The organism is Bordetella muralis, from assembly GCF_965139205.1.
GTDB lineage: Bacteria > Pseudomonadota > Gammaproteobacteria > Burkholderiales > Burkholderiaceae_B > Bordetella_A > Bordetella_A muralis.
The window spans coordinates 148250-205920 of sequence record NZ_CBCSIU010000009.1 but is presented as its reverse complement, the minus strand read 5'-3'; the positions used below and the strand labels follow the sequence as shown (position 1 = coordinate 205920).

Here is a 57671-nt window from a genome sequence, read left to right as displayed (position 1 = left end):
AAAATGGATCACCCGGGATCATGAAAAAACTACTGAGCGTCACGTTGATCGGTTTGGCCTGGGCCGCCGCCACCTCTGCCACCGCCGCCGAATGTCCACACGGTGAGCTCGACAAGAAATTCTGCGACGCCAACGGCGACATGGTGGCCGATGCTCCCACCAACCCCAAAGAATGGGTGGATCCCTCGACGCTGATTTTCGCCTATACCCCCGTCGAAGACCCGGAGGTCTATCGCAGCGTCTGGGATGAGTTCCTGCGCCACATGGAAAAGACCACAGGCAAAAAGGTCCAATTCTTCCCCGTGCAGTCCAATGCCGCCCAACTCGAAGCCATGCGCGCCGGCCGCCTGCACGTCGCGGGCTTTAACACGGGCAGCAATCCGCTGGCCGTGAATTGCGCGGGTTTTGTGCCGTTCACCATGATGGCGGACAAGCAAGGCGCCTATGGCTACGAGATGGAAATCATCGTACCCGCGGATAGCAGCGTGCAGAAAATCGAGGACCTGAAAGGCAAGACGATCGCCTTCACCTCGCAGACATCGAATTCGGGATACAAAGCCCCTTCCGCCCTGCTGGCCAGTACTTACCACATGCAGGCGGACAAGGATTACAAGCCCGCCTTCTCGGGCAAACATGACAACTCGGTCATCGGCGTTGCCAACAAAGATTACGACGCAGCAGCGGTGGCAAACTCGGTGATGAACCGCATGATCGTGCGCAACGCCGTGGACAAGACCAAGATCCGCAGCATCTACAAATCGCAGTCGTTCCCCACCACAGGCTACGGCTATGTCTATAACCTCAAGCCCGAACTGGCCGAGAAAGTCCGCGAATCGTTCACGACGTTCAACTGGGAAGGCACTGCTCTCCTGAAGGAATTCGGCAAGGCCGAACCCGCTCAAGAGGCCTTTATTCCCATTACGTACAAAGAGCACTGGGCAGTCGTGCGCGAGATCGACAAAGCCATGAACGTCTCGTACACGTGCCAGTGAGCGAGCGTTGTGCAATGAGAGTCAGCGTTATGCGGGGCTTTAGATGATGCGCGGCCATGCCGACACCGATGCGCCTATGCTCGAGCTGCAAGGACTAGTCAAACGCTATCCCACTGGCGATCTGGCGCTGGATCACGTAGACCTCACCGTCCCCCGCGGACAGGTCGTGGCACTGATCGGCCCATCCGGGGCAGGCAAAAGCACGCTGATCCGCTGCATCAACCGTCTGGTAGAGCCGTCGGGCGGCGACGTGCGCCTGGACGGCCGCAGCCTGCCCACACAATCCGCACGCGAACTGCGGCGTACGCGTCGCCAACTGGGCATGATTTTCCAAGAGTACGCGTTGGTCGAACGGCTGACCGTCATGGAAAACGTATTGTCAGGCCGGTTGGGTTACACCGGATTCTGGCGCAGTTGGGCGCGCCGCTATCCGCAGGCTGATCTGGAGCAGGCGTTTTATCTACTGGACCGTGTAGGGCTCACCGGCTTTGAAAACAAGCGTGCCGACGCATTGTCAGGCGGTCAACGGCAACGTGTCGGGATCGCACGCGCGCTGATGCAGGATCCGCTGCTGTTGCTGGTGGATGAGCCCACCGCCAGCCTCGACCCCAAGACCTCGCGTCAAATCATGCGGCTATTGTGCGAGATATGCCGTGAACGAGGCCTGTCCGCCATCATCAATATCCACGACGTGGCACTGGCCACCCAATTCGCGGATCGCATCGTCGGATTGCGCAAGGGACGCCTCGTCTATGACGGACAGCCTGCCGGCCTCGTGCCTCAGGTATTGACCGATATCTACGGCATGGAAGACTGGCACGATGCGGGCCATGAGCATGATGCCGACCCTGCAAGCGATGCCCGTGAGGCACTGGCAGGCATGCCATCGCTGAGCATCACGGCAACGCCAGCTGACACGGCCTCACCCGCATCAAGCAACGATACTCTGCATACCGCGCGGGCTACGGCATGAGCACCGCAACCGCATGGCGCAAGCCGCCATTCATTCGCTCTGGTCGTGTTCGCATCCTGCTGTGGATAGTCGCGGGGGTGTATCTCATCACCGCGCTGAATTCTGTCTCTGTCGATTGGAGCCGCGTCGCCGAAGGGCTGACACGCGGCTGGCGCTTTATCGCTGCCTTTGCACACCCTGACTTTGTCAGTCGATGGCGCGAGATCAGCGAAGGCCTGATCGAAAGTCTCGCCATGACCATGACGTCAACGGCGCTGGGCGTCTTGCTCAGTATCCCGATCGGCCTGGGCGCAGCGCGCAATATCAGTCCCACGCCGGTTTACGCCGTATGCCGCGGATTCATCGCGATTTCACGCGCCTTTCCTGAATTGATCATCGCCATTTTGCTGGTGAAAATGTTCGGATTTGGTCCGTTGGCGGGCATGCTGACATTGACTATCGCCTCGATGGGTTTTTTAGGCAAACTGCTCGCCGAAGAAATCGAAACCGCCGACCGCTCGCAACTCGAGGCCATCCGCGCCACCGGTGCCGCATGGCCGCAATGGATCGTCTACGCCGTGCAACCACAAGTCATGCCGCGTCTGATCGGCCTGTCCATCTATCGTCTGGACATCAATTTCCGCGAAGCCGCCATCATCGGCATCGTCGGCGCGGGCGGCATCGGCGCGACGCTGAACACCTCGTTCGACCGTTATGAATTCGAAACCGCCGCCGCTATCCTGCTGCTCATCATCGCCATCGTGATGCTGTGCGAATATGCATCGGGTCATGTGCGCAGGAGATTCCTGTGAGCACGCATGGCATTGCGTGGCACCGCCACACGCCCGCACAGCAACGCTGGTCGTGGCTGGCCTGGATGATCGGCGCGTTGGTTTTCGTCGTCAGTTGGAAACAGGTATCGGACAACACGATCTGGGACTTTGCCTGGGACGCGCCGGTAGCGGGCTGGGATATGGTTTCGCGCATGTGGCCGCCACGCTGGAGCTATCTGCCGCAACTGCTGCAGCCCTTGTGGGATACGCTGAATATTGCCACGCTGGGCACAGCAATCGGCACCTTGATCGCAGTACCGATCGCATTCGCCGCCGCGCGCAATACGACACCCAGCCGCGCCCTGCTGCGCCCGCTGGCCTTGACTATCATCGTCGCCTCGCGGTCAATCAACTCACTGATCTGGGCAATGCTGCTGGTCACCGTCGTCGGCCCGGGTGTATTGGCCGGCATCATTGCCATCGCCCTGCGCTCCGTGGGCTTCATCGGCAAACTCCTGTATGAAGCCATCGAAGAAATCGACGTCCGCCAGGTCGAGGCCATCACGGCCACGGGTGCAACCTCACCGCAAGTTCTCGTCTACGGTGTCGTCCCTCAGGTCCTGCCCTCACTGGTGAGCACCACCGTCTATCGCTGGGACATCAACATCCGCGAATCCACCGTGCTCGGCATCGTCGGCGCCGGCGGCATCGGTTTGCCCCTGGCTGCGTCCGTAGACACGCTGGCCTGGCCGCAGGTCACCGTCATTTTCGCAGCCATACTCGGCACGGTATTCCTGGCCGAATGGGTATCGCGAAAGGTGCGAGAAGCGTTAATCTGAAGGGATGACCGAATCCCTCTTCAACCCCATTCACCGTGACCGCAACCAGAACTCCCTGCTCTGGCTGTTCGACACACTCGAGCGCGACGCGGGCTATATGCGGCGGCAGATGTTCGGCTGTCAGGCGGCCTACCTGGATGGCAGGTTGTATCTCGTCGTTGCCGACAAAGGAGACCCCTGGGACGGCCTGCTGGTCTGCACGTCGCAGGAACAGCATGCAGGGCTCATGCAGGATATGCCAGCATTGCGCCCGCATACTGTCCTGGGCAAATGGCTATATGTGCCGCAAGACGATCCCGAGTTTGAATCGACCGCAGAAAAGCTGGCAGCGCTGGCCCTGGCGCGCGATCCGCGTTTCGGCGTGGAACCGAAACCGCGCAAGCGTAAACAACGCCTGTTCACTTGAGCGGCCGCGCACCTCTGCGGCCGCGCCTGGTCGGCGGAGCGCTGCGATCAATCCCACACCGGCGCCAGACCCTCAGGGCTGACTTCGCGGCCATTACGCTCCAATGCGGCGATCTGCGCCATGTCGTCGGCGTCCAGCTTCAGATCACGTGCGAGCAGATTGCTGGCCAGGTTTTCACGCTTGGTCGAGGACGGGATCACGGCATAACCCAGTTGCAAGGCCCAGGCCAACGCGACTTGCGCCACGGTCGCCCGATGCTTGTCCGCGATCTTTGCCAGCACCGGATCCTTTAGCACCTTGCCGTAGGCCAGCGTCATGTATGACGTCACAGTGATGCCCTGCTCCTTCAGAAAAGCCGTCAGCTTGTGGTTCTGCAGATAGGGGCTCAACTCAATCTGGTTGGTCGCGATCTCGCCCTTGCCGACCACATCAATGGCCTGCTTGGTCAACTCGATATTGAAGTTCGAGATACCGATCTGGCGGGTCAGTCCCTGCGATTTGGCCTCGGCAAGGGCCTCCATGTATTCAGACAGCGCGATGCCATTGCCCGGCGCGGGCCAGTGGATCAAGGTCAGATCCACATGATCAGTACGCAGTTTTTCCAGGCTTTCGCGCAGACTGGGCACGAGCTTGGATCTGGCGTAGTTGTCGGTCCAGATCTTCGTGGTCACGAACAAATCGGCGCGCTTGATACCGCTGTCGGCAATAGCTTGGCCGACTTCGGCTTCATTGCCATAGATCTGCGCGGTGTCGATCGCGCGATAGCCTACATCGAGTGCATTGCGGACCGAATCAATCACGGTCTGGCCGGTCAGGCGAAAGGTGCCGACACCAAAAGAAGGAATACTCATGAGAAATCTCCGATTCAAATTAGACGCAATAAGGCGACCGTTCGCGCTTGCTCACGCGCACTCAGCCATACGGCGGCGGCTTGCGCCACTCAGCCAGACCAGCCCCAGGCCGCCTGCCGCCAACGCGGCACCCGCCAACGGCACTGCGGCATAACCCAGCCCTTGGCTGATGACAACACCGCCCAACGCCGCGCCGACCGCGTTCCCCAAGTTAAAGGCGCCGATGTTCACCGACGAGGCCAGGCCCGGCGCCTGGGCAGCTGCCTGCATCACGCGCATCTGCACCGGCGGCACGATGCCGAAGGCGGCCGCGCCCCACACTACCAAACCGATCGCCGTACCCACATGCGTCGTCATCAACCACGGCAGTATGGCCATGACAATCGCCAGCGTCGCGAGGATCAGCTTCGTCGCGCCGTCGAGCGACCAGTCAGCCAGCCGGCCGCCCAGCGTATTGCCAACTGTAAAGCCTACGCCAATCAACACCAGAGCAAAAGCCACGAATCCAGGGCTGGCATGGGTGATATCGGCCAACACCGGGGCAACATAGGTGTACAGCGTGAACATGGCGCCCGCGCCCAACACGGTCGTGCTCATGGCCAGCAACACCTCGGGGCGCGTCAGCACCTTCAGTTCGCGGCGCACTTCGGGGCGCTTGCCCGGCTCGCCTTTAGGCAATGCCACCCACAACGCGGCAATGGTGATCAGGCCCAACACGGCCGTGCCGGCGAAAGACATGCGCCAGCCGACTTGCTGCCCGATCCAGGTCGCTGCCGGCACGCCGCCGATATTGGCCAACGTCAGGCCCATGAACATGGCTGCAATGGCGCTGGCCTGTTTCTCTCTAGGCACGACGCTCGCCGCCACCACAGCGCCGAGTCCAAAGAAAGCGCCGTGGTTCAGGCTCGTGATCAGACGCGACAACAACAACGTCGTATAGTCCGGCGCAAACGCCGACAGCAGATTGCCGATGGTGAAAATGAGCATCAGCGACATCAACGCCGCACGCTTGCCAAAACGGCTGAACAGCAGGGTCATGATCGGCGCGCCGATCATCACGCCCACGGCATAGGCCGACACCAACATGCCGGCCGTAGGAATACTGACCTGCACGCCGTCGGCGATGACCGGCAACAGGCCCATGGGGGAGAACTCGGTGGTGCCAATGGCGAATGCGCCAGTAGCCAATGCGAGCAATGCAGCAGAAGACTTCATCTTTGCTCCGAAAATAATGTGCAACGAGCCGGTTCGCGACTGAGGAGATCCTCTTCCTATTTGGAAGGAAACCCTCACCGCGGCCGTTCCTTGAATCAATAGGGTGAAATTGGGTGAAGACGTAGTGCCCGCGAGGAGGTCTCACGGTGTTGTGCCTTCGCTCTCTCGATGTGCAGCAGTATGCCGGTTTAATATTTGCAGATTAAGCCTGGTATCGGTCAAATATATTTGATTTAATATCAACAATGAAAACCACACTCGACGAATTGCAGGCTTTTGTGGCGGTGGTGGACACAGGCACGATCACCGCGGCATCCGAGGCGCTCGGGCTGACGATCTCGGCCACCAGCCGCACGCTGGGCCGCCTGGAAGAAAAGCTGCAAACCACCCTGCTGCGGCGGACTACCCGGCGGCTGGAGCTGACGGAGGAAGGCACGGCATTCCTGCAACATGCCCGTGCCATTCTGGCGTCGGTGGACGAGGCCGAAGAACAAATGGCCGCCCGGCGCATGCGCCCAGCCGGCCGGCTGCGGGTCGACGCGGCCACCCCTTTTATGCTGCATGTGCTCGTGCCGCTGATCGCAGGCTTTCGTGAGCGCTACCCCGAGGTGGAGCTGGAGCTGACCTCAAACGAAGGCTTTATTGATTTGATCGAAAAACGCACAGACGTGGCGTTTCGTATTGGCACCCTCAAAGACTCCACCCTGCATGCGCGCTTGGTCGGCACCAGCCATCTGAGGCTGCTCGCCAGCCCTGCTTATCTCAAACGTTACGGGACGCCCACCGAGCCGGGGCAACTCGCACGCCACGCACTGCTGGGCTTCACCCAACCCGAAATCCTGAATGACTGGCCGTTACGCGACGCCGACGGCGACACCATACACATCAAACCCACGATCGCGTCTTCCAGCGGGGAAACGCTGCGACGCATGGCCTTGGAGGGGCTGGGCATCGTCTGCCTGTCGAATTTCATGTCGGGCGAGGACCGCCGCAAAGGCGATCTGGTGCAAGTACTATCCAAGCATACGCTCGAGGTGCGCCAACCGATCAACGCGGTCTACTATCGCAACACCACGGTGGCCGCACGGATCACGTGCTTCGTAGACTATGTGATCGAGGCACTGGGCAAACGCGCTTACGTCTGAGCGCGCGCGGGCGCCGCGGCGTATTCGATAGCCGCAGCGTCACGTGCCTGTCTGGCACGTAGGGCAGACAGGCACGGCAGAAAACGCCCCGGGACTGCCCCCTCGATTGACAATCCACCGAAGGGGCATTTGTTATCGCCGGGCCGTCCCAAGGTAAAAAGCCTCCTCGGGGCAGCGACCCAAAGGCGCAGCGTGGGAGTAGTTTTTACCCTGGGGCTTGCTGGCAAATGCTTTACGCGACCGCGACCGGAATCTTGCCGATGCGGGCCTGCCATTCCTTCGGACCGGTGGTGTGCACCGACGTGCCCTCGGAATCGACCGCCACCGTGACCGGCATGTCTTTCACGTCGAACTCGTAGATGGCTTCCATGCCCAGGTCTTCAAAGGCCAGCACGCGCGCCTCGCGAATTGCCTTCGACACCAGATAGGCGGCGCCGCCGACAGCCATCAAATAGGCAGATTTGTGCTTACGAATGGCTTCGATCGCGACGGGGCCACGCTCGGACTTGCCAATCATCGAAATCAAGCCGGTCTGGGCCAGCATCATCTCGGTGAACTTGTCCATGCGGGTCGCCGTAGTGGGGCCTGCCGGGCCAACCACCTCGTCGCGCACCGGATCGACCGGGCCCACGTAGTAGATGACGCGGTTGGTGAAATCCACCGGCAGCGGCTCGCCCTTGGCCAGCATGTCCTGAATCCGCTTGTGCGCGGCATCGCGGCCGGTCAGCATCTTGCCCGACAGCAACAGGGTCTGGCCGGGTTTCCAGCTCGCGACCTCGGCCGGCGTCAAGGTGTCCAGGTTCACTTGCTTGGACTTGTTGTAATCCGGCGCCCAGTGGACCTCGGGCCATTCCGACAAGGACGGCGGATCCAGGCGAGCCGGGCCAGAGCCGTCCAGCTCAAAGTGAGCGTGACGCGTGGCCGCACAGTTCGGAATCATCGCAACGGGCTTGGAGGCCGCGTGCGTCGGGAACGTATTGATCTTGACGTCCAACACCGTGGTCAGGCCGCCCAGGCCTTGTGCACCGATGCCCAGCGCGTTGACCTTTTCGTAGAGTTCGATACGCAGCTCTTCGAGCTTGTTCTGCGGGCCGCGCGCCAGCAGTTCGTACATGTCGATGTCTTCCATCAGCGACTGCTTGGCCATCAACATGGCTTTCTCGGCCGTGCCGCCGACGCCGATGCCCAACATGCCGGGCGGGCACCAGCCTGCGCCCATCGTCGGCACCGTCTTGAGCACCCAATCCACTAGCGAGTCGCTGGGGTTCAACATGACGAATTTGGATTTGTTCTCGGAGCCACCGCCCTTCGAGGCGATTTGCACGTCGACCTTGTCACCCGGGACAAGCTCGACGTGCAGAATACAGGGCGTGTTGTCGCGGGTGTTTTTACGCGCAAAGATCGGATCGTCCAAGACCGAGGCACGCAACGGATTGTCGGGATTGGTGTAACCCTGACGCACGCCTTCGTCGCACAGTTCCTGCAGCGTACGTTGCGTCTCGAAACGCACGTTCATGCCTACTTTCAGGAACACATTGACGATACCCGTGTCCTGGCACAGCGGGCGCTTGCCCTCGGCGCACATGCGCGAGTTGGTCAGGATCTGAGCCATGGCGTCACGTGCAGCCGGGCTTTCCTCGCGCTCGTAGGCGCGGGCCAGATGGCGGATATAGTCAACGGGATGGTAATAGCTGATGAACTGAATCCCATCAGCAATAGACTGTATGAAGTCTTCTTCTTTGATCAGAGTAGACATGGCGATTTAAGCGAAAGCAACGAAAATGGAACAAGCGGCCCGACTGGCGGGCCGCACGATAATCAACAGCTTATTTTAGGCCTCGACACGCCGGCCTATTTGCCTTGCCACACGGGCTTGCGTTTTTCGGCGAAGGCAGTGGCACCCTCTTTGGCGTCGGCCGAGGTGAAAATATGGGCGATCAGCGGGCGCTGGCGGTCAAACATGCCTTCTTGATCCCAATCCGTGCCCTGGGCCACGATGCTCTTGGCGGTCTGCACGGCCAACGGGCCGTTTTCGACGATGACACGGGCCAGCTCCAGTGCGCCCTCGAGCGCCTTGCCCGGTTCGGTCAGGCGATTGACCAGGCCATAACCATGCGCGCGCTCGGCGCTCAGCATCTCGCCGGTCAAAATGAATTCCATGGCGATGTGATACGGCAGACGGCGCGGCAAACGCAGCAAGCCGCCTGCGCCAGCCACCAGGCCACGCTTGACCTCGGGCAGGCCGAACTTGGCGTTATTCGCGGCGACGATCAGGTCCGATGCCAATGCCATTTCACACCCACCGGCCAGGGCATAGCCTTCGACGGCAGCGATCAAGGGTTTGCGCGGCGGGCGCTCGTTCAGGCCGGCAAAACCGCGGCCTTCGACATAGGGCCGCTGGCCGCTCTGCGCAAAAGCCTTCAGGTCCATGCCCGAGGAAAATGTCCCGCCCGCGCCGGTCAGGATACCAATGCGCACATCATCACGGCTATCCAGCTCGTCTAGCGCCGCGGCCATGGCCTGTGCGGTCTCCAGATTGATGGCGTTCTTGGCCTCGGGACGGTTGACGGTAATGATCTGGATACCGTCGATGACCTCGACCTTGATCAATTCAGACATGCAATGCTCCCAGGGCGGACGTTCGGCCCGCGGTTATCTATAAGACTTACGGAGATACCGAATCATACGACCATCGGCGCGAGCTTGCCTTCGCCCCAGACTGTCCATCCCGGACAGTCACGGATGACGTTGCTAAGGCCGGCAACCGAAATGGCCTCGGATTTGGAGCCAAGTACGGCCCCGCTTCCCATTCCCTGGCAACCGTCAGCCAAAAAGGCGGCGCTTTGCCCGGATATATGCGGCGTCGCCGGCTGTCCACCCAGCGAACGCCCAGGCCAGTTAAAATGGCCGACTTTCCCGCCTGCGGGGCCGGACTGCTCCCGCAGCCAGGCCGCCCGGCGACCCGAATTCCAAGAATCTTATGCTCACCTTTCAGCAAATCATTCTCACGCTCCAGGACTACTGGGACAAGCAGGGCTGCGCGCTGCTGCAACCGTACGACATGGAGGTCGGCGCGGGCACCTCGCATACGGCCACATTCCTGCGTGCCATCGGTCCGGAGCCCTGGCGCGCCGCCTATGTGCAACCCTCGCGCCGTCCCAAGGACGGCCGTTACGGCGAAAACCCCAACCGCCTGCAACACTATTACCAATATCAGGTCGTCCTGAAACCCGCGCCGCCCGAGATCCTGGATCTGTACATCGGCTCGCTGAAAGCGCTGGGCATCGACCCCACGCAGCACGATATCCGTTTCGTCGAAGACGACTGGGAAAACCCCACGCTCGGCGCCTGGGGCCTGGGCTGGGAAGTCTGGCTCAACGGTATGGAAGTCACCCAATTTACCTATTTCCAGCAGGTCGGCGGTCTGGACTGCACGCCCACCACCGGTGAAATCACCTACGGCCTGGAACGTCTGGCCATGTATCTGCAGGGCGTTGAGAGCGTCTACGACCTGGTCTGGACCGAGGGTGCGAACGGTAACCGCGTGCTGTATCGCGACGTGTTCCATCAGAATGAAGTCGAACAGTCCACCTACAACTTCGAGCACTCGTCGGCGGACATGCTGTTTGCGCATTTCAACGACTACGAAGCCGAGGCCAAGCGCCTGATGGACGTGCCGCTGGCCCTGCCGGCCTACGAGGCCGCGCTCAAGGCCGCGCATACCTTCAACATGCTGGATGCGCGTGGCGCCATCAGCGTCACCGAGCGCGCCGCCTATATCGGCCGCATCCGCAACCTGTCGCGCGCCGTCGCGCAGGCCTATTACGATTCCCGTGAACGACTGGGCTTTCCCATGCTGGCTGGCCGCCGCACCGAGGAGGCCGCGTAAATGACCACCCATATCCGTCCCCTGCTGGTCGAACTGCTGACCGAAGAACTCCCGCCCAAGGCCCTGCAAAAACTCGGCCAGGCTTTTGCCGAAGGCATACGCGCCACGCTGGACAAGCATGGCCTGCTCGCCGCCGGCAACCAGACCACCGCGTTCTCCACACCGCGCCGTTTGGCCGTGCGCCTGTCGCAGGTACTCGAACAAGCGCCTGATCAGGACTACGCCGAAAAGCTGATGCCTGTAAAAATCGGCCTGGATGCCGACGGCAAGCCCACCCCCGCGCTGGCGAAAAAACTGGCCGCAAAAGGCCTGGAAAACATCGATCCGGCCACGCTGGCCCGCGAATCCGACGGTAAACAAGACTATCTGGTTGCACGCGGCACCGCCCCGGGCGCCAAGCTCGCCGACGGCTTGCAAGAGGGGCTGCAAGCCGCGATCGACAGCCTGCCTATCCCGAAAGTCATGCGCTACCAGTTGGCCGATGGCGTCACGACCGTAAAATTCGTGCGGCCTGCGCACAGCCTGATCGCCCTGCATGGCGCGGACATCGTGCCGATCTCCGCATTGGGCCTGACTGCCGGCCGCAGCACCCTGGGCCACCGCTTCATGGCCAATGGGCCGATAGAGATCGCTGAGGCCGATGCATACGAGAACACTCTGGCCGAACAGGGCCGCGTGATCGCCTCGTTCGAAAGCCGCCGCGCCGACATTGCTCAGCAATTGCAGGACCATGCAAAACGCCTGGCCGCCGTGCTGGAAACGCCATCGGATTCGAGTTCGGCTCAAGGCAATCAAGGGATCCTGGGCAACGACCCCGAAGTCGCCGCGCTGCTGGATGAAGTCACCGCCCTGGTCGAGCATCCCACCGTGTACGAGGGCCAGTTTGACGAGCAATTCCTGCAAGTCCCCCAGGAATGCCTGATCCTGACCATGCGGCTCAATCAGAAATACTTCCCGCTGTTCGACCCGGCCACCGGCAAACTGACGCATCGTTTCCTGATCGTCAGCAACATGCACACGGACAACCCTGTCAACATCGTCGAAGGTAACCAACGCGTGGTGCGCCCCCGCCTGGCCGACGCACAGTTCTTCTTTGACACCGATCGCAAAACGCCGTTGGCTTCGCGTGTCGAGCAATTGGGCAGCATCGTTTATCACAATAAACTGGGTACACAGCTCGAGCGCGTCGAGCGCGTGCGCGCGATTGCCCGAGGCGTCGCCAAGCAGCTCGGCAGCGATGTCTCGGCCGCAGACCGCGCCGCCTTGCTGGCCAAAGCCGACCTGGGCACCAATATGGTGGGCGAGTTCCCCGAGCTGCAGGGCGTCATGGGGGCTTACTATGCCGCTGGCGATGGCGAGCCTGCATCGGTCGTCCAGGCGCTGCGCGACCAATATCGCATTCGCCTGGATGCTCCTGTTAACGCCGATAGCATCACCGCCGCGATCCTGTTTATCGCCGAGCGCGCCGAGACGCTGATCGGTATCTGGGGCATCGGCCTGGCGCCGACCGGCGAGCGCGATCCGTTCGGCCTGCGCCGTGCCGCACTCGGCGTGATCAGCGCCTTTGAACAGTTGGCCGCGGGCAATTGGCTGGCCGCCAGCGCCGATGGCCCGCTGTCGCTGAACAGCCTGCTGACCCTGGCCGCGGACACCTTCCCGGCAGGCAAGATCCCGGCCGACACCCTGGCGGAAGTCCGTACGTTCATCTACGAACGCTATCGCAACCAGCTGGCAGGCGAATTTGACCGCAACGCGGTCGATGCCGTCATCGCCCTGGCGCCGCCCCTGCACCAGGTCGCCGCCCGCGTCCGTGCCGTCACCGCATTTGGCCAACTGCCCGAGGCAGCGAGTCTGGCTGCCGCCAACAAGCGTATCGGCAACCTGCTCAAAAAGGCCGAAGGCGAGATAGGCGCAGTGGATACGGCCCGTCTGACCGAGCCTGCGGAGCAAGCCCTGGCAGCATCCGTGGCAACACTGCGTCCGCAGGCCGAGGCCCAATTGCAAGCCGGCGATTTCGCAGGCAGCCTGAGCACGCTCGCCCAAGCCCGCCAACCCGTCGACGCGTTCTTTGCCGATGTCATGGTCATGGCAGAAGACCCTGCCGTACGCGCCAACCGCTTGGCCTTGCTGTCGCAACTGCACGGCCTGATGAACCAAGTCGCTGACATTTCCAGGCTGGCACAGTGAAGCTGATCATTCTCGACCGCGATGGCGTCATCAATCAGGACAGTGACGCCTTTATCAAAAACCCCGATGAATGGATCGCCTTGCCGGGCAGCCTGGCGGCGATCGCCCGCCTGTCTCAGGCCGGCTATACCGTCACGGTGGCCACCAATCAATCAGGTCTGGCGCGCGGCTTGTTCGATACCCCCACGCTCAATGCCATCCATGCCAAGCTGTACCGCGAGGTCGCCCAGGCAGGCGGGCTGGTCGATTCCATTTTCCTCTGCCCGCACGGGCCGCAAGACGGTTGCTCATGCCGCAAGCCTCTGCCCGGCATGTACCACGACATTGCGCGCCGCTACGACGCCGATCTGACCGGCGTTCCCGCAGTGGGCGACTCGCTGCGCGATTTGCAGGCAGCCTCGGCTGCGGGATGCACCCCGTGGCTGGTGCTGACCGGCAACGGCCCCAAGACACAACAAGGCAAATTGCCCCCCGGCACACGCATCGCCGCCGATCTCGCGGCGGTGGCCGACGCCTTGTTGCAGGAAGCTTGAGCCATGGCCTGGTTGCGTTCGATGTTGTACATGGTGTTCTTGATCGTCACGGTCATCCCTTACGCTTTTGCGTGTCTGCTGTGGGCACCGTTGCCGCTGCACTGGCGCTACAAGCTCACCGTGGGCTGGCCGCGTCTGGCAATCTGGGGCGCGAAATTTTTCTGCGGCATCCGCTGGCAGGTCAAAGGTGCGGAGAATCTGCCCGACGGCCCCGCCGTGCTCTTGTCCAAGCACCAGTCGGCCTGGGAAACGCTGTTTTTCCCGGCTCACATGCCGCGTGAGGTCTGTTTCGTCTACAAAAAAGAACTGCACATGGTGCCGTTCTTTGGCTGGGGCCTGGCATTGTTGCGCATGATCCCTATTGACCGCTCCAAGGGCCGGGATGCCTTTGAACAAGTCATCAAACAGGGCCAGCAGCGCATGGACGAAGGCCGCTGGCCGCTACTCTTTCCCGAGGGCACGCGCGTGCCGCCCGGCAAAACGGCGCGCTTCAAAATGGGCGGCGCCCTCCTGGCCTCGCGCACTGGTGCGTCCGTCATTCCCGTCGCCCACAACGCGGGTGAATGCTGGCGCCGCAATGCTTTCGTCAAGCGTCCTGGCCTCATCACCCTATCCATCGGACCCACGATAGAATCACAGGGTCTCACCCCCGAAGAGCTCAACGCCAAAGTACAAGCGTGGATCGAAGGGGAAATGCGTCAACTCAACCCCGAAAGGTATGCCCAAGAACGGTCAGCTTGAACTTTTGTTCTCTCAGCCTGTAGCGTCTGCCGCGGCCACGCCCGGCAGCGAACCGTTGCAGGCGGGCAGTGCTGATGCCGCCTCATCGGGCGCTCTCGGCCTGTCTGAAGGCCTCATGCCATCGACAGACGTTCTGACGCCGCCTGTTGCCCCGAAAATCAATCCTCCCGCGAGGCCGGGCGTCACCATCATCGCCACGCCCTGTCCGGATCCCCTGCCCCCGGGCGCCCGCTGGCGCGAAGTCGCGACGGAACAGCAAACCATAGGCTTTGTCCTGCTACGCTCACGCCGGCGCAGCATCGGCTTTGTCATCGCTGATGATGGCCTGCGTGTCACAGCGCCTAACTGGGTCACGCTCACGCAAATCGACGATGCCGTCCGGGAAAAAGCGCGCTGGATCCTCGCTAAATTGCGTGATTGGCAGGCTCGCAAAGAACAACTCGCGATGTCCGAGACGCGCTGGCAGGCAGGCGGCGAGCTGCCTTATTTGGGTAAACGCATCGTACTCGGGCTGAACGCGGAAAACCGCCAGGCCCAGTTCTCCAGCGACGTTGACGCGCCGAACGACGGCGACACATTGTGGCTGGCATTGCCTGCCCACGCCGATTCCTCACGTATCCGCGATGCCGCGCAGGCGTGGCTGCAACAACGCGCCGGCACCTTGTTTGGCGCCCGCTTGGCGCACTTTCTGCAGATCAGCGGCCTGAAGATCCGCCGCTGGCGTTTGTCCGCTGCAGCAACGCGATGGGGCTCATGCACCAGCGATGGCAACATCATGCTGAACTGGCGCCTGATCCATTTTGCGCCAGCCATCATTGATTACGTCATTGCACATGAACTAGCCCATCTGCGCGAAATGAACCACAGTCAGGATTTCTGGGCGGAAGTCGGCCAGATCCTGCCCGGCTTCGAAGAAGCCAAAAACGTGTTGCGGCGGCACGATCCCAAAACGCTGCCTCAGTTTTAGGTCCTGCCCTCATGGAACTGCGCCAGCTACGCTATTTCGTCAAAGTGGCCGAATATGGCAGCATGGGCCGTGCCGCAGCAGACCTGGGCGTGGTGACCTCCGCCCTCAGCCAACAGATCAGCCGCCTCGAAAGCGAGCTCTCTACCCGTTTGCTCACACGCACCTCGAGCGGCGTCGTGCCGACCGATGCGGGCGTGGCCTTTCTGCGCCAGGCTCAACTGGCCCTGCGCCACGCCGATGGCGCCGCGCGGGCCGCCAAGGCCGCCCGTTTGATCGGCGAAGTCAGCCTGGGGCTGCCCGCGACGACAGCATCGATATTGGCCGTGCCGTTTTTGCAGGCCATGCGAGAGCGTTATCCCGATGTACGCGTCCATCTGGTCGAAAGCCTGTCCGGCTACCTGAGCGCCATGTTGAACGCACGCCAGCTGGATCTGGCCGTGGTTTTCCGTACTGAAACCGCGCGACGCTGGAGCACGCTGCCGCTCATCGATGAACGGCTGTTCCTGATCGCCCCGCCCGACATGCCCGGCCTGCCCCCCGAGGGGCCGGTGCGTCTGCGCGACATCGCCAATCTGCCCCTGCTCATGCCTAGCGCCAGCCATGGCTTGCGGGCGCAAGTCGACGCCTCCTTTGCGCGCCTGCGCATGGAGTTCAACCTCGCTGCCGAAATCGATGGCCTGGACGTGCTGATGGATCTGGTGCGCAACGGCTTTGGCGCCACCATTCAACCCGGCGCCGCCATCGTTCGACTGCGCGGCGAGCCCCTGGCCGTGCGTCAAATCACCGACCGCCATCTGCGGCGCACCAATCTGCTGGCTAGCGTCTCCGACGACGAGCTCTCGCCTGCGGCATTGGCTGCCCGGGTTTTGCTGGCCCAAACCGTCGAAAACCTCGTCCGGGCAGGCACGTGGCCCGGGGCGACTCTTCACAAATCGTGAACGACCGTTGACGATCGCAGGCTAGCGCGCACCTCTCGCGCGCCCCTATAGTGCAGGCCTGACTACACAAGCCTACACATCCATGATTGACGTATTGGTTATTGGCGGCGGCAACGCCGCCCTGTGCGCTGCCCTGATGGCGCGCGAAGCCGGCGCCAGCGTGCTGCTGCTGGAGGCCGCGCCTAAAGCCTGGCGTGGCGGCAACTCACAGCACACACGCAATCTGCGCTGCATGCATGACGCCCCGCAGGACGTCCTGGTAGAAGCCTACCCCGAAGAAGAGTTCTGGCAAGACTTGCTGAAAGTCACGGGCGGCATCACCAATGAACACTTGGCGCGGCTCGTCATCCGTGCATCGTCCACCTGTCGGGACTGGATGCGCAAACATGGCGTGAATTTTCAGCCGCCATTGTCCGGTGCGCTGCATGTTGCCCGCACCAACGCCTTTTTCATGGGCGGCGGCAAGGCGCTCGTCAACGCCTACTATCGCAGCGCCGAGGCACTCGGCGTGCAGATCCGCTACGACGCGCCAGTCGATTCGCTGGAACTGGATAACGGCCGTTTTGTCGCGGCCCGCATCGGGGACGAGCGCATCACCGCGCGCAGCTGTGTCCTGGCCGCCGGGGGCTTTGAATCCAACCGTGAATGGCTGCGCGAAGCCTGGGGGCAGAACGAACGAGGCGAATGGCCTGCCGATAATTTCCTGATTCGGGGCACGCGTTTCAACATGGGCGTGCTGCTGAAATTCATGATCGACGCTGGCGCCGATACCATCGGCGACCCTTCGCAATCACACTGCGTCGCCATCGATGCACGTGCACCGCTATACGACGGCGGCATCTGTACCCGCATCGACTGCGTGTCGCTGGGCGTAGTCGTCAACCGCGAGGCACAGCGCTTCTACGACGAAGGCGAGGACTTCTGGCCCAAGCGCTATGCCATCTGGGGCCGTCTCACCGCCATGCAGCCCGGACAGATCGCCTATTCCATCATTGACGCCAAAGCCATCGGCCGATTCATGCCGCCGGTGTTTCCGGGCGTCCAGGCCGACACCCTGCCTGAGCTGGCACGCAAACTCGGCCTGGACGAAGCCCAGTTCATGCGCACCCTGTCCGACTACAACGCCGCCTGCCGCGTCGGCACATTCGATCACACCAAACTCGACGACTGCCATACTGAGGGCGTGCAACCGGCCAAGACCCACTGGGCTCGTCCGCTGGATACGGCCCCCTACTACGGCTATGCCCTGCGGCCTGGCATCACGTTTACCTATCTGGGATTGAAAGTCGACGATACGGCAGCCGTTCGTTTCAACGACCAACCGAGCGACAACCTGTTTGTCGCTGGCGAAATGATGGCCGGCAATGTGCTGGGCAAAGGCTATACCGCTGGCGTCGGCATGTCGATCGGCACCGCCTTTGGCCGCATCGCCGGCACGCGCGCAGCCGCATCGGCGCTGGCACAACGGAACACAGGAGCACAACGTGAAGCAGCTTGAAGCGCTCGTTCATCAAGCGCGCGAAACACTGCCGCCTGCGACAGCCACCACGTCGCAGATGGCACGCAACGGCATCAACGCATCCGCAACCATGACAGAAAAGCCCGTGCAATGGCACGCCAAAGGCACGGCGATCACGCCGACGGCCTTGAGCGAAGACGAAACCGAAGTCGCCCGCGTCATGCAGATCTGCAATGCCTGCCGCTACTGCGAAGGCTTCTGTGCTGTCTTTCCCGCCATGACGCGGCGGCTGGAGTTCGGCAAAGCCGACATCAACTACCTGGCCAATCTTTGCCACAACTGCGGCGCCTGTCTGCACGCCTGCCAATACGCGCCGCCTCATGAGTTTGCCGTCAACGTGCCGCAGGCCATGGCCAAAGTCCGTGTGCAAACCTATAGCGATTACGCCTGGCCCAGTGCATTAGGCAAGCTATACAAAAAAAATGGACTGACCCTGTCCGTCGCGGCTGCGGGTGCATTGGCGTTATTTCTGGTGCTCACCGTCGCCATCACGGGCGGCCTCCTGCACGAGCCGCTCGCCGGTAATTTCTATGCCATCTTTCCGCACAACACCTTGGCCTTGATATTCGGCCTGGTGTTCGTATTCGCCATCATCGCGCTCGGCATAGGCGTCACGCGTTTCTGGCGCGACGTCTCACCCGGTACCGCCAGCGGTGCAGCAGTGGCTGAGGCCACTCACGATGCTCTGCGACTGAAGTACCTCGATGGCGGCCACGGCAAAGGCTGCAATAACGCCGACGACGCGTTTACCCTGCTGCGCCGGCGCTTTCACCATCTGACGTTCTACGGTTTCATGCTGTGTTTCGCCGCAACCAGCGTCGCCACGCTCTACCACTATGCGTTTGGCTGGGAGGCTCCCTACCCGTATTTCAGCCTGCCCGTTCTGCTGGGCACTGTGGGCGGCATCGGATTACTGATCGGGCCTGCGGGCTTGCTCTGGCTGAATCTGAAACGCCATCCTCAGCAAGGCGATGCGGCGCAAAAACCCATGGATCGCGGCTTTATCGCCCTGCTATTCCTGACCAGCCTGACTGGCCTGCTGCTGCTCGCGCTACGCGAAACCAGTGCAATGGGACTCTTTCTCGCCATCCATCTGGGCGTAGTGATGGCACTGTTCCTGACCCTGCCATACGGGAAATTTGCGCATGGCATCTATCGCTGCGCATCCCTGTTGAAATGGTCCATCGAAAAACGGCAGCCCGACAATTTGAAGTTGGGATCTGACTGACAACACGTTCGAAATGGTGCGGGGATTCGAGATTGCCCGTAAAGGGCAAAAACGAATCCCCGCGCCAATTCGACATCAGAAACGGAGACACACATGAAAAAATTCCTGACCCAGGCTGCCTGTGCCCTCGCGATGACGACAGTCACCGGCATCCTGCCCGCCACCGCGCAGACCTTTCCCGCGCGTCCGATCACACTGATCGTGCCACACTCGGCCGGCGGCACCTCCGACATCCTGGCGCGTACGGTCGCTGCCGAAGCCGCGAAGATCCTCGGCCAAAGCATCATCGTCGAGAACAAAGGCGGCGCCAACGGATCGATTGCCGCGAAAACAGTCGCCACTGCGGATCCCGACGGCTACACCTTGCTGCTCGCCACCGCGAGCACGCATGGCATCAATCCCGCGTTGTACAAAAAACTGAACTACGACGCGATCAAGGATTTTGCCCCCGTGACCCTGTTGGCCACCGTGCCCAACGTGCTGGTCGTCAATAAAGAAATCCGCGCCACCAACGTACAGGAATTGATCGCCGAGATCAAAGCCGATAGCAACGCGTTCAATATGGGATCCGCCGGCGCGGGCACGCCAGGGCATCTGGCCGGAGAAATGTTCAAACAACGTGCCGGCCTCGAATTTGTCCACGTTCCCTACAAAGGTGGCAGCCCGGCATTGGCCGATTTGATCGGCGGCCAAGTGCAATTCATGTTCACGACCATTCCAGGCGCCATGCCCTCCATCAAGGCTAATACCCTGCGCGCACTGGCCGTCACTTCGCCCCGCCGCTCACCGGCCCTGCCTGATCTACCCACGATGGCCGAATCCGGCTTGCCAGGATTCCAGGCGATTTCGTGGCATGGCGTCGTCGCACCGGCCAGCACGCCCGCTGCCACCATCGACACGCTGAATCAAGCACTGACCAAAGCCCTGGCCACACCCGAAGTACGGCAACGCCTGATGGAAGAAGGCGCCGAAGCGGCAGGCCTGGGTTCCAAGGAATTCGGAACCTTCATCCAGCAAGAAATCGATACCTGGGCCAAGGCAGTCAAAGCATCCGGCGCGACGGCCAACTAGCACTCACGCTGATGGGGTGCCTCGCGGCACCCCTGGCGAGCCTGCGGCGCGAAACTTCCTCAAACCAACAAGCGCCCTAGACGACTGGAGAGGCCTCGCCCAGATACTCATCCAATCGGCTGACCAGATTGGCACGCGCGCGATGCGTATGCAAATCCGTCAATTCGACTGCCGACACGCTGTCGCCAGCGGCGATGGCCTGCGCGATGGCTTCGTGCTCGTCCCAGATGGCCTCACGTTGCTGCATCGACGACTGCAATACGGCGCCCATCACACGCCGTAAATGGACCCAATAGATCTGGGCGCTCTGTTCCAGCAACGGATTCCCCGCCGCACGGTATATCGCCTGATGGAATTCCATGTCCACGTCGATCATGGCTTTCACATCCTTGCCTCGTGCGCTCTTGCGGCCGCGGACAATGATGTCCGGATCCACCTGGAATTTCCGTTCGGCAGCCAACCGCGCCGCCAATGCGTCCAGCGAGCCGCGGATCTCGTACAAATGACCGACTAAGGTTCCATCCAACGGGGTCACCAGCACACCCCGCCCCGGTGCGTCCTGCACGAATCCATCCTTCTTCAGAATGCGCAACGCCTGAATCACCGGCGACCTCGACACCTGCATTTGCTCCGCAATTTCCTCCTGGGTCAGACGAGTGCCTGGCGCCAAGGTGCCATCGCTGATGGCATCAAGCAGCATTTGGTAGACCTCATCTACGAAATCGGGACGAGACTGGATCTTGGGAAGGGTGACCGCCATAACTAGCCTTTTGTACTCGGTATTCAAAGTATTTTGAGCCAGCGCGCCACTTGCTGCAATCGTCAGACGCGCCGGGGAAACGAATCAGGGGCTTGACTTTTGCCCCGTCGAAGCAAAAAATAGCACAAACTCTGTATACAGAGTTCAGAGTTCCGAATTCAAACAGGCAATAAACCCGGAGACAGCGTATGACCAAAGCCTTTGAAAAACTCGAGTCCCCTCGTTCGACAGGCAGCAGCGCCACAACGAAGCGGCTGATTCCCTACGGCGGCTATTACGCCAATCGCACACCCGACCATGATCCGGAACTCACCGAAACCGGACCGGGGACGCCGTTGGGGGAATACATGCGCCGATTCTGGCAACCCGTTTGCATGTCGATGGAACTGACCGACACGCCCAGGTTTCTGAAAATCCTGTGTGAAGAGCTCGTGGCCTTTCGAGATGGCAGCGGCCGGGTCGGGGTCTTGCACGCGCACTGCGTACACCGGGGCGCATCGCTGGAATACGGCGCCATTCAAGAGCGCGGTATCAAATGCTGTTATCACGGCATGGTGTTCGACGTCGACGGCTCATGCCTGCATGTCCCGTTCCCCAAAGGCGAGGAAAAAGAAGCAGAGAAATACGCCTGTTCCATTCAACAAGGCGCCTACAAAGCCATAGAACGCAACGGACTCGTCTTCGCTTATATGGGCCCACCCGACGAGGAGCCTCCGTTCCCCGAGTGGGAACAAGACTTTACGGTGCTGCCTGGCGACGAACTGGTGCCGTATAGCAACTTTCAACACTGCAATTGGCTGCAAGTACAGGACAACGCCGCCGACAACTTTCACCCCACCGCCCTGCATGCGGCGAAGAACGTTGTCGATGGTCATTTCCAGGGCACGACCTTTGACGAGGTCGGGGCAGCCTCGATGGAAGTCGCGCCTGACATGCAATTCATCCCTATCCACCAAGGCCGCGGTCTGGCGTGCGCCGGCGCCAGACGCGTCGACAAGGACAAGATGTTCCTGCGCATTCAACACCAGGTGTTGCCCAATCTGAGCCTGCACGCCTACACCTCTGAAGACGGCTCCAAAAAGAAACTCTTCAGCCGGTTCCACATCATTCGGTGGACGGTTCCGGTCGATGACGAAAATAGCAAGATGATCGGTTGGCGCGTCATGGGGCCGGGCATTGACACACGCGGCGTGGGTGACAAAAGCCTGGTCGGCTACGAGACAATCGATTTTCTCGAGGGCCAAGTCGCCATGCGCAGGCCGGAGCGTTTCGGCAAATACAAACTCGAAGACATACCGCCTATTCCATCGAACCACCGGGAACGGCACAACTATAAGGAAGCACAGTACGCCCCAGGGGATTACGAGGCCATCATCAGTCAGCGCCCGATCGCTGTTCATGCGCTGGAGAATCCCACCAAATTCGACGCCGGACTCTATGCGTTTCGGAAAATGCTGCGAGATGCCGTGCGCGGCACCAATGCGGCCGCAGCCGCACAGGGATTTGCGCAGTGGTTGCGCGATGTCAACGGCGCACCCAACAGCTACTGCAGCGGGAACGTTTTTGAACTCCCGCTGGCCGATTCGATAGAACAGGAAGTCGCCAATCGCCGGCAGCTTGCTCGCAAAGCCGTCGCCATCCTGACCGAAGCCGATCATCTGCACGGCACTGAACGCGCCGAGTTCGTCAAAGCCCGGTTCGATGAGCTCGAACGCAGCTTGAAATCCTGAACAGTGCTGCCACCGATTGCCGGGACAGGCGGCGAACGCTGCCTATTCCGACCGTCGGTTGCATCTGAAAAACGAGGCTCATGATGAACTCTTCCAAGACCGAACAGGAAGCGTTGACCCACTTGGAACTGGTGTTGCGACAAGTACGCAGAGAAGCGATAGGGATAAATTCCTACGAACTCGTCGACCCTGACCAGAAAGACCTTCCTCCCTTCACTGCCGGCGCTCATATCGACGTACACATTGCGCCAGGCGTCATACGGCAATATTCGCTCTGCAATGATCCTTCAGAGCGGCACCGTTATGTCATCGCCGTGCTGCGAGACGAATCTGGCCGCGGAGGCTCACGCGGGATGCATGACGATCTGCGCGTCCCGGACAAATTGAAAGTCAGCATCCCGCGAAATAACTTCCCGCTTTCCGAGCAGTCTCGCAAGACCCTATTGATTGCGGGGGGCATAGGTATCACCCCGCTCAAATCGATGATCCATGCACTGGAAGCGCAAGAGAAAGACTACGAGCTCCATTACTGTTCGAAAAGCGCGGAATACGCAGCCTTTCGACACGAGTTGGAACAGGCCGCCAAGACAGGACATATCCACTGTCATTTCGATGGCGGCAACCCTCAAAACGGCCTGGATATAGCCGCACTGCTGCGCGAGCCTCAAACAGAGACTCACGTCTACTATTGTGGTCCGGGTGGATTCATGGAGGCTTGCAAACAGGCCAGTACTCATTGGCCAGCAGACACGATTCACTGCGAACACTTCAAAGCCCCGGCCAAGCCCGTTCCGATCGACACCGAACACGCCGCCGACGAATACACCGTCGAGCTCGCAAAATCGGGGCAACGTGTCATGGTATCCAGGGATCAGAACCTGGCGGAAGTGCTGCAACAAGCAGGCGCTGCACTGGAAACATCCTGCCAGGCAGGGCTCTGCGGCACCTGCAAGTGCAGATATCTATCCGGAGACGTGGATCATCAGGACTTCATTCTGGACGATGACGAACGCCGCGATTTTTTGACGCCATGTGTTTCGCATGCCAACGGCGGCACCTTGGTCTTGGACCTATAAGCCATCGGACAGGCGTACTTATCGAGGGCGTATCACGAGGCAGGCGCCGTGGAGCCCAGCGTACTGAGCAACCAGGAAATAAACGCGTCAACTTTCTCTCGCTTTCGCTCATTACTGCGGCACGAAACAAAGTGCGTTTCCTTTTTGAACTGGTGAAAGACGCCCGCACCGAATTCCACCAATTCGCCACGGCTCAGCTCGCGCGCGGCCAATAAGCTGCTCTCGAGTATCACCCCCATACCATCGACCGCGGCGGCGATCGCCAATGCCGCCCGGTCAAACGAAGGCCGAGGCCTATCGGGTAATCGCAAGTGATTCGCGGCAAACCAGTCAGCCCACGTCACACGGCTGAGCTGCGAATCAATCAATGTCAACGCCCGGATCCGCGCTGCGGGCTCTACGTCCGACACCGCCAACTGCGGCGCACATAACGGCAGGATCCGTTCGACACCCAATGCAATTGTCTCCATGCCCGGACGCTCCAATGCGCCGCCATATGAAATCGCCACGTCGACATCGTGCACGCGCGTCAAATCAAGCGGCTCGGCGCCAGTCGATAAACGAATCGTGATATTCGGATGTGCCGCGGAAAACCCGGGCAACCGCGGCCCCAGCCACTTCACCGCGAAACTCGGCGCGGCATAGACAGCCAGAACCTGTGCATCCGGCGCCAACTGCACCTCCGCGCATGCGGCCTCCACCACGTCGAATACTCGACTCAGACTCCCGAGCAACCGCAAGGCTTCCGGGGTCGGCTCGACCTGACGATTGCGCCGAACGAACATGGCTCGGCCGAAGTAGTCCTCCAGTTCCTTGATCTGATGACTGATGGTCGACGGCGTCAGATGCAGTTCCTGCGCGGCCAACGCAAAACTCTGCAATCTGGCGGCGGCCTCGAACGTACGCAGCAGGACAAAATTCGGAATGCGTCGCATCGATCTGACTCTATAGATGGATGAGATTCATGTTTCCATGAACAACCATCGTTTGTCAAAGCCTGACTGCAAGCGGGATCATGCACTCACCTGATCACCATCCTCAAGGAGACACACATGGCTGCGGTAATGCAACCCCCAAAGAAAAGCATCGATCTCAACGGTCGAATTTCCATTTACCAACCCGAGCAAAAGGGGCTGATTTTTCCGGAGATCCCGTCGTTTACCAGCGCCGCCGCACAACGCCAACATTTGAAAGAGCGTCTGGTCGGCGCGTGTCGCGCCTTTGCCTTGCAAGGCTATGACTATGGCTTCGCAGGCCACTTGACCGTACGCGACCCGGAAAATCCCGGGCTGTATTGGACCAACCCCATGGCCGTGCACTTTTCTCAGGTCAAAGTCTCCAACCTGATCCTCGCCGACCACGAAGGCACCGTCGTAGAGGGCCGTCACGCCATCAACCGCGCAGGCTTTGTATTGCACGCCGCCGTGCACGAAGCCCATCCCGACATCGTCGCCATGTGCCATGCCCATACGGTATACGGTACAGCCTTTGCCGCGCTCGGCAAACCGTTGGCGCCTATCAGCCAGGACGCAGCCGCATTCTTCGAGGACCATGTGGTGATCGGCGACGAAGCAGGACAAGTCGCCGTCGAAGTCAAGGCAGGCCATAAAGTCGCCAACGCATTCAAAGGCGTCAAAGCCGCCATCCACCAGAACCACGGGCTGCTCACCGCCAGCCGCCACAGTATCGAATCCGCCGCATTCTGGTTCATTGCGCTGGAGCGCTGCTGCCAGCAGCAGTTGATGATCGATGCCACAGGCATCACGCCGCGCCTCGTTTCCGAAGAGCGCGCTCGCTATAGCCGTGAACATGTGGGCAGCGACTATATCGGTTGGCTGCATTTTCAGACGATCTGGGACCAGCTGATCGCGACGCAGTCCGACATGTTTGATTGACGCCTGATGAGAGTACCGTTGCGCCTGCAGTCAGCGTAGAGCATTGCCAGGAGAAACAACGAACCTCAACGACATTCGTCATGAATTCGCTTCGCAACGTACGAAGCGAATCGCCCAACTCATATCAACGGAGACAACACATGACCACCGCAACCCATGCGGAATATCTGCCCGTATCAGAAGACGCCACCTACACCAAAGTCATCTGGCGCCTGCTGCCGTTTCTCTTCATCTGCTACGTCTGTGCTTATCTGGATCGCGTGAACGTCAGTTTCGCCAAACTGCAGATGCTGGACGATCTCAACATGAGTGAAGCCGTCTATGGCCTGGGTGCCGGCATTTTCTTTGTCGGCTATCTGATGTTCGAAGTCCCCAGCAATCTCATCTTGTTGCGCGTCGGGGCCCGTCGCTGGATCGCCCGGATCATGGTGACCTGGGGACTCATCTCAGCCGCCATGATGTTCGTCACTACACCGACGATGTTCTATGTCATGCGATTCCTGCTTGGCGTTGCCGAGGCGGGTTTCATTCCCGCTATTTTGCTGTATCTGACGTATTGGTTCCCGTCATCACGCCGCAGCAAAGTCACGGCGCTCTTTTTGACCGGCATCCCCATGTCAGGCGTGATCGGCGGCCCCCTCTCCGGCTGGATCATGGAATCCTTTGGCGGACATCATGGATTGGCCGGCTGGCAATGGCTCTTCTTGCTGGAAGGATTGCCGACGATCGCATTGGGCGTCGTGGCGTTTTTCTTTCTGGACGACCGTGTTTCCGATGCGAAATGGCTATCTGCCGAAGAAAAACAGATCATTCAGCGCAATCTGGAAAACGACGCGTCTCCCGGGCGCATGCACAGTCTGCGAGATGGCCTGCTCAGTCCGCGTGTGCTGTTGCTGGGCTTGATCTATTTCTGTTTCACCATGGGCTTGTACGGCGTCAGCTTCTGGCTGCCTTCGTTGATCAAGGCCTCAGGCGTGTCCAACACCCTGGATATCGGCCTGTTGACTGCGGTACCTTATGCCGCCGCCACCATCGCGATGATTCTGGTTGGTCAGAGCTCGGACGCACACGGCGAACGGCGCTGGCACCTGGCGCTGCCGGGCCTGATCGGCGCCATCGCGCTATGCGTGAGCATCACCCAAGCACACTCCGTTGTCTGGGCCATGCTGGCATTGACCGTTGGGACCATGGGCGTCATGACCACCATTTCTCAATTCTGGGCCGTGCCTCCGGCGATCCTGGGCGGCGCGGCGGCCGCTGCGGGCATCGCGCTGGCCAACTCCATCGGCAGTATCTCAGGCGTTGTCAGCCCCTACCTGATCGGATGGTTTCAAACGACCACGGGTAGTACAGGAGGCGGCATCCTCGGCATCGCGGCCAGCATGATACTGGGCAGCATCCTGATCTTTCTCGTTCCGGCATCGTCGGTCAATCACGCCCGGCAGGCGTGAAGCGCACGGCGACTATCCCGAGTGGCCAAGACAGAGGCATTCAACCGCACCTGTCTTGGATCACGCAGGCCCAATCACCCCACCACGAGAAAAAGAGATCATGTTCACGAGAATGCTGCGGTATCTCACCGCTCACGCCAGTCTGCCAAAACCCACCAACGTGCTGCTGGGAGATACCGGGATTGCACTACCGCGCGAACAATGCCGCCTTAACGCAGGCCTATGCCTAGGAGAAATTGCGCTCTCGCGCGGCCGCCTGTGCGCACGCAGCAACATAGGCATTGATCCGCGCTGCACGCAGGCGAGCACGCAGAAACATCACGATCGCTAATACGCCATGCACAATCAGCAGTAACCACGCTAGTAACCACCAGGCAGATCGCAGCATGGCGGGCGCCAGATCGCTGGCGCCTCGGCGGGCATCCAGCGTATAGACGGGCGTGCCGCTCGCATCTTGCGACACACCCACGATCATGGCCTCGACGGCAAATGGCGCAACGCCGTCAGGCCCGGCCAACCACGCATATTGGTTATAACGCTGCAACGCATCGAGCCGGCCCTCCGGCGACGTCTCGACCGATGATTCCGCGTCGTCAAACGTGGGGACAGCCGGCAGACGGGCATGCGGCCCCGTTCGCACATCCAGCACCACACCGCCGCGCTGACTACGCAAAGTCGCGTCCGCCGCCGCAGCGACAATCCCTTCCACCTGCGGCGCAGCCACTCGTTGTGCCAACCGCTTTACCTTGGACAGCCCTTGCGCAGAAATCACCATGGCCGTCTTACCGGTATTGAGCTCCTTCTGCTCTGCGGCCTGCGCCAATGCCTGCCAGTTGGTGTATTCCTTGTCACTGAGCAGGTTCTCAACCATCGCGTTACGCAAAGCCGTGCAGCCTGTCTGGCCCTTTGCATTGAGCCGTGCACAATAGGCATCCACTTCCGCGATCGCTTTCGGTACGCCGACCACATCGAAGAGCTGTCGTTGATTACGCCCCTGCAACTCATTCAGATACGCCAGCGGGTTGTCCTGTGCGTTCCGGTACCTCTGCTGTTGCACTAGGATATCCAGCATGGGATTCGCCCGCGTACGCAGAAATTTCCCGCTATACAGCGCAAACGCTTGCTCGTCCTCATGCAATCTCGGTGCTTGCGGCGTGCCGCCTCCCCAACGCAACATACTGCACTGAACTGCAGGCATGCCCTGACGCGCCGTCGTCAACGAACAACGCGCCTCTCCTTTCAATGCCACCATGGCCCCCGCAGCAGGACTCGCCTCGCGTAATGCACCAGCGCTGTCATAAGCCCGCATCTGAGTACCCAGCAGCCACGCCTTGGTTTGCAGCACGTCTCCGCGCAGGCCTCCGCCGCTCACCATGGCCACGCCCACCAGCAGTAACAAGGCCGTGATCGCCAGCACGACATGACGCCCCCAATACACCGGAGGATAAGCACGCGTTTCCACATCGACTGAAAAATGCTTGCCCAGCCGTACGACGGAATAATCATCCACCCGCAGCTCTGCATCGACTCGGCCGGTGGCAGGGATGACCAAATGAGGCAGCCAATGCTTGGGCAGTATGAGATGCAGCTTGTCTCCCAGGAACCAGTGCTGGGAAACTGCCGCCGAATTGTTCGGATGATTCAATTGAACGGCCGTGAACGCGCCTCGTACGTGGTTCACGCGTTTCGGTATCGCCCAACGGCGCGGCCGCCATATCAGCCACAGCGCGCACAACAGCAATACCCCTGCCCCGGCCGCACATCCCAGACGGACCACATCGTCTGTGAACGTGGCAACCCCGGCGCTCACTGCGGACAGCAAAAGCAGCAATGCGGGACCCAATCCCAACCCTGGAGATTGGCGAGCAGCCATTTCGGCAGGTGTCTCATGACGCTGCCCGAGCACATCGACACGCACGACGTCCTCTTCGTCTGGCGAAAGTCCCTCTGACGGCGCATCGATATCCGACATCTCGCCGAGCTTGCCGCTCGCCCACTGCTGGGCCTGTTCCTGGCGCACGACGCTTCGCTCGCGGCCGCCTGCCAAATCGAACTCGCCATTGAGACGAATCACAATGGCGATCTTGTCTGCCAGCATGACTTCGGCATCGTTATCGCTCTGCAGAAAATCGTTCGCGTCATACGGCAGAATCACCTCGACCCCGCCCAGCGTGTCATGCATCTGTTCCGCGCCGCCATTCGTGCTCAATCCATGACGCAGATACTCGCCTCGCAGGCGGTAAACCTTGCCGTTTGCCAGCTTCAATGGACGCTGGCGCTTTCCGGGACGCGTCAAGAAGGGCTGAATCAGTGTCAGTTCCTCGGCCGTCGCCTCGCGCGGCGGCGTGTCTGCCTGCACGAGGCTCTTGAGGATGCGCTTGCTGGCACGGCGCCGCGATTGGTAGCGGATCACTCCATACAGCGAATAGCCGAGCATTGCCAGCAACAGCAGTAGTTTCAATAAATCCAACGTATCCATCGCGCCTGACTTTTTCCTGGAGGAAGCCGCGGGAATCATAGGAGGTCGCCGGCACGAAAGACAGAGCGAAAACCGCACACAACCCGCGAAATCGTGACAAAAAGCTACACCCCCTCCGTGTTTGCTACGATATCACCTCGGCCACGAGCCCGATTTTCATTTAGCACAAGGAATTTCCCCATGCGTCTCCTGCACACCATGCTGCGCGTCGGCAACCTGGACAAGTCGATCGATTTCTATACCAATGTCCTGGGCATGCGCGTGCTGCGCCGCAAAGATTACCCCGATGGCAAATTCACCCTGGCATTCGTTGGCTATCAAGACGAAAGCGAAGGCGCGGTCATCGAGCTGACCCACAACTGGGACACCGATCACTACGATCTGGGCAATGGCTATGGCCACATTGCGCTGGAGGTCGACAACGCCTACGAGGCCTGTGAAAAGGTCAAGCAAAAAGGCGGCAAAGTCACGCGCGAGGCCGGCCCGATGAAACACGGCACCACCGTCATCGCCTTTGTCGAAGACCCGGACGGCTACAAAATCGAATTCATCCAGAAAAAAGACCGCGCCGACTGACCGCAACACTCACATCGCCATGATTCATCCCATCCTGAAAATGGGCGATCCGCGTTTGCTGCGGGTGGCTCAGCCCGTCGAGCAATTCGACACTGCCGAGCTGCACACCCTGGTCGCCGACATGTTCGAGACTATGGAGCATGCGCGGGGTGTCGGATTGGCCGCCCCGCAAATCGGCGTCGACCTGCAGCTGGTCATATTCGGGTTCGATCGGAACGAACGCTATCCCGACGCGCCGGCAGTTCCGCAGACAGTTCTGTGCAATCCGGTGATCTCGCCTTTGTCAGACGAACGCGAAGACGGCTGGGAAGGCTGCCTGTCCGTGCCGGGCCTGCGTGGGCTGGTGCCACGTTATCGGCATATCCGCTACAGCGGCTACACCCCGCAGGGCGAATATATCGAACGTGAGGCCGAGGGTTTTCATGCGCGCGTCGTGCAGCATGAGTGCGATCATCTGATCGGCCGCCTCTATCCGTCGCGGATCGAGAACTTCAGCAAGTTCGGATTCACGGAGATCCTGTTTCCCGACATGGACCCGAATCAGGACGATTGAAACGCGGCGTACACGAAGAGAGGGGCAGGCATCCATCCAGATGCTCTGCCCCTCCTTCATTTCGTGCTGAGTTAATCCAACGCCCTGTCCTTGGACTCGACGTCGACCCACTTGATCGCGACGGCGCCTGCCACCAGCAATCCCGACAAAACAAACAACGACAAGGTGAATTGCGTCGCCATGATCGGTGCAATCAGGGCCGGGGCGAACAGCCCGCCGAGCCGGGCCACGGCACCTGCCGCCCCCATGCCGGAAGCGCGTAAGCTCGTGGGGTAGACCTCAGGCGTAAAGGCATACAGCGCGCCCCAGGTACCCAGCAATGCAAAGCTCATCAACAATGTTGAGGTCACCATCAACGCGACCGAGCTCCCCAGGCTGTACAGCAGGCACCCTGCCGCACTGAACAGCAGGAAGCCGATCAGCGTGGGTTTGCGTCCATAACGCTCAACCGCATATGCCGACAAGGCGTATCCGGGTACTTGCGCCAACGCCAGGACGATCAAGAACGCCTGTCCGCGCATAAAGCCCATGCCTTCGGCAGACAGCTTGATCGGCAGATACACAAATACGCCGTAGTACGCGACGGAAACCAGCAGCCATGCCAACAACAGCGACACGCTGCGCCGCGCCAGGCCGGCGCCGAACAACGCGAACACGGATTTGCGCTCCATCGTTTGTGGCTCGAGCTCGCCGATTTGCACGTTGTTGCCGTTGGTCTTGGCAACGCGCTCCAACACTTGCCGAGCCTCTTCCGATTTACCCGTCTTGTTCAAATAAAGAGGCGACTCGGGAACATACCAACGCAGGATCACCCCGACGATCGCAGGTATGCCGGTGACAAAGAAAATAATGCGCCATGCTTCATCGCCATACGCACTGGCCACCCACGCCAAAATGGCGAGAAAAACCGTCCCCAAAGCCCAAAACGACTCGAGCCACACCAGCCAACGGCCACGGCGCTGGGCAGGCAGAAACTCCGCCATCATTGTGTAATCGACGGGCAAGGTGCCGCCTACGCCAATACCGGTCAGAAAGCGCAGAATCAACAGCCATTGGAAATCCGGCGCAAAGGCCGATGCCACCCCGGCGCAGGCATCGATGACCACGGCCAGCATCAACACTGGCCGCCGGCCAATGCGATCGGCCAACCGGCCGAACGCAAAAGCGCCGATCAACATACCTACAAAAAACAAAGTACCCGTCTGCAGGGCCTGCGGAATCGTCAGGCCAAAGGTCTTTGCTATCGACGGCGCGCTGAAACCGATCGACAGCACTTGCATCGCGTCGGCCATCCAGACCAGCCCGAATATCACAAACAGCCGATACTGGAATTTTCCTACGCCTGCCGTATTCAACCCTTGTTCAATCGTTATTTTTGATGCTGCCATGGCTACTCCTACGAGGTTTGCCGTTGCTTTTATGCGCTGTCGCGCAATTAAAAATCAGTCCTGCGTATTCAAAACATCCTCGAATCAACGGGATTGATTTCGTATCTGGCCGATCACTGCCAAGCTGTCGGCCCATTCAGGCTCTTGCGGCGCAAATCGAACCCGCAAGTAATTCAACAGATCCCGCACTTGCTCATCATTCAAACTGTCTTTGAATCCTGGCATATAGCCGAGATCATCGTTGGCCGGCGTCTGAATGCCATGCAAAATGACTTGCACGAGATTATCGGGCGTCGCGGCGTGCAGATTCGTATTCACCGCCAACAAGGGCTTGACGCCAAACAATGTGGGCCCTGCCGCGGCCTCGTGACACACCGCACAGGCATTCTGATAAATACGCTCGCCCCGGGCATGGCCCTCGAACAGGCGCTGCGTGGACGGCTGTACGACAGGCATTTGTGCAGTGACGGACGTCGGCGCCAACGGCGCAGGTGCCGCTGCGGCAGGCAGTTCGGGCTCAGATGCGGCAGTGCCAGGCAAGTTGAGCAGATACGTGGCGATGGCGCGCACATCGCTCTCGGGCAATTCGCTCAGCCCCTGGATGACAGGCGCCATGGGCCCCGCCGCCACACCATGGCTCGGTGAATATCCTGTGCGCAGATATTGAAACAACGCATCGGGGGTCCATGGCACTTTGCCACTTGCCAAGCGATCCAGCGGCGGCGCTTCCCACCCCTCGGCCTCGCCCCCTGCCAAGTAATTGCCGGCGCCTGTTTTTTCGGCTCCCAACGTATTGCGCGGCGAATGGCAGGCGGCGCAGTGGCCAGCGCCCTGCACGAGATAGGCGCCACGGTTCCAGTCCAGAGATTGTGCCGGATCGGGCTCATAAACGCCCGTATCGTGGAACAACAGATTCCAGCCTGCCATCATCGGCCGCCAGTTATAGGGGAAAGGCAATGCGGTCTTGGGCGGCTCGTTGCGCACAGGCGGCTGCACCATCAGGTACGCATACAGGGCCTGCATATCCGCATCTGTCATTTTGGCAAACGCGGTATAGGGAAAGGCCGGATAGAGCTGGCGTCCATCTCGATGCACGCCGTCGCGCATGGCACGTTCGAAAGCGCGATACGACCACTGACCTATCCCAGTCTCGTTGTCCGGCGTAATGTTGGTGGTGTAGATCGTGCCAAAGGGCGTATCCAGACCCAGACCGCCCGCATTCGCCTGACCGCCTGGCACGGTATGGCACACCACGCAATCTCCCGCTGCCGCGACCAAACGGCCTCGTTCAATCGCTGCTGCAGAGTAGAGCGAAACATCAGGGCCCGCCGTAGGCGCGAGCGCTGGCTTGAGCGGCCAAGCCATGGTCACCACCCCTGCCAATGCGCCCGCACCGGCGGCCAACCATAGGCCACTTCGCCGCAGCCAACCGCGCGTGGGCGACAACGAGGGTGCTGGAGCAGCCAACGCATCGCGCAGTTGCTTCACATTGAATGGCACCTGCCGCAGTCGTACACCAGTCGCATCAAAAATCGCATTTCCGATCGCCGCGGCGGCAGGCAGGGTCATCACCCCATCCAACGCCAGTTGACCGTGATCGACCGGCTGTGCAGGCGCCAACTCCTGCGCATCCGCCGGCGCCACCTCATGAGACACCGACTGATCAGCCGGCACAGAAGCAGCGTTACCCGAACCGCTTGCGCCCCAATCATCAAACTGCGGCGGCGCGGTGAGCAGCCGACGGGCAGCGTCCAGCAGCCGGGGATCCTGTTCATGAATGGCAGCGCCCTGGGCCGGCTGCAGAGACTGACTGTCACGCCCGACCATCAGTCGCGTCACATCCACGTTCCCCGTATCCGGCGCTACCTCAACCTCGACCAACCAGGCACTCCATGTTTCCACGGCTGTGCCATCAGGCTGCTGATCCCGGACGTGAGCGGTCGCATAGCCGCGCCCACGTAAAGGAGACCGATCAGCGGTTTCGCGTTCGGCCAAAGCTTGTGGTGCCGAAGTCTGCTGCGCTGAAGCTTGCTGTGCCGAAACTTGCCGTGCGGAACCCAATGCCGCGAATCCCGTCTCCTCGTCCCCCGGCACTGCCATGTTCGCAGCCAGCGCCGAACCGTTCACTTGTTCGCGCATGCGCCGCGTCAACGCCTGACCCGGCCCGTTTGGCAACAACGACAAACGATACGCCATCGGATCCACGCCCAATCGCGCTGCTTCTTCGTCCAGCAGGCTCTCGTGCGCAAACACCTGCATCGCCTCGAACTCCGCAGGCGATGCATGGATCAACGGTGCCGCAACATCAACGGTTGTCCGTACGATCTCTCCCGCATCTTGCAGCCGAGGCGTCGCCACGGACGCAGCCTGTGCCGGCTGACTGAGCAATCGCGCCAAACTGGGCCGAGCGCCCCAGGGGCGGTTCGACACCCAGCGCGGCGTGGCGCTCCAATCGCCGGCAAGCGAACCCGGTCCCTCATCGGACTCTGAGCCTCCTGTGCCGACCGCCGCAGCAGAGGCGGGAGTATGTGCAGTCGACGGCGCGGCAGCCGCAGGCACGAATGCCGGTGCTTGACTCAACACCATCTCGCCCGGCGTTGACGCCCGCTGCACGGGAACACGCACCGGCCGGCCCACGGCATGGGACAGCAGCGCGGCATCTGCCGCCGCATCCAATACGTCGAGGATATGAATTTCATTCCCACCGTTCGGCGCCGTATCGACAAGTGTGATCCGGTCAACAGGCATGGCCAGCAAATGGCTCAGCTCTTCTTGCACGTATCGTTGATAGGCTGCCGCACAAGGCAGCCAGGCGGTAGCGTGGCTATCGGTACACCACACCGTCGCGCCCTGGCCATCCGTTGCAGGATGTTCGGCGGCGCTCCACACATAAGACAGGCCCTCAGACGTAGACGCTGTCGTAGCAGATGCTATCTGCGACGGCGATTCCGTCTCTCGCATCGAGGCAGCAGGGAATTGCCACTTTACGTCAAGCCCATCCAGAGCCTGGCGCGCCAGCATCGCTGATATCGCCACGACGCCGACAAAATCTGCCAGACGCACGATCCGAACCACACCCGGCGAGACCTGAGCGCTTGACGTATCGATGTCCGCCACGCTCGCGCCGCGATAACGCCTGCCATCCCACAACACTCGCGGTGGACGCAGCAGCGCGCCATGCAGCAATCCGCCCGCAACGCTGGATAGCTCTGCGCGCCGGGCAGAAATCACGACCTCGGGCAACTCGGCGCCGCTCATGGGGCCCCGTCCTCTGAGCTCGGCGGCGTGACCGCGGCGGCACGCAGCACGGCGGCTTGGCGGGCCGCCTGCAGGATTTCAATATGCGTGCCGCAGCGGCATAAATTGTGGCGCAACTCTTCCCGCAGCATCGCGTCGGTCGGATCAGGACAACGCCGCAGCAACGCCTCAACAGTCATGATCATGCCATTCAAGCAGTAGCCGCACTGCGCTGCCTGACACGCGATAAACGCCTGCTGGGTCGGCCCCGGGCATTGCTGATCACCCAAGCCCTCCAGGGTCGTGACCTCTCGCTCGCCCACGCCGCGAACAGGAATCACGCAAGAGCGCGCGGCCACCCCATCAATCAGCACGGTGCACGCACCGCACTCGCCCAGCCCGCAACCGTACTTCGGTCCATTCAATTCGAGATCGTTGCGCAAGACCAGCAACAGCGGCGTCGCCGGATCGGCCTGCACCGCTTGCTCTCGTCCGTTGACGAGCAAGCGAAAAACAGGAGAACCCGCAGAGAACGGCGCGCCGGAAACGCTGCTGTATGCCATGGTCATCGCTCAGAGCCCAAATCGAAAGTGCCTCATTTCATCGCCGCCTTGGGTTGCGGATCGACGAGCGGCACATTGAATACGTCATAACCGAAACACCACGAGGGGTCCTCATTTGTACGCAGCCATGTATTGTCGTGCGATATACGCTGAACCTTGCTCGCACGTTCAGCACGATTCGCTTCATACAGATCGAAAGCCAATTGGTAATCGTGCACACCCACTTCCTTGAAACAACGCGCCAACATCGCCGCATCCTCGATAGCCATGGCCGCGCCTTGCGCCATGTGCGGCTTCATCGGATGACACGCGTCTCCCAACAACACCAAACGGCCCCGGCTCCAGAGCGGCAGCGGATCGCGTTCCAACAACGACCATTTGGTGACTTCGACCGTCGCGTCGATCAACGCCTGCACGGTCGGGTGCCATCCCTCGAACGCCTCGCGCATTTCCTGTTTGCTGCTCGGCAACCAACGGTCATTGAGATCCCAGTGTTCGACCGGCACACCCGTCACGTAGTAAAGCTCGTCCTGCTTGCCCGTGACGAAGTAGGTCATCATATGCCGATCATCGCTCCACCATTTCACGCAGGGATCAAAGGGCAACATACCGGCCGTGGCCACCGGCGTCGGAAACACCGCACGATGCGCCAGATAGCCTGCATATTTCGGGGGTTCAGGTCCCAGTAATTCCTCGCGAATCCGCGAGTTCACGCCGTCAGCGCCGATCACCAGATCAGCTTCCTCGATGGAACCATCGGCGAAGTGCAGGCGCACGACATCGCCCGTATCTTCAACCTTGATCAGGTGCTTGCCAAAGCTCAGCATGTTATCGGGCAAGGCATCAATCAGCAATGCGTGAAAGTCCCCTCGATGCACCGTCAAATAACTCGCTCCGTATTCCTTGACGGCGTAGTCGCCCAGAGGGATCTGCGCGAGCACATCGCCCGTCTGCCAGTGGCGGCTATACCAGTACTCGGGATGGGAGCCTTGCTCGTTGAGCGCGTCCTCAATACCGATGCGGCGCAAGATTTTCATGACGTTCGGACCGACGTGAATGCCCGCCCCTTGCCGCGAAAAAGCGGGCGACTGCTCGTAGACGTGAACGTTGAATCCTTCCTTGGCAAGCAGCGAAGCGGCGGCAGCCCCTCCCAGACCTGCGCCAATCACAGCGATTCGAGGTTGTGCGGACATATGAAAAGCTCTCCTGGGAATCAAAAGCTCGCGCCGACGACCCCGATGTTGGGAGGCCGGTTTGAATATCAAAAATTAAAGCGTACACACTTCTTTTTTTAAAATTTACCGGCAAGAAATTTTGCTGACAAGAAAACAATGACGAATATATCTAGGTATTTTCCCTAGATTTTTTTAAATCCAAACATATCGTCTAGAACATTGCGGCATCAGTTTTATTTCTATATATTGAGCGTCTACACTGTATTTTCGTCGAGCAACGCCTTGAGCGGGATTCAGAATCGGGCCCGAGCCGTGCCGACTTTCCACTCTCTGGAGACCAAAGTGCCAGCGTCCTCCCCATCATCGACCTATCTCTACGGCGCGCATGTCAATGCGAATGGAATCCGTCAGCACTATCTGCGTTACCGCGCAGACACTGTCCCTGCGCAACGCCCCGCCATCGTGCTCATTCCCGGCATCACCAGCCCTGCGGTGACCTGGGGTTTTGTCGCCGAACGGCTTGGCCGGCATTTCGACACCTATGTGCTCGACGTGCGCGGCCGGGGGTTGTCGGCATCGGGTCCTGATCTGGACTATGGTCTGGATGCCCAGGCCGCCGACGTGCTGGCCTTTGCCCAGGCACTCGATCTGCAACGCTACGCACTGGTGGGCCACTCCATGGGCGGACGTATCGCCGTACGCGCAGCGCGGACTCAACCTGCCGGACTCACGCAACTGGTCGCAGTCGACCCTCCCGTGTCCGGACCGGGACGCCGTCCCTACCCTGCCAAACTGCCTTGGTATGTGGACTCCATACGCCAGGCCACACTAGGCATGGATGCCGACGCGATGCGCGCCTTCTGCCCCACGTGGACCGAGCAGCAATTACGCCTGCGCGCGCAGTGGCTGCATACCTGCTACGAGCCCGCCATCGTGCAGAGTTTCGAAGATTTCGGCCGCGATGATATTCACGCGGACCTGCCCCATATCCAGACACCGTTGCTGCTGATCACCGCCGAACGCGGAGACGTCGTCAACGACGATGATGTCGCCGAGTGGCAGACGCTGGCGCCCCAGACACAACACGTACGCGTTCCCGGCGCAGGGCACATGATCCCCTGGGATAACGAAGCCGGCTTCTATGCCGCCTTTGGCGATTTCCTGGGACAAACACTGGATTGATCGCGGGTATTCCCCACCTCAACCTCATTTCCGTCCACCTCGTATCACACCGGAGTTCGCCATGTCCGTGAGCGATATCGATTTGATCCAAGCCTGGAAACAGGTCCTCAACCTCTCCAGGCTCGAGCCCGGCCAGACAGTCACTGTCCTGACCGGCGCCGACACGCACCCGCAAACCCTGCGCTGTGCCATCGCCGCGGCCAGCGATATGGGCGCCAGAGTCAACCGCCTGGACCTGCCGCCCGTCAACGCCGAAAAATCGTTGTCGCGCGACTCGCTGGCCTATCTGGGTACGACACCGCTCACGGGCAATCCCGCTGCGATTGCCGCGCTCAAGGCCAGCGATCTCGTGCTGGATCTCATGACGCTGCTGTTTTCGCCCGAACAACACGAGATCCTGAGCGGCGGCACAAAAATCCTGCTGGCCGTCGAGCCGCCCGAAATCCTGTGCCGCCTCGTGCCTACCGCAGATGACCGCACGCGCGTCGTCAACGCCTCTGAACGCATCCAGGCGGCAAAGGAGATGCATATCACCTCACAAGCCGGCACCGACCTGCGGTGCCAGCTGGGAGAGTTCCCGGTCATTTGCGAGTACGGCTTCGTCGACCAGCCCGGTCGCTGGGACCATTGGCCAAGCGGCTTTGTACTGACCTGGCCCAACGAAGGCCAAAGCCGGGGCATTGTCGTGCTGGATCGCGGCGACATTCTGCTGCCACTCAAAGAATACGTGCACGACCCCATCAAACTCACCATCGAAAATGGCTATGTGCATGCCATCGAAGGCGGATTACAGGCAGAGATCCTGCGCGAATACATGGCTTCCTACGAAGACCCCGAGGCCTATGCCGTATCGCATGTCGGCTGGGGTCTTCAACCTCGCGCGCATTGGTCGATGCTGGCCCACTACGACAAGGAATCGCACATCGGGATGGACGCGCGCGCGTTCGAGGGCAATTTTCTCTGGTCCATGGGCCCCAACAACGAAGCCGGCGGCCAGCGCACCACTGCCTGCCACATCGACATCCCCATGCGCCGCTGCACGGTCAAACTCGACGGCAAACCGACCGTCATCGACGGCATCGTCCAGGACCAGGAAGGGCTGGCACGCGCTGAACGGCGCAATCAATTAAAGGGCATCGTGCGATGAACACACAAACCATTCCCACTGGCGGCGTGCAAGGCGATGTCTCGGCCTACGCGCGGCAGGGCTTTGGCACACCCTTGCCGCTCAAAGCCCCCTTCGGCCTGCTGATCGTGGACTTCGTCAATGGATTCGCCGATCCCGCGGTCTTTGGCGGCGGCAACATCCCGCAAGCGATCGACCAGACTACCCATTTGCTCGCTCACGCACGCGCTCAAGGATGGCCCGTCGCGCACAGCCGCATTGTCTTTGCCGATGACGACGCCGACCAGAATATCTTTTGCCTGAAGGTCCCGGGCATGCTGACCCTCAAAGAGGACAGCCCCGCCAGCGCCATCGTACCTGCGCTCGCACCCGCTCCGGGAGAATACGTCGTACGCAAAAGCACGCCTTCAGCGTTCTATGGCACGATGCTGGCGCCATGGCTTGCGCAACGCGGCGTGCAGACATTGCTCGTCGCAGGATGCGTCACCAGCGGCTGCGTGCGCGCGAGCGTCGTCGATGCCATGCAGGCGGGCTTTCGCCCTCTGGTGGTATCCGATTGCGTCGGTGACCGTGCACTGGGCCCGCATGATGCAAACCTGTTCGACATGGCACAGAAATACGCGGCAGTCATGCCGCTGGACCAAGCCCTCGTCGACATTGAGGCACTGTCACGCTAAGCTGATTCCATGAGCCTGCTCCAGCCCAAGCGACTGCACGACGGATTGCTCGATCAGTACGGCACGCTGCTGATTGTGCGTAACCCGGTCGCGCCCCCAAAACCGGCGCCTGGCCAACCCGGCGCGCCGTCGGATTACGTACCCGCCACGCCCGAGATCTTCGTCGCCGTCGTGGACGCTCCCGATACGGCGCAGGGCTGGCGCGCCCTGGCCTTTAACGGGCACGTCGATCTGGGCACAGGCATACGCACCGCGCTGGCACAAATCGTCGCCGACGAGCTCGATATTCCATTCGAACAACTCGACATGGTGCTGGGCCATACCGAGGCTTCGCCCAATCAGGGTCCTACCATTGCCAGCGCCACCATTCAGATCTCGGCCGTTCCGCTGCGGCGTGCCGCCGCCCAGGCTCGCGCGCATCTGCTGAACCTCGCAGCGCAGCGCTGGCACGTTTCCGCTCAGGCGTTGCAAGTCCGCCAAGGCATGGTCGTATTCAAGGACGAAAAGGATACTCGCCAGGCGCACTACGGCGAATTGATTCGTGGCAGGCGAGAACGGCTCATACTATCCGAAGACGTCGAACTCAAGCCGGCATCCGAGTATCAAGAGGTGGGGCAAGGCCGCGCGCGTGTCGATATTCCCGCCAAGGCAACCGGTGCGCTGACCTTCGTCCATGACATACGCATACCGGGCATGCGGCACGGCCGCGTCATCCGCCCGCCCTATCCAGGACGTGACGGCGGCGACTTTGTCGGCGCCAGCCTCATATCGGCCGATATCGCATCCGTGGCGCATCTGCCCGGCAACGTGCAGGTCGTCGTAAAAGGGGATTTCGTCGGCGTGGTGGCTGATCGCGAAGAACAAGCCATCGCCGCCATGCGCGCCCTGAAGGTTCAATGGCGCGACATCCCGCCGGCTCCCGAGCTGAGCGATCTGGACGCGGCGTTGCGCGCCCACCCGTCCGAGGTGCGCGCCTTGCACCATCAGGGACATGCCAACGAGGAGCTGGCCGAGGCAGCACAGGCCAGCCCGAGTCGCGTGGTCCGGCGCAGCTACGTCTGGCCCTATCAGATGCATGGATCGATCGGTCCGTCCTGCGCCGTCGCAGATTACACCGCTGACCGTCTCACGATCTGGTCCGGCACCCAAAACCCGCACATGCTGCGCACCGATCTCGACCGCCTGTTGAAACTGGGCGAGGGCAATATCGAAATCGTGCGCCTTGAAGCCGCAGGGTGCTATGGCAGAAACTGCGCCGACGACGTCTGTGGCGATGCCGCCCTGTTGGCGATGGCAACCGGCACAGCGGTACGCGTGCAACTCACGCGTGAACAGGAACACCAGTGGGAGCCAAAAGGCACGGCGCAACTCGTCGACGTGCAGGCCGCGATCGATCCCATGGGCAACTTGCTGGCCTATGACTTCGGCGTACGTTACCCGTCCAACGACGCCCCGTTGCTGGCTCTGCTGTTAACGGGCAGCATTTCCAATCAACCCCGCACCCTGCAGATGGGCGACCGCACGGCGATGCCGCCCTATCAATATCCCCACGTGCAGATCGTCTGCCATGACATGCCGCCGCTGATGCGTGCCTCGTGGCTGCGTGGCGTTTCGGCCCTGCCGAATGCGTACGCGCACGAATGCATGATTGACGAGCTCGCGCATCGGGCGGGCGCAGATCCCCTCGACTATCGCCTGCGCCATCTGGACGATGTGCGTGCCCGCGACCTATTGACGGCCACGGCCGAACGTGCCCGCTGGCAGCCCTTCAGGGCAGGCAGCCGCGGCATCCCCGCAGACGATGGTTTATTGCACGGCAGAGGCCTGGCCTACGCGCGCTATATCCACAGCAAGTTTCCGGGTTTTGGGGCAGCATGGGCGGCATGGGTGGTGGATCTCAGCGTAGACCCGCTGAGCGGGCGCGTTCGCGTGGACCGCGTCACGGTCGGCCACGACGCCGGCATGATGATCAATCCCGACGGCGTTCGGCATCAGGTCCACGGCAACGTTATCCAGGCGCTGAGCCGCGCACTGCTGGAGCAAGTCTCGTTTGGCCCGCAGGGAGTCACCAGCCGAGAATGGGGCGCCTATCCTATTATTAAATTCGGTGAAATCCCGGAGATCGACGTGCTGCTCATGCCGCGCCAGGACGAGCCTCCCATGGGCGTGGGCGAATCGGCGTCGCTACCCGGCGCCCCTGCAGTCGCCAACGCATTATTCGATGCCACGGGGCTGCGTCTATGTGCGCCACCGTATACTCCAGAAAAACTGCGCCACGTCATGCATAACACTCGAAGCGCCCATGTCGACCTCTACGCCTGAATCACTACCATCGCCGGACCAGTCGGACAAAGACAATTCGGCCCCCTACCTGTTTTCGTCGCAGGTCGGGCACCTGCTGCGCCGCGCCTACCAACGCCACACCGCGCTTTTTCAAAAATTCATTCCGGACTCAAAACTGACCGTCGCTCAGTTCGTCGTCATGTGCGCACTCAATGACGACGGCCCGGCTTCCATCGCCAATCTGGTCAAGGCCACCGTCATCGACCAGGCGACCATACGCGGCGTCGTCGATCGGCTCAAGAATCGCGAGCTCATTACTCTGCAGGCAGACCCCTCCGATCGGCGCAAAGTCATGGTCACCCTGACCGAGGCAGGCACACAACTCGTCAACGAGATGCAACCCTTTGCCCACGCCATCACCGAAGAAACGTTCGGACCGTTAAATGAAGCGGAACGCGTGGCTTTACTGTATCTGCTGCGCAAAATCACAGAATCCGAAAGCAGCTCACGGTATCCCGACGTCAACCACATCTGCACTTGATGCGCCACGCGTATTCACATACAGGCTATAGAGCCCTTTTCCGGCAGCCATGAACAGCCGGTTTCCTTTCGCACCGCCAAAGCAGAGATTCGCGCAGCGTTCCGGCAAGTGAATATGTCCGATCGGTGTGGCATCGGGCGCGAATATGCGCACGCCATCCAGTTCCTCGGCTCCCATCCCCCACCCGCACCACAGATTGCCATCCACATCGCAACGCAATCCATCCGCAGTGCCGGGCCCGCAATCGATCAGGTCACGCCCCTCTGACAACGTTGTGTCCGACACGCGATAGACTCGAATGGTACGGTTTGGCCTCGCACGCGACGCCACGATATACAGCAGCGTTTCATCGGGGCTGAAACACAGGCCGTTTGGTCCAGCGACATCGTCGGCCACAACGCTGATTCGACCGGAGGGATCAATACGGTAGACCCTCTCCGGCAGTTCGGGCTCGGCCTTGTAGCCCTCGTAGTCGCTGCTCAATCCGAACGGCGGATCGGTAAACCAGATCGACCCATCCGATTTCACGACGACATCGTTCGGCGAATTCAATCGCTTTCCTTCAAAGCGATCCGCCAACACCGTGATACGGCCGTCGTATTCGGTACGTGTCACGCGGCGATTGCCATGTTCGCAAGTAATCAGCCGGCCTTGACAGTCACGCGCATTGCCGTTGGCATAACCCGATGGCTCACGAAACACCGTGACATGACCCGATGCATCGTCATAGCGCAGCATCCGGTTATTCGGGATATCGCTATACAACAAATAGCGGCCATCGCCGAACCATACAGGCCCTTCGGCCCATCGTGAACCGGATGCCAACATCTCTACCGCGGCATGAAACAACCGATACTTATCAAAACGCGGATCCAAGGATTGCACCCTGGGGTCAGGATAACGAGGGCTGACGCGCCAGAATGGATCAGGTGCCAGAATGGGCTTTGTCGAATTCATCGGTGCTCACGCATGTTGACCAAAATATGCATCTTCCAGGCGGGTCTGCAGATCAGCTTCGCTGGTATCCGCCTGCAAAACAATTTCCCCGTGGGCCATGGCATAAACGCGGTCAGCCAGCACCAGGGATTTCTCGACCAATTGCTCGACCAGCAACACGGATGTTCCAGCATCTCGCAGACGCGCCGCGACCTCAAACACACGGTCAACCAGGACTGGTGACAGCCCCGCAGAAGGCTCGTCCAGAATCAGCAAACGTGGACGCTTTACCAATCCCTGAGCCACCACCAGCATCTGTTGCTGCCCGCCGCTTAACGCCCCTGCACGATCATGGCGCTTCGCCTCGATTTCCGGAAAGAATGCCAAGGCATCCCGGATGCGTTCCTGGCGTTCGGTCCGGGAAATGTCATATCCCGCCAAGGCCAGATTGTCTTGTACCGACAATTGCGTAAAGACGTGGTGCCCTTCGATCACGTGCACCAAGCCCGCCTGCGCCGCATCACGCGGCGTCGCACCGCGCAGGCTTTTCCCTGCAAACACGACGTCGCCGGACATCCATGGCAATAGGCCCGACAACGCCCGCATCAACGTGCTCTTTCCTGCGCCATTAGGGCCCAGCAATGCCACAATTTCGCCGGGTTTCACGATCATATCGACGTCGTGCAGGATTTGAATTTTGCCGTAGCCGGCATTCAGGCCCTGCACCTGCAGCAGACTATTAGGCTCCGAGGTATGCACTGACGACCTCCTTATGCGTACGGATTTCCTGCGGGGTGCCGCTGGCCAGCACCGACCCGAGATTCAGCACCGTGACGTGATCACAAATATCAAAGATCAAGTCTGCATGGTGTTCCACCAGCAACACTGCCGTTCCGCAGCGGCTGATCTCTTTGATGATGTCACCGAGGCGCTTGATCTCGTCTCCCGTCAAGCCCGCAGCGGGCTCGTCCAGCATCAGATACCTGGGCTGCAGCATCAACGCACGCGCCAGCTCCAGAAACCTCAGTTCGCTATGCTGCAAGCTATCGGCGCGCACGTGAGCCAGCTGAGACAGCCCCACCGCTTTTAATGCCGACTCCGCCATCTCTCGCAATCTACGCTCGTCCTCTCGATGCCTACCCACCCGCAACAAGGCCTCCAGGAACGTACCGCGTGCGCGCGTATATCCGCCTGCCATGACGTTCTTCAGGACTGAGGTATCGCCAACGATGCGCGGCGTCTGGAACGTACGCGCGAATCCGCGCCTGGCTCTGCCCAAGGGTTGTCCCGAAGGGACTTCCGTGCCGCTCTCCGTCACCAGGCCCTCTTGAGGCCGGTAATACCCCGAGATCACATTCAGCGTCGTGGTTTTCCCACTGCCATTCGGGCCGATCAAACCATGCACTTGCCCACCGTTGATGTGCAGATCCAGACCGTTGATCGCCTTGACTCCACCAAACGATAAATGCAGATTTTTCAATACGATTTTCCCATCACGAGGCACATCCGCCAAAATCTGGCGTACAGCGCCCAGCTCTGGTTGTATGCGCCGGTTTGCCGGCAAGGGGCTGCGTCCTCCAAAATCGAGCAAAGACGCAATTCCACCGGGAATTGCCAGAACAATCACCAACAACAACAGCGCGTATAAGAAATTGGACCACGCTGCCAACGGCGCGGCGATCTCCGGCAAAACGGTCAAGATCAGCGTGCCCAACAGCGGACCCAGGATAGAACTGCGTCCACCGATCAGGATAGAGATGAAAAACAGTACCGACAGTTCGAACGTAAACGCCTCGGGCGTAATGTATGTCTGAAGTGAACTGAACAGTCCTCCCGCGATACCGGCCAGCACGCCTGCAAGCACAAAGACGGCAGCCAGTAACTTGGCCTTGGAAATACCGTAGGCCTCCGCGGCGACCTCCGCATCGCGGATAGCAATCAACCCCCGCCCGAATCGGCTGTGTGCGATATTGGCCGTCAATAGGGTCGCCACCGCGGCAATGCCCAGGCACAAGTAATACAAGCCCCGATCGGAATCGAACGGCGCCGGCATGGCGGGCCCCGGCACGCCAATTCCGCCGCCCGTCACCGACTCCCAGGCCAAAGCGATCTGCGTCACGATCGTGGCGAATCCCAAGGTGGTCATCGCAAAATAAAACGTGCGCAGCCGCAGCGCCGGCAAGCCGACAATCAGGCCAAACAGCCCCCCCACTGCCCCCGCCGCCGCCAGCGCCGTAAACGGCTCCCACGGTTCGGACACGTTACCGGCCACCAATGCACTGGCCGTGTATGCCCCCACCGTCAACAACGCCACGTAGCCGATCGCCAATTGGCCCGCATAGCCGACAATCAGGTTCAGCCCGGACACCAATATCCAATAGATCGCCGCGCGTGTCGCGATCACTGTCCAGTACGTATTCCCTAATGCCGGCAGTGCGATCGCCAGCACCAGCAATACGATGAACGGCAACATGCGCGTCCAGCCCTGCCCCCGGTTCATCGGATGACGCTCCATCGCTTGAGGGGTTCCTCGATAGGTCTTTGCGTGCGCGGTCATCACACTCTCCGTGCAGAGTTGGAGCCGAAAATACCCTGCGGCACGGCCATCAACACCACGATAAACAAGACGAACACGGCAATCGACGCAAAAATGCCGCCCACGGTAAAGTTCGCCGTCTGTTGAAACAGTCCGAGCGCCAGGCCACCCAGCACTGCGCCGCGATTATTGCCGAGCCCACCCAATGCCACAGGAACGAAGCCGTAGAAATTCAACAAGGGGCCGTTGGCAAAAAAAGCCAACATCAACTGACCCGCGGCAAACCCGGCGATGCCCCCGATCACGCCCGCCAGGGCATAGCTGATGACCCGCAGGCGCCGTTCGGGCAATCCGATAGAACGTGCAGCAAAGTTGTTCTCCGCCACTGCCAGAAAAGCCAGGCCGATCAATGTGCGCCGATATAGATACTCCAATGCCAGCACCACAATCACGCAGGCCGCGACGGGCAGCCAGAACCGTTCATCCAACGGTCCCGACCCCCAGGCCAACAAGCGGGGAAAAGGCTGAGGCTCGGTACCCCATTCGATCGCCGTCACCTGTTGAATCATCAAGGCCAACGCCAACGTAGACAATACATACAGATGTTGGTCCAGACTTTTCAGCACAGGCCGCACGGCGACAAACTCGGTGATCACGCCAACCAACGCGCATAACCCCAGGGTCAATACGAATGCAACCGGACCGGACATGCCCATGCGCAGCATGAACAAGGACCCGAACACACCGCCCAGCATTCCAAGCTGCCCTGCCGTAAAGCTCATGACACGAGACGTGGAATACATCGTGTTGTACGTGATGCCGATCAGGGCATACACCGCTCCGACCGCCAGGCCGGAACTGATAATAGAAGCCAGCATGACTGCGTCCCCTCGGTCTTATTGATAACCCGGCGCCAATGCGAACGTCCCGTTGCGCGCAGACTTGGCCTCGGACATGACGACTTCTTCGGTGGGATAACCGTTGTGAATCGTGGGAGAGTACGTATAGGTCCCAAAATATCCGGGGTACGCTTTCAGGCTATTCCAATACTCGATGATGTCTTTGGATTGCGACGACCCCGTTGTCTGCACCGCCTTGGCCACGAGCTCAATCGCGTCGTAGCCGGCCGACACCCACCAGTACAGCGTGTCTTCCAGACTGACCTTGCCTTTGACCATGTCAAGGAACTCCTGCGAATGCGCGGGCAGCTTGCCGTTGGCGTCATAGCTGGCGCTCTTGTAGCCCACTGCATAGACCTTGTCCCAGTTCTCTGGCTTTTCCACCAGCGTGCGCAGCTCGCCCGATGCCAGCGAGGGATGGCCGACAAAAGCGACATCCCAGCCCATATGGGCTCGGGTATTGAACAAACGCGCCTCCATCCCGGTAGAGACGCTCCAGATCACGATCACTTGCGCTCCCGCATCGCGAGCCCGCGTCATGTCGGGCGACATGTCTGCTTGTGTCGCGTCGATATTCGCCGAGTACACCACCTCCGCGCCATCTTTTTTGAAATTGGCCACGCATGCCTTGCTCGCGCTCACCCCATATCCCGTCGTGTCGCCGATCACCGCAATCTTGGAATATTTCTGTACCTTCAGGCAGTAATTCCGGCACGCATCATCCCATTGACTGTTCGACGGGGAGATGCGGAACGCATTGGGATACTTGTCCGTGTTCACCAAGCTATCTATGACGCATGGATGAATATTCGGCATCTTGGCGCGAGCCATGATTGGCGTGACGGCCAAGGACTCGCCCGAGTTCGTCGGCCCCCAGATCGCATGCACTTTCTGTGAGTTGATCATCTCCTGCGCCGCATTCACTGCTTTAGTAGGATCACCCTGCGTATCGCGCGTCACGATCACGATCTTGCGACCCTTCACTCCGCCTGCCGCATTGATTGCCTGCGCAGCAAATTCGACACCTCGATTGAACCCCACGCCCGGGGCAGAACTCGGCCCGGTCAATGCAGCAAGCCACCCTATCTTGAGGTCTTCACTCGAGGCCAACGCCAGTGCGGGCATGCCTAATGCCGACGCGCCTAATGCGCCAGCGGCGCCCAACACAAAGTCACGACGAGAAACTGTCATTTGTTGTCTCCTAAGGATTGTCATCGCTGAATGGCGCGGGGTTCCCCTGTCTGCCATCCCTCGCCATCGTCACCGCCGTGGTTTAACGGCCGCGTTTTTCCAAATGCGCAATACGATCCAGATCAAACGTAAAACCCCAGCCTGGGCGCTGCGGAACGATTGCCATCCCGTCTTCGAATTCGAGGCGCTCCTGATACAAATCGGAGAACCACGGCATGTACTCCAGGAATATCGCGTTGCTCAATGCACCCAACACTTGAATACTCATTTCGGGAAACAGATGGCTCGACACGGGAATGTCGTAAGCAGCAGCCATATGTCCCACTCGCATGAACTCCGAGACGCCACCCGCTCGCTGCAAATCCGGCATCAGCACATCAGCGCTGCGCAGCTCGATCATGCGGCGGAACCCATAACGTGCATACTCCGTTTCACCACTGGCGATAGGGGTATCCAGGGCGGCCGCGACTCGCGCCACCCCCTCCAGATCCCAGGCGGGCAACGGCTCTTCGAACCAGGCCAGTTGATATTCTTCCAGCATCCGCCCCAACCGGATGGCCTGGGCCTCGTTCAACCCTTGATTGGCATCGGCCATCAATTTGATATGCGGACCGATGGCCTCCCGTACTGCACGCACTCGTTGCACATCGACGGCAGGATCGGGCGATCCCAGCCGCATCTTCACCGCCTGAAAACCTTGTTCCACCATCTGCTGTGCGTCGCGCGCAAGCTCGTCGACGCTGCGATGCAACCACAATCCGCCACTGTGATAGACGGGCACACGATCCTGTGCGCCCCCGAGCATGCGATACAGCGGCAAGCCCGCCGATTTGGCGGCGGCATCCCATAGCGCGCCGTCAATGGCCGATATCCCCATGACCGGAATACCTTTCTGCCCGAAGAAATTGAGATCTTTCCAGGCACGCGACCAAAACCCCGCGATGTGACCGGCGTCCTGTCCCACTACCAGGTCCGCCAACTCATCGACCATACGGTGCAACACCCCCGTACGCCGATTATTCAAGGTGAACACCAAGTTCTCGCCCACCACCCCATCACTCGTATGCAGACGGACCAGGACGACACCGCATGTTGAAATCGGCCCCAATGCACTCATGATCGGCTCTTGCAATGCGATCTCTATCGGGCGGGTTTCCAGCTTGACGACTTTCATACGGCAGCCTCTTCGGTAATGCGATGCACGTCGCCGACGCGATATCGCGACATCACTTCTGAATCAGGGTCGCAGCCCAAGCCAGGGCCTTGAGGCACGTTCAACATCCCATCCACGGCATGCACATAGGGCGCAAAAGGATTGGCCTCCATATCCATCCACAGCACTTCGATCAAGGGCGGCTGGGGCAGCGCTGCGCCAATATGCAGTGTGGCGATAAAACCCGGCCCGAAATACGGCGAATGGGGCACGACACGCACACCGTTCGCTGCACACAGCGCTGCTACCCTCATGGTCTCGCCGATGCCGCCGATCTTCGTCACGCTGGGCTGCGCGATATCAATGGCCCCGCTCCCCAATAAAGTCTGAAATCCCTGCAGTCCGGCCACGTTCTCGCCAGCAGCGATGGGGATACCACACGCGCGCAGGCGCGCCAGCCCCTGCGCATCTTCGGGCGGCCAGACTGGCTCCTCGAACCAGTACATTCCGTCGCCACGCATACTTTGCGCCATATCCAGAGCATCAGGCACATCCCAGGCACAATTGACATCCATCATGATCTGGACATCCCGGCCCTGGACCGCCTCTTGCGATCGCACGAGGGCTTCCCGCGTCGTTTCATGCAGTTTGACGTAGCGAAACCCCCTATCAGCTGCTGCGCGCGTGTTGCGAGCAGCGATTTCGGCATCCCCATACGCCAGCAAACTGGAATAGGCCTCGAGCTGCGTACGGCTGCCATTACCCAGCAATTGATGCACAGGCAGTCCTGCGCGTTTGCCCAGCAGATCCCATAGCGCGATTTCAATTCCTGACCAGGCGTAAACGTAACTGCCATTACGACCCAGCAAATGGGTGGAATGCAGCACATTGCGCGTCAGGGCCGAGATATCGCCTGCGTGTCTGCCTATCACCAGCGGCGCCACAATCGTATCCAGAGCGGCACGTGTGGCGGGGATTGCAGCATGGCCAAACGCCTCTCCCCATCCTACCAATCCGTCTTCAGTCTCCACCCGGACCAAGAGTATCTCCAGCCGGTCCCACAACTTTCCTGCAAACCGGGCATAGGGGCCTCCCATGTCAAACGGCAGCGACACCACGGAAGACTCCACCGACACAATCCTCATGCGTTTGCTCCTCTTCTTATCGTGCGACAGATGGGGTACTGAGTTTTGCAGCGGCATCAACATCAGTACCGATCAGATGCAATGACTGTAAAAGCCGCCCGAAGCAAAAACAATCGAAGTGGACTAATTCAAAGATAAGCTAGACTTATGTTCAACGTGTGCTGCGCTGATGTATAGCGGCAGCGTTCAGTCACACGGAGGGCTCTGCAAACATGCAGCCCGCATAAAAATTGGCCTTGCCGCCAAGGGGGACACGATGCATTTGACCGTACGCCAAATGGAGGTCATACGCGCCGTCAGTCGATACGGCAGCGTAGGCGAAGCCGCATCGGCACTGGGAATCTCTCAGCCTGCTGTCAGTTTGTTGCTGCGTGAGTGCGCCTTGCACGCAGGGTTTCCGTTTTTTGTGCGCAAGCGCGGCCGGTTGCAAGCCACACGCGAAACGCTGGAAATCATGGGCGAACTCAATCGCATCTTTGACAGCATCGCTCGCGTCAACCGGCTGGTGGACGACATGCGCGAGTTGACTGAAGGCTCGGTCCAGATTTCCACGGTGCCCACGATCGCAGAGAACTTATTGGCTCCCACGAGCGTCCGGTTCCGCGAAGACTGGCCACAGATTCAAATATCAGTCATCGCGACCGACAACGTCAGCGTATCCGACAGCGTGTTCCAGGAACGCGTGGACTTCGGCATCGTGTTGTCGCCGCTCAGCCAGGACGGACGAATGATCGAAGGCCGTCTGACTGATTTGTGCGAGGCCGAGCTGGTGTGCGTGGTGCCTGAAGATTGTCCGCTGGCCAAGCTCCCTGTTGTCACCCCGCAGGATCTGGAGCCCTATCCCTTGATATCGTTTGACAAGAACCTGCCACTAGGTGCCTTGATCGAGGAGAGCTATCGCATTGCAGGCGTCAAACGAAAGATCGCGCTGTCAGTGACGTTGACGGCTGTCGCCTATTCGCTCGCGCGTTCCGGTGCGGGCGTGGCGATTATCGACCCCTTTTATTTGCTGACCGGCCGCAATCAGGGGGTTGCCACCATTCGGTTTCAGCCGCGCATGCCCGTCAAGGCGCAATTACTGCTGCCCAATAACACACCGCTCTCCCGGCCCGCGCAGCTGTTTGTCGCGGCGTTGAAGAAAACCGCCGTCTCGCTCAAGGACTCGCTGCCGCGCGAAGCCAATCTCTAAAGTCTGGAACATTCCCTCACCGTCAACCAGGCCGCCGCGCAAATGCGCCCGGCTCGAAATCATCTACCGCCACGACACGCCTGACAGCCTCTTCGGCGGCCTCGATCTGCCGCGCCTGCTCGTCCGTGATCGCCCCGCCGCGATGCGCCTCACGCCAGTCGCGAACGCCTTCGCGTTTCAGCTTATCGTGCAATGGCTGCACAGCATTGACCAGCGCAAACGCCCGCTCCAATTGCGCCAACACATCATCGCCCTCACCGCGCTGCAAGTTGGCAATCAGCCGATCCCGCGTAGGCGATGGCGCCAACAATAAATCGGCACACTCGCGCGTCAGCGCATCACTGGGACCACGATTCAAACGCACAGGCAACACTATCGCTCGCAACACCCAAGCCAACGGACGCTTCGGCAAATTCGCCAGCACCTGGTCAAAGCGGGTTTCCAAGCGCGCGCACCCGTCCTCCATGCACCACATCACCAACGGCAGATCCGCATGATTACGCCCCTCGTCCTCCCAGCGCTTGAGCACCGCCGACAACAAATACAACTCTGCCAGGATATCCCCCAAGCGAGCCGACAACATTTCACGCCGCTTCAAGGCGCCGCCCAAGGTGCCCATCGCGACATCCGCAACTAATGCAAACGCCGAAGCATAACGACTCAACCTGCGATATTGCCGCGCAACAGGCCCACTCGACGGCGCGCGTGCCAATACACCGCCCGTCCAGGCCCGGCCCCACGCACGCAAGCCGTTCTTGGCGCTATGCGCGAGGTGACGCCAGAACACGTCATGAAACGTCTGCAACCCACGCTCATCGTCCTCGTCCCCTAATGCCAAGACCTCCTGCATCAAGTAAGGATGTGCTCGAATCGCGCCTTGGCCGAAAATGATCAGGCAACGCGTCAGGATATTGGCGCCCTCCACCGTAATGGCGATAGGCAAGGCCCGGTACAACGAGCCCAAGTAATTCGATGGCCCATCGATGACGGCCTTGCCGCCATGCACATCCATCGCATCGTTCACCGCCTCGCGCATACGTTCGGTGGCGTGGTACTTCATGATCGCGGATACCACCGCAGGCTTATGCCCTTGATTCAACGCCGCGCACGTCAACCGGCGCGCCGCCTCGACCAGATAGGCGTTGCCCGCCAGACGACCCAACTTTTCCTGCACGCCTTCGAAGCGGCCTACCGCAATACCGAACTGCTGACGCACGCGCGCGTACATGCCCGTCACGTGCGCGCTGTACACCGCCGCTGCCGCCGACAGTGAAGGCAGCGAAATCCCGCGCCCTGCCGCCAAGGCGCTCATCAACATCTGCCAGCCATGGCCGGCCTTTTCCGTGCCGCCTATCAACGCATCCAGCGGCACAAAAACATCCGCGCCCTGATTCGGACCATTTTGAAATACCTGCATGGAGGGCAAATGGCGGCGTCCTATCGTGATCCCTGGCGTGCTCGTCGGCACCAACGCCACCGAGATTCCCACGTCCACCTCGCCGCCCAGCAAGCCATCGGGGTCCTGCAGCTTGAACGCCAGGCCCAAAACCGTCGCAATTGGACCCAGCGTGATGTATCGCTTGTGCCAATTCAGACGAATCCCTAATACCTCTTGACCGTCTACCATTTGACGGCACACGACACCGGTATCGACCATCGATGCCGCATCCGAACCGGCCTCGGGGCTGGTCAAGCCAAAGCACGGCACCTCGGTCCCGTCCGCCAGACGCGGCAGCCAATGATCGCGCTGTTCCGGCGTACCGAACTGCAGCAATAGCTCTCCTGGTCCCAGAGAATTGGGCACCATCACGGTCACGCCCGCTGTAATGGAATACGCGGAAATACGTCGCACGACTTCCGAATGCGCATAGGGGGAGAACCCTAATCCCCCGTAGGACTCCGGAATGATCATGCCAAAGAAACGCTGCTCGCGCATGAACTGCCAGACAGTCTCAGGCAAATCCCCCTGATGCCAGGTGATATCCCACTCGTCGAGCATCGCGCACAACCGGGCCACGGGGCCGTCCAGAAACTGTTGCTCGGCAGCAGTCAAGGTCGCCTGCGGCACGGCGAGCAACTTGTTCCAGTCAGGATCTCCGGTAAACAGATCCGCGTCCCACCAGACATCTCCCGCCTCGATGGCCTCGCGCTCCGTGTCGGACAGGCCCGGCATGGCCTTGCGAGCCCAGCGGTAGGCAGGTTCGGAAATACGGCGACGGCGCCAGGCATTGAAATCCATATGCAACCTTGTATAGAAGTGCGCGTACGTAACCAAGTTAACAGAATTGCCGGCCTGCGGCATCCCCGAGACCTGCCAAGTCTGCGACAATGAGCCTCGCCGCGAACGGCTTTTTCCACGCTGCTCTTGCCTTTTGTCATGCTCAATAAACTCTGGTTGGGATTCTTTCTTGCTGCGGCGGCGGCCGCCTCGTACCGTTGGCTGGTCATCGGCGACGCCGAGGTCTTCCGCCAGATCGTGGTCAGCCTGTTCGATATGGCACGCGTCTCGGTCGAAGTCATGGTGCTGTTATTCGGCACGCTGACGCTATGGCTGGGTTTCCTGCGCATTGCCGAGTCCGCCGGCCTGGTCGAAAAACTCGCGACACTGCTCGGCCCCCTGTTCGCCCGCTTGATGCCCGAGGTCCCGCGCGGCCATCCTGCCATAGGCCTGATCACGCTGAACTTCGCCGCCAACGGCCTGGGCCTGGACAATGCCGCCACTCCGATCGGCCTGCGCGCCATGCGCGAGCTGCAAACGCTGAATCCCAAACCAGACACGGCCACCAACGCGCAAATCCTGTTCCTGGTGCTCAATGCCTCATCATTGACGCTGCTGCCAGTCACGCTGTTCATGTTCCGCGCTCAACAAGGTGCGGCGGACCCGACGCTGGTCTTCCTGCCGATTCTATTGGCCACCAGCGCTTCGACCATCGCGGGTCTGCTTGCCGTCGCCCTGTGCCAACGCCTGAAGCTCTACGACCCCGTCTCCCTGGCCTGGCTAGGTGGTGCGGCGCTGTTGCTAGGCGGCTTTATGGCGCTGCTGGCCAGCATGTCGGCCGCTGCCATTGCCAGCTTGTCCTCGTTGATGGGCAACCTGATGTTGTTTGGCATACTGCTGGCCTTTCTGATCATCGGCGCGTACAAACGCGTCCCGGTATACGAAACCTTTATCGCTGGCGCCAAGGAAGGCTTTGACGTCGCCAAAAGCCTCCTGCCCTATCTGGTCGCGATGCTCTGCGCTGTCGGCGTATTGCGTGCGTCAGGCGCCCTCGACATCGTCCTGGACGGTATTCGCTGGCTGGCACATGCGGCAGGCTGGGACACGCGCTTCGTCGATGCATTGCCAACCGCACTGGTCAAACCCTTCTCCGGCAGTGCAGCGCGCGCCATGATGCTGGAGACCATGACGCACTTCGGGGTAGACAGTTTCCCCGCACTGCTCGCTGCCATCATGCAAGGCAGCACGGAAACGACCTTCTACGTCCTGGCCGTGTATTTCGGCTCTGTCGGCATCCTGCGTGCCCGGCATGCAGTCGGTTGTGCACTCATCGCTGATTTGGCGGGGGTGCTGGCTTCTATTGCGGTGTGTTATTGGTTCTTTGGGTAATTGGCGGGTCGTTGAGACGAAGCGTCATCGATAGGCGGATGTCCATCGCTGTGAAGACGTTCCTGCCGGTTCAACCAACGATGAAGCCATCATCATCAATACCCCCAACAGCAGGGACATCCGTAATGTGTCATTAACGCGAGCCGTCGTCCGCCGTGTAAAAGGGGCACCGGGCCGTTGAGCCGCGATATAGCCCGCGCAGCGGGCCGAGGCCCCTGNTCATGGGCCGAGTCNNNGCGNACGGCCCGGTGCCCCTTTTACACGGCGGACGACGGCNCCTAAAGAACCCAATACCATGCATGCAGCGATTATCTATGCAACATGCAAAAAAGCATGCAAAAAAACTATTCGACGATCAGAATCTTCATCCCATTCGTCCCCCCACTATCCCGATACGAATCCCCCTTCGTCAGGATCACCCAATCCCCCACCTGCACACGCCCGCGCTTTTTCAGCTCGCCAATCGCCGCATCACTCAACTCCGCCGGATCATAGGCCGAAGGATCAAACGGCACCGTATAAACCCCCCGGAACATCGCCGCACGATGCTGCGTCTGACTATGCGGGCTATAGCAATAAATAGGCACCCCTGAACGAATCCGCGACATGATCAACGGCGTATGTCCGCTTTCGGTCAACGCAATGATCGCCTTGACTCCAGGAAAGTGATTCGCCGCATACATCGCCGCCAATGCGATCGTCTCATCGCAGCGGGTAAATGTCTCACCCAGACGGTGATGCGAATGCGTACTGGTAGGATGCTTTTCCGCGCCCAGACACACCCGCGCCATCGCCTGCACCGCCTCGACCGGATACTGTCCCGACGCACTCTCTGCCGACAACATCACCGCATCCGTGTAATCCAGCACCGCATTCGCGACATCCGAGACCTCTGCCCGCGTCGGCAACGGACTGGAGATCATCGACTCCATCATTTGCGTCGCAGTGATCACAACCTTGTTCAAGGTACGCGCATGTTGAATGATGCGTTTCTGAATGCCCACCAATTCAGCGTCGCCCACCTCGACACCCAAATCACCGCGCGCGACCATCACACCATCGCTGGCGCGGATCAAGGCGTCGAGCGCCTCATCATCCACCACTGCCTCGGCGCGCTCGATTTTGGCGACAATCCAGGCCTCGCTGCCGGCCTCGCGCAACAGTTGCCGTGCCTCATCGATGTCGCTGCCATAACGCGGAAACGACACCGCAACGTATTCCAGCTCGAGCTCGGCCGCGACCAAAATGTCGGCCCGGTCCTTGTCAGTCAGACTCGGCGCAGACAAACCGCCACCACGCCGATTGATGCCCTTGTTGTTTGACAACGGACCACCGACCGTCACCGTCGTATGCACCGCATCATCAACGATGCGGTCTACCACCAGCACCACGCGTCCATCGTCGAGCAACAGCTCATCGCCCGCTCTGCAGTCCTGAACCAATTCAGGGTAGTCGATGCCGACGATGGAAGCATTCCCTGCATCTTTCGGGTGGCTATTGGACAACACGAACTTGTCGCCGACATGCAGCACGATTTGTTTGTCGGTGAATCGTGCGATGCGAATCTTGGGGCCCTGCAAATCGCCCATCAGTGCAACATAACGGCCTTGTTTAGCGGCAACCTCTCGAACCAGACGCGCACGTTCGCGGTGATCGTCCGCAGTGCCATGCGAGAAATTCAGGCGAGCCACATCAATACCCGCACGCACCAGGGCTTCCAGTTGCTCGGGCGTCGATGTAGCCGGCCCCAGCGTGGCGACAATTTTGGTGCGGCGCAATACGGACATGAATCACCTCTCTCGCAAAATGATGAATGCATCATGGTACGACGCCGCGGTGAATCGCGGGTGGTACACGGATACAGCAGACTTCAGCGCCTGCACGAGTATTATTAACGTCTTTCGTTGCCAGCGCACCACCACGATCAACACTTATTTTTCCGACCTCGACTATCGTGAAAATCGTCATCGCTCCTGACTCGTTCAAAGAAAGCCTCTCTGCCCCCGACGCGGCTGCCGCCATCGCGCGTGGCATCAAACAAGCTTATCCCGATGCGCATACCGTCTGCGTACCCATG

Annotated in this window: 49 protein-coding genes (1 of these 49 cut by a window edge); 29 read left to right on the top strand and 20 right to left on the bottom strand. The window is 60.3% G+C overall.

All coding sequences use genetic code 11. The annotated features are described in order from the left end of the window. Positions 1–20: 20 nt before the first annotated feature. From phnD to ACNA0I_RS15155, 5 genes are all read left to right on the top strand, one after another. On the top strand, positions 21–992 hold the full coding sequence (gene phnD / locus ACNA0I_RS15175; RefSeq protein ID WP_415806844.1) for a phosphate/phosphite/phosphonate ABC transporter substrate-binding protein: 972 nt from the start codon (positions 21–23) through the stop codon (positions 990–992). Positions 993–1068: 76 nt separating this feature from the next. Beyond that, positions 1069–1965, top strand: a complete 897-nt coding sequence (gene phnC / locus ACNA0I_RS15170; protein WP_415806883.1) for a phosphonate ABC transporter ATP-binding protein — start codon at positions 1069–1071, stop codon at positions 1963–1965. Beyond that, positions 1962–2756 carry a phosphonate ABC transporter, permease protein PhnE gene (gene phnE, locus ACNA0I_RS15165; RefSeq protein ID WP_415806843.1) on the top strand — a complete coding sequence of 265 codons (795 nt, stop codon included), beginning with the start codon at positions 1962–1964 and terminating at the stop codon, positions 2754–2756. Before phnC ends, phnE (ACNA0I_RS15165) begins: the two co-directional genes overlap by 4 nt. Then, positions 2753–3556 (top strand): phosphonate ABC transporter, permease protein PhnE, encoded by an 804-nt coding sequence (phnE, locus tag ACNA0I_RS15160; RefSeq protein WP_415806842.1) that lies wholly within the window; start codon positions 2753–2755, stop codon positions 3554–3556. The genes phnE (ACNA0I_RS15165) and phnE (ACNA0I_RS15160) overlap by 4 nt, the downstream gene beginning before the upstream one ends. A 4-nt stretch (positions 3557–3560) precedes the next feature. Continuing rightward, a complete protein-coding gene (locus tag ACNA0I_RS15155) occupies positions 3561–3962 on the top strand; it encodes a hypothetical protein (protein WP_415806841.1) in 402 nt (133 codons plus the stop codon). Positions 3963–4009: 47 nt separating this feature from the next. On the opposite strand, the gene dkgB is transcribed toward ACNA0I_RS15155, so the two are convergent. Together dkgB and ACNA0I_RS15145 are read right to left on the bottom strand one after the other, a co-directional pair. Beyond that, a complete protein-coding gene (dkgB, locus tag ACNA0I_RS15150) occupies positions 4010–4813 on the bottom strand; it encodes a 2,5-didehydrogluconate reductase DkgB (protein ID WP_415806840.1) in 804 nt (267 codons plus the stop codon). 51 nt (positions 4814–4864) lie between these two features. Continuing rightward, positions 4865–6028, bottom strand: a complete 1164-nt coding sequence (locus tag ACNA0I_RS15145) for an MFS transporter (RefSeq protein ID WP_415806839.1) — start codon at positions 6026–6028, stop codon at positions 4865–4867. A gap of 245 nt (positions 6029–6273) precedes the next feature. On the opposite strand from ACNA0I_RS15145, the gene ACNA0I_RS15140 reads away from it, so the two are divergent. Beyond that, positions 6274–7173 (top strand): LysR substrate-binding domain-containing protein, encoded by a 900-nt coding sequence (locus tag ACNA0I_RS15140; protein WP_415806838.1) that lies wholly within the window; start codon positions 6274–6276, stop codon positions 7171–7173. 232 nt (positions 7174–7405) lie between these two features. On the opposite strand, the gene ACNA0I_RS15135 is transcribed toward ACNA0I_RS15140, so the two are convergent. Together ACNA0I_RS15135 and ACNA0I_RS15130 are read right to left on the bottom strand one after the other, a co-directional pair. Next, on the bottom strand, positions 7406–8929 hold the full coding sequence (locus ACNA0I_RS15135; protein ID WP_415806837.1) for a fumarate hydratase: 1524 nt from the start codon (positions 8927–8929) through the stop codon (positions 7406–7408). Between the two features lie 95 nt (positions 8930–9024). Further along, positions 9025–9792, bottom strand: coding sequence for a crotonase/enoyl-CoA hydratase family protein (locus ACNA0I_RS15130; protein ID WP_415806836.1), 768 nt, complete (start codon positions 9790–9792; stop codon positions 9025–9027). Positions 9793–10153: 361 nt separating this feature from the next. Here ACNA0I_RS15130 and glyQ point away from each other — a divergent pair, with 361 nt between their 5' ends. The 9 genes from glyQ (at position 10154) to ACNA0I_RS15085 (ending at position 20246) form a co-directional block, all read left to right on the top strand. Next, positions 10154–11062 carry a glycine--tRNA ligase subunit alpha gene (gene glyQ / locus ACNA0I_RS15125; protein ID WP_094823146.1) on the top strand — a complete coding sequence of 303 codons (909 nt, stop codon included), beginning with the start codon at positions 10154–10156 and terminating at the stop codon, positions 11060–11062. Next, positions 11063–13249, top strand: a complete 2187-nt coding sequence (glyS, locus tag ACNA0I_RS15120; RefSeq protein ID WP_415806835.1) for a glycine--tRNA ligase subunit beta — start codon at positions 11063–11065, stop codon at positions 13247–13249. Then, complete coding sequence (gene gmhB / locus ACNA0I_RS15115; RefSeq protein WP_415806834.1) at positions 13246–13782, top strand: D-glycero-beta-D-manno-heptose 1,7-bisphosphate 7-phosphatase; 537 nt, start codon at positions 13246–13248, stop codon at positions 13780–13782. The genes glyS and gmhB overlap by 4 nt, the downstream gene beginning before the upstream one ends. A 3-nt stretch (positions 13783–13785) precedes the next feature. Continuing rightward, a complete protein-coding gene (locus ACNA0I_RS15110) occupies positions 13786–14523 on the top strand; it encodes a lysophospholipid acyltransferase family protein (protein WP_415806833.1) in 738 nt (245 codons plus the stop codon). Further along, positions 14501–15490, top strand: coding sequence for a M48 family metallopeptidase (locus tag ACNA0I_RS15105; protein WP_415806832.1), 990 nt, complete (start codon positions 14501–14503; stop codon positions 15488–15490). Before ACNA0I_RS15110 ends, ACNA0I_RS15105 begins: the two co-directional genes overlap by 23 nt. Positions 15491–15501: 11 nt before the next feature. Then, positions 15502–16428, top strand: a complete 927-nt coding sequence (locus ACNA0I_RS15100; RefSeq protein ID WP_415806831.1) for a LysR substrate-binding domain-containing protein — start codon at positions 15502–15504, stop codon at positions 16426–16428. 82 nt (positions 16429–16510) lie between these two features. After that, complete coding sequence (gene tcuA, locus ACNA0I_RS15095; RefSeq protein ID WP_415806830.1) at positions 16511–17926, top strand: FAD-dependent tricarballylate dehydrogenase TcuA; 1416 nt, start codon at positions 16511–16513, stop codon at positions 17924–17926. A gap of 91 nt (positions 17927–18017) precedes the next feature. Then, positions 18018–19175: a tricarballylate utilization 4Fe-4S protein TcuB gene (gene tcuB, locus ACNA0I_RS15090; protein ID WP_415806882.1), complete on the top strand. Its 1158-nt coding sequence runs from the start codon at positions 18018–18020 to the stop codon at positions 19173–19175. Between the two features lie 93 nt (positions 19176–19268). Beyond that, entirely contained in the window at positions 19269–20246 is a 978-nt protein-coding gene (locus tag ACNA0I_RS15085; protein WP_415806828.1) for a Bug family tripartite tricarboxylate transporter substrate binding protein, read from the top strand. A gap of 76 nt (positions 20247–20322) precedes the next feature. Here ACNA0I_RS15085 and ACNA0I_RS15080 read toward each other — a convergent pair whose 3' ends face one another. Then, the gene (locus ACNA0I_RS15080; RefSeq protein ID WP_415806827.1) at positions 20323–21006 is read right to left on the bottom strand and encodes a GntR family transcriptional regulator; all 684 of its coding nucleotides are present in this window, start codon (positions 21004–21006) and stop codon (positions 20323–20325) included. A gap of 188 nt (positions 21007–21194) precedes the next feature. On the opposite strand from ACNA0I_RS15080, the gene ACNA0I_RS15075 reads away from it, so the two are divergent. Both ACNA0I_RS15075 and ACNA0I_RS15070 read left to right on the top strand, forming a co-directional pair. Beyond that, positions 21195–22736: a Rieske 2Fe-2S domain-containing protein gene (locus ACNA0I_RS15075; RefSeq protein ID WP_415806825.1), complete on the top strand. Its 1542-nt coding sequence runs from the start codon at positions 21195–21197 to the stop codon at positions 22734–22736. A gap of 80 nt (positions 22737–22816) precedes the next feature. Then, entirely contained in the window at positions 22817–23812 is a 996-nt protein-coding gene (locus ACNA0I_RS15070; RefSeq protein WP_415806824.1) for a PDR/VanB family oxidoreductase, read from the top strand. A 32-nt stretch (positions 23813–23844) separates the two neighbouring features. Here ACNA0I_RS15070 and ACNA0I_RS15065 read toward each other — a convergent pair whose 3' ends face one another. After that, positions 23845–24747, bottom strand: coding sequence for a LysR substrate-binding domain-containing protein (locus ACNA0I_RS15065; protein ID WP_415806823.1), 903 nt, complete (start codon positions 24745–24747; stop codon positions 23845–23847). Between the two features lie 117 nt (positions 24748–24864). On the opposite strand from ACNA0I_RS15065, the gene ACNA0I_RS15060 reads away from it, so the two are divergent. Together ACNA0I_RS15060 and ACNA0I_RS15055 are read left to right on the top strand one after the other, a co-directional pair. After that, positions 24865–25707 carry a class II aldolase/adducin family protein gene (locus ACNA0I_RS15060; protein ID WP_415806822.1) on the top strand — a complete coding sequence of 281 codons (843 nt, stop codon included), beginning with the start codon at positions 24865–24867 and terminating at the stop codon, positions 25705–25707. A gap of 140 nt (positions 25708–25847) precedes the next feature. Further along, positions 25848–27158: an MFS transporter gene (locus ACNA0I_RS15055; protein WP_415806821.1), complete on the top strand. Its 1311-nt coding sequence runs from the start codon at positions 25848–25850 to the stop codon at positions 27156–27158. 226 nt (positions 27159–27384) lie between these two features. On the opposite strand, the gene ACNA0I_RS15050 is transcribed toward ACNA0I_RS15055, so the two are convergent. After that, entirely contained in the window at positions 27385–29637 is a 2253-nt protein-coding gene (locus ACNA0I_RS15050) for an IgaA/UmoB family intracellular growth attenuator (protein WP_415806820.1), read from the bottom strand. Positions 29638–29817: 180 nt separating this feature from the next. Between ACNA0I_RS15050 and gloA the strand changes: the two genes are divergently transcribed. After that, positions 29818–30213 (top strand): lactoylglutathione lyase, encoded by a 396-nt coding sequence (gene gloA, locus ACNA0I_RS15045; protein WP_415806819.1) that lies wholly within the window; start codon positions 29818–29820, stop codon positions 30211–30213. 19 nt (positions 30214–30232) lie between these two features. Beyond that, positions 30233–30766: a peptide deformylase gene (def, locus tag ACNA0I_RS15040; protein ID WP_415806818.1), complete on the top strand. Its 534-nt coding sequence runs from the start codon at positions 30233–30235 to the stop codon at positions 30764–30766. Between the two features lie 71 nt (positions 30767–30837). On the opposite strand, the gene ACNA0I_RS15035 is transcribed toward def, so the two are convergent. The 4 genes from ACNA0I_RS15035 to ACNA0I_RS15020 form a co-directional block, all read right to left on the bottom strand. Further along, a complete protein-coding gene (locus ACNA0I_RS15035) occupies positions 30838–32154 on the bottom strand; it encodes an MFS transporter (RefSeq protein ID WP_415806817.1) in 1317 nt (438 codons plus the stop codon). An 84-nt stretch (positions 32155–32238) separates the two neighbouring features. After that, entirely contained in the window at positions 32239–35412 is a 3174-nt protein-coding gene (locus tag ACNA0I_RS15030; RefSeq protein ID WP_415806816.1) for a c-type cytochrome, read from the bottom strand. Next, a complete protein-coding gene (locus tag ACNA0I_RS15025; protein WP_415806815.1) occupies positions 35409–35954 on the bottom strand; it encodes a (2Fe-2S)-binding protein in 546 nt (181 codons plus the stop codon). The genes ACNA0I_RS15030 and ACNA0I_RS15025 overlap by 4 nt, the downstream gene beginning before the upstream one ends. A 32-nt stretch (positions 35955–35986) precedes the next feature. Further along, positions 35987–37147, bottom strand: a complete 1161-nt coding sequence (locus ACNA0I_RS15020) for an FAD-dependent monooxygenase (RefSeq protein WP_415806814.1) — start codon at positions 37145–37147, stop codon at positions 35987–35989. A 324-nt stretch (positions 37148–37471) separates the two neighbouring features. On the opposite strand from ACNA0I_RS15020, the gene ACNA0I_RS15015 reads away from it, so the two are divergent. The 5 genes from ACNA0I_RS15015 to ACNA0I_RS14995 all read left to right on the top strand — a co-directional run bounded on the left by ACNA0I_RS15015 (position 37472) and on the right by ACNA0I_RS14995 (position 42938). Next, the gene (locus ACNA0I_RS15015; RefSeq protein WP_415806813.1) at positions 37472–38311 is read left to right on the top strand and encodes an alpha/beta fold hydrolase; all 840 of its coding nucleotides are present in this window, start codon (positions 37472–37474) and stop codon (positions 38309–38311) included. A 61-nt stretch (positions 38312–38372) separates the two neighbouring features. Beyond that, positions 38373–39458, top strand: coding sequence for a M29 family metallopeptidase (locus ACNA0I_RS15010; RefSeq protein WP_415806812.1), 1086 nt, complete (start codon positions 38373–38375; stop codon positions 39456–39458). Further along, positions 39455–40114, top strand: a complete 660-nt coding sequence (locus ACNA0I_RS15005; protein WP_415806811.1) for an isochorismatase family protein — start codon at positions 39455–39457, stop codon at positions 40112–40114. Before ACNA0I_RS15010 ends, ACNA0I_RS15005 begins: the two co-directional genes overlap by 4 nt. Positions 40115–40123: 9 nt before the next feature. Beyond that, positions 40124–42436, top strand: a complete 2313-nt coding sequence (locus ACNA0I_RS15000; protein ID WP_415806810.1) for a xanthine dehydrogenase family protein molybdopterin-binding subunit — start codon at positions 40124–40126, stop codon at positions 42434–42436. Continuing rightward, a complete protein-coding gene (locus ACNA0I_RS14995) occupies positions 42417–42938 on the top strand; it encodes a MarR family winged helix-turn-helix transcriptional regulator (RefSeq protein WP_415806809.1) in 522 nt (173 codons plus the stop codon). Before ACNA0I_RS15000 ends, ACNA0I_RS14995 begins: the two co-directional genes overlap by 20 nt. On the opposite strand, the gene ACNA0I_RS14990 is transcribed toward ACNA0I_RS14995, so the two are convergent. The 7 genes from ACNA0I_RS14990 to ACNA0I_RS14960 form a co-directional block, all read right to left on the bottom strand. Continuing rightward, entirely contained in the window at positions 42903–43895 is a 993-nt protein-coding gene (locus ACNA0I_RS14990; RefSeq protein ID WP_415806808.1) for an SMP-30/gluconolactonase/LRE family protein, read from the bottom strand. The genes ACNA0I_RS14995 and ACNA0I_RS14990 overlap by 36 nt on opposite strands. 6 nt (positions 43896–43901) lie before the next feature. Continuing rightward, positions 43902–44633, bottom strand: coding sequence for an ABC transporter ATP-binding protein (locus ACNA0I_RS14985; protein ID WP_415806807.1), 732 nt, complete (start codon positions 44631–44633; stop codon positions 43902–43904). After that, positions 44614–46431, bottom strand: coding sequence for a branched-chain amino acid ABC transporter ATP-binding protein/permease (locus ACNA0I_RS14980; RefSeq protein ID WP_415806806.1), 1818 nt, complete (start codon positions 46429–46431; stop codon positions 44614–44616). The genes ACNA0I_RS14985 and ACNA0I_RS14980 overlap by 20 nt, the downstream gene beginning before the upstream one ends. Continuing rightward, positions 46431–47288 carry a branched-chain amino acid ABC transporter permease gene (locus ACNA0I_RS14975; RefSeq protein ID WP_415806805.1) on the bottom strand — a complete coding sequence of 286 codons (858 nt, stop codon included), beginning with the start codon at positions 47286–47288 and terminating at the stop codon, positions 46431–46433. Before ACNA0I_RS14975 ends, ACNA0I_RS14980 begins: the two co-directional genes overlap by 1 nt. Before the next feature lie 18 nt (positions 47289–47306). Then, positions 47307–48500, bottom strand: coding sequence for an ABC transporter substrate-binding protein (locus ACNA0I_RS14970; protein ID WP_415806804.1), 1194 nt, complete (start codon positions 48498–48500; stop codon positions 47307–47309). Between the two features lie 82 nt (positions 48501–48582). After that, entirely contained in the window at positions 48583–49674 is a 1092-nt protein-coding gene (locus tag ACNA0I_RS14965) for a mandelate racemase/muconate lactonizing enzyme family protein (RefSeq protein ID WP_415806803.1), read from the bottom strand. Continuing rightward, entirely contained in the window at positions 49671–50798 is a 1128-nt protein-coding gene (locus ACNA0I_RS14960) for a mandelate racemase/muconate lactonizing enzyme family protein (protein ID WP_415806802.1), read from the bottom strand. Before ACNA0I_RS14960 ends, ACNA0I_RS14965 begins: the two co-directional genes overlap by 4 nt. A gap of 256 nt (positions 50799–51054) precedes the next feature. Between ACNA0I_RS14960 and ACNA0I_RS14955 the strand changes: the two genes are divergently transcribed. Continuing rightward, a complete protein-coding gene (locus ACNA0I_RS14955) occupies positions 51055–51987 on the top strand; it encodes a LysR substrate-binding domain-containing protein (protein WP_415806801.1) in 933 nt (310 codons plus the stop codon). Between the two features lie 22 nt (positions 51988–52009). Here ACNA0I_RS14955 and ACNA0I_RS14950 read toward each other — a convergent pair whose 3' ends face one another. Beyond that, positions 52010–54226 carry an acyl-CoA dehydrogenase gene (locus ACNA0I_RS14950; RefSeq protein ID WP_415806800.1) on the bottom strand — a complete coding sequence of 739 codons (2217 nt, stop codon included), beginning with the start codon at positions 54224–54226 and terminating at the stop codon, positions 52010–52012. A gap of 138 nt (positions 54227–54364) precedes the next feature. Here ACNA0I_RS14950 and ACNA0I_RS14945 point away from each other — a divergent pair, with 138 nt between their 5' ends. Next, on the top strand, positions 54365–55594 hold the full coding sequence (locus ACNA0I_RS14945) for a nucleoside recognition domain-containing protein (RefSeq protein ID WP_415806799.1): 1230 nt from the start codon (positions 54365–54367) through the stop codon (positions 55592–55594). Between the two features lie 344 nt (positions 55595–55938). On the opposite strand, the gene pyk is transcribed toward ACNA0I_RS14945, so the two are convergent. Beyond that, entirely contained in the window at positions 55939–57381 is a 1443-nt protein-coding gene (gene pyk, locus ACNA0I_RS14940) for a pyruvate kinase (RefSeq protein ID WP_415806798.1), read from the bottom strand. 167 nt (positions 57382–57548) lie between these two features. On the opposite strand from pyk, the gene ACNA0I_RS14935 reads away from it, so the two are divergent. Continuing rightward, on the top strand, positions 57549–57671 hold the start of the coding sequence (locus tag ACNA0I_RS14935; protein WP_415806797.1) for a glycerate kinase. It continues 1020 nt past the right edge of the window; 123 of the gene's 1143 nt are visible here — the first part of the coding sequence; the start codon lies at positions 57549–57551; its stop codon lies off the right edge, out of view.

Excerpts from the sequence above, each read along its gene's own strand:
- ACNA0I_RS15075 (WP_415806825.1), top strand. The coding sequence starts at position 21,195 with ATGACCAAAGCCTTTGAAAAACTCGAGTCCCCTCGTTCGACAGGCAGC.
- ACNA0I_RS15060 (WP_415806822.1), top strand. The coding sequence starts at position 24,865 with ATGGCTGCGGTAATGCAACCCCCAAAGAAAAGCATCGATCTCAACGGT.
- ACNA0I_RS14980 (WP_415806806.1), bottom strand. The coding sequence starts at position 46,431 with ATGACCGCGCACGCAAAGACCTATCGAGGAACCCCTCAAGCGATGGAG.
- ACNA0I_RS14960 (WP_415806802.1), bottom strand. The coding sequence starts at position 50,798 with ATGAGGATTGTGTCGGTGGAGTCTTCCGTGGTGTCGCTGCCGTTTGAC.
- glyS (WP_415806835.1), top strand. The coding sequence starts at position 11,063 with ATGACCACCCATATCCGTCCCCTGCTGGTCGAACTGCTGACCGAAGAA.
- ACNA0I_RS15105 (WP_415806832.1), top strand. The coding sequence starts at position 14,501 with ATGCCCAAGAACGGTCAGCTTGAACTTTTGTTCTCTCAGCCTGTAGCG.
- ACNA0I_RS15065 (WP_415806823.1), bottom strand. The coding sequence starts at position 24,747 with ATGCGACGCATTCCGAATTTTGTCCTGCTGCGTACGTTCGAGGCCGCC.
- gloA (WP_415806819.1), top strand. The coding sequence starts at position 29,818 with ATGCGTCTCCTGCACACCATGCTGCGCGTCGGCAACCTGGACAAGTCG.
- ACNA0I_RS14995 (WP_415806809.1), top strand. The coding sequence starts at position 42,417 with ATGTCGACCTCTACGCCTGAATCACTACCATCGCCGGACCAGTCGGAC.
- glyQ (WP_094823146.1), top strand. The coding sequence starts at position 10,154 with ATGCTCACCTTTCAGCAAATCATTCTCACGCTCCAGGACTACTGGGAC.
- ACNA0I_RS15050 (WP_415806820.1), bottom strand. The coding sequence starts at position 29,637 with ATGGATACGTTGGATTTATTGAAACTACTGCTGTTGCTGGCAATGCTC.
- ACNA0I_RS15035 (WP_415806817.1), bottom strand. The coding sequence starts at position 32,154 with ATGGCAGCATCAAAAATAACGATTGAACAAGGGTTGAATACGGCAGGC.
- ACNA0I_RS14950 (WP_415806800.1), bottom strand. The coding sequence starts at position 54,226 with ATGGATTTCAATGCCTGGCGCCGTCGCCGTATTTCCGAACCTGCCTAC.
- ACNA0I_RS15085 (WP_415806828.1), top strand. The coding sequence starts at position 19,269 with ATGAAAAAATTCCTGACCCAGGCTGCCTGTGCCCTCGCGATGACGACA.
- ACNA0I_RS14945 (WP_415806799.1), top strand. The coding sequence starts at position 54,365 with ATGCTCAATAAACTCTGGTTGGGATTCTTTCTTGCTGCGGCGGCGGCC.
- ACNA0I_RS15130 (WP_415806836.1), bottom strand. The coding sequence starts at position 9,792 with ATGTCTGAATTGATCAAGGTCGAGGTCATCGACGGTATCCAGATCATT.
- ACNA0I_RS14970 (WP_415806804.1), bottom strand. The coding sequence starts at position 48,500 with ATGACAGTTTCTCGTCGTGACTTTGTGTTGGGCGCCGCTGGCGCATTA.
- dkgB (WP_415806840.1), bottom strand. The coding sequence starts at position 4,813 with ATGAGTATTCCTTCTTTTGGTGTCGGCACCTTTCGCCTGACCGGCCAG.
- tcuA (WP_415806830.1), top strand. The coding sequence starts at position 16,511 with ATGATTGACGTATTGGTTATTGGCGGCGGCAACGCCGCCCTGTGCGCT.
- ACNA0I_RS15025 (WP_415806815.1), bottom strand. The coding sequence starts at position 35,954 with ATGGCATACAGCAGCGTTTCCGGCGCGCCGTTCTCTGCGGGTTCTCCT.
- pyk (WP_415806798.1), bottom strand. The coding sequence starts at position 57,381 with ATGTCCGTATTGCGCCGCACCAAAATTGTCGCCACGCTGGGGCCGGCT.
- ACNA0I_RS15030 (WP_415806816.1), bottom strand. The coding sequence starts at position 35,412 with ATGAGCGGCGCCGAGTTGCCCGAGGTCGTGATTTCTGCCCGGCGCGCA.
- phnE (WP_415806843.1), top strand. The coding sequence starts at position 1,962 with ATGAGCACCGCAACCGCATGGCGCAAGCCGCCATTCATTCGCTCTGGT.
- ACNA0I_RS15055 (WP_415806821.1), top strand. The coding sequence starts at position 25,848 with ATGACCACCGCAACCCATGCGGAATATCTGCCCGTATCAGAAGACGCC.
- ACNA0I_RS15155 (WP_415806841.1), top strand. The coding sequence starts at position 3,561 with ATGACCGAATCCCTCTTCAACCCCATTCACCGTGACCGCAACCAGAAC.
- ACNA0I_RS15000 (WP_415806810.1), top strand. The coding sequence starts at position 40,124 with ATGAGCCTGCTCCAGCCCAAGCGACTGCACGACGGATTGCTCGATCAG.
- phnC (WP_415806883.1), top strand. The coding sequence starts at position 1,069 with ATGCTCGAGCTGCAAGGACTAGTCAAACGCTATCCCACTGGCGATCTG.
- ACNA0I_RS15135 (WP_415806837.1), bottom strand. The coding sequence starts at position 8,929 with ATGTCTACTCTGATCAAAGAAGAAGACTTCATACAGTCTATTGCTGAT.
- ACNA0I_RS14990 (WP_415806808.1), bottom strand. The coding sequence starts at position 43,895 with ATGAATTCGACAAAGCCCATTCTGGCACCTGATCCATTCTGGCGCGTC.
- ACNA0I_RS14955 (WP_415806801.1), top strand. The coding sequence starts at position 51,055 with ATGCATTTGACCGTACGCCAAATGGAGGTCATACGCGCCGTCAGTCGA.
- ACNA0I_RS15005 (WP_415806811.1), top strand. The coding sequence starts at position 39,455 with ATGAACACACAAACCATTCCCACTGGCGGCGTGCAAGGCGATGTCTCG.
- ACNA0I_RS15020 (WP_415806814.1), bottom strand. The coding sequence starts at position 37,147 with ATGTCCGCACAACCTCGAATCGCTGTGATTGGCGCAGGTCTGGGAGGG.
- ACNA0I_RS14965 (WP_415806803.1), bottom strand. The coding sequence starts at position 49,674 with ATGAAAGTCGTCAAGCTGGAAACCCGCCCGATAGAGATCGCATTGCAA.
- tcuB (WP_415806882.1), top strand. The coding sequence starts at position 18,018 with ATGACAGAAAAGCCCGTGCAATGGCACGCCAAAGGCACGGCGATCACG.
- ACNA0I_RS15110 (WP_415806833.1), top strand. The coding sequence starts at position 13,786 with ATGGCCTGGTTGCGTTCGATGTTGTACATGGTGTTCTTGATCGTCACG.
- ACNA0I_RS15145 (WP_415806839.1), bottom strand. The coding sequence starts at position 6,028 with ATGAAGTCTTCTGCTGCATTGCTCGCATTGGCTACTGGCGCATTCGCC.
- def (WP_415806818.1), top strand. The coding sequence starts at position 30,233 with ATGATTCATCCCATCCTGAAAATGGGCGATCCGCGTTTGCTGCGGGTG.
- ACNA0I_RS15080 (WP_415806827.1), bottom strand. The coding sequence starts at position 21,006 with ATGGCGGTCACCCTTCCCAAGATCCAGTCTCGTCCCGATTTCGTAGAT.
- ACNA0I_RS15100 (WP_415806831.1), top strand. The coding sequence starts at position 15,502 with ATGGAACTGCGCCAGCTACGCTATTTCGTCAAAGTGGCCGAATATGGC.
- ACNA0I_RS15010 (WP_415806812.1), top strand. The coding sequence starts at position 38,373 with ATGTCCGTGAGCGATATCGATTTGATCCAAGCCTGGAAACAGGTCCTC.
- ACNA0I_RS15070 (WP_415806824.1), top strand. The coding sequence starts at position 22,817 with ATGATGAACTCTTCCAAGACCGAACAGGAAGCGTTGACCCACTTGGAA.
- ACNA0I_RS14975 (WP_415806805.1), bottom strand. The coding sequence starts at position 47,288 with ATGCTGGCTTCTATTATCAGTTCCGGCCTGGCGGTCGGAGCGGTGTAT.
- phnD (WP_415806844.1), top strand. The coding sequence starts at position 21 with ATGAAAAAACTACTGAGCGTCACGTTGATCGGTTTGGCCTGGGCCGCC.
- ACNA0I_RS15140 (WP_415806838.1), top strand. The coding sequence starts at position 6,274 with ATGAAAACCACACTCGACGAATTGCAGGCTTTTGTGGCGGTGGTGGAC.